This window comes from Comamonas nitrativorans (genome assembly GCF_042654765.1).
GTDB lineage: Bacteria > Pseudomonadota > Gammaproteobacteria > Burkholderiales > Burkholderiaceae_C > Comamonas > Comamonas nitrativorans.
Genome location: NZ_JBHSEW010000008.1, coordinates 1 through 56,159, shown reverse-complemented (window position 1 = coordinate 56,159; position 56,159 = coordinate 1). Strand labels below are relative to the sequence as shown.

Sequence of the window (56,159 nt, the reverse complement as noted above, 5' to 3'; positions counted from 1 at the left end):
GACCGGGGCGCCGGTAACGGCGGCAGAGGCAGTAGGCGCCGTAGGCAATGCGGCGCGACGCAAGAAAGAGAAAACCATAGGCTCTATGATGCCACCCCCATGGCTAATGCACCCTCCATGACATCCCCCGCCTCTACCCTGCCTGGCCACGTCCGCCTGACCCAGGCCGCCGCCGTCGCCAGCCTGCTGGCCCTGATCGCGCTGTGCGTCGCCTGGGAGCTGTGGCTGGCGCCGCTGCGCCCGGGCGGCTCGCTGCTGGCGCTCAAGGCCCTGCCGCTGGTGCTGCCGCTGGCCGGATTGCTCAAGCGGCGCATGTATACCTACCGGTGGCTGAGTCTGATGATCTGGCTCTATTGCACCGAAGGGCTGGTGCGGGCCACCAGCGACGCCGCCCCCAGCCGCTACTACGCCTGGGCCGAGGTGCTGCTGTGCCTGCTGCTGTTTACCGCCTGCACCCTGCATATCCGTTTGCGCCTGAAAGCGGCCAAGGCCGCCGCCCAGGCTGCACCCACTGCCCACTGATTGATGATTTGGACTGCCCCATGACCACCGCACTCCTCGATGCCCTGCGCAGCGCCGTAGGCCCCGCCCATGTTTTGACCAACGGCGATCTGACCGCCTACGAACGCGACTGGCGCGGCCGGATGCAGGGCAAGGCCCTGGCCGTGGTGCGCCCCGCCAGCACCCGGGAAGTGGCCGCCGTGGTCAAGGCCTGCGCTGCGGCGGGCGCGGCCATCATCCCGCAGGGGGGCAATACCGGCCTGTCGGTCGGCTCCACGCCGGACGCCAGCGGCACCCAGGTGGTGGTCAGCCTGACACGGATGCAGGCCATCCGCGCCGTCGATGCCGACAACCTGACCATCACCGTGGAAGCCGGCTGCATCCTGCAGAACCTGCAACAGGCAGCGCAGCAGGCGGGCTTTTTGTTCCCGCTGTCGCTGGCCGCCGAAGGCTCCTGCACCATCGGCGGCAACCTCGGGGCCAACGCCGGCGGCACCCAGGTGGTGCGCTACGGCAATACGCGCGAGCTGTGCCTGGGGCTGGAAGTGGTCACGCCCCAGGGCGACATCTGGGACGGCCTGACCGGCCTGCGCAAGGACAACACCGGCTACGACCTGCGCAACCTGTTCATCGGCAGCGAAGGCACGCTGGGCATCATCACCGCCGCGACGATGAAGCTCTTCCCCCAGCCCGTGGCGCGGCTGACCGCCTTTGCCGCCGTGCCCAGCATGGAGGCCGCCGTACGCCTGCTGGGCCTGGCGCACCGGCATCTGTCGGCCGGGCTGACCGGCTTCGAGGTGATGGGGCAGTTCGCCCTGTCCCTGGTGGTCAAGCACATGCCGCAACTGCGCGTGCCGTTTGCCGGCATGGACGGCGCCCCCTACTGCGTGCTGCTGGAGAACAGCGACAGCGAATCCGAGGAACACGCCCGCCAGCGCTTTGAAAGCCTGCTGGAGCTGGCCTTCGAGGACAGCTGCGTGCTGGACGCCGTGGTGGCCGAGAACCTCACCCAGGCGCACGACCTGTGGCATGTGCGCGAAAGCATCCCCCTGGCGCAGGCGCAGGAGGGGCTGAACATCAAGCACGACATTTCCCTGCCCACCTCGCGCATCCCGGCCTTCGTGGAACACACCGATGCGCTGCTGCAACGCGAAATTGCCGGGGTGCGGCTGGTCAATTTCGGCCACCTGGGCGACGGCAACCTGCACTACAACGTACAGGCGCCCGCAGATGCCGACGGCAAGGCCTTCCTGCGCGAGCAGGAGCCGCGCGTCAATGCCCTGGTGTACGAGGCCGTGGCGCAATTCGGCGGTTCGTTCTCCGCCGAGCATGGCGTGGGGCAGCTCAAAACCGCCCAGCTGGAGCGCTACGAATCCCCCGTGGCGCTGACCATGATGCGGGCCATCAAGCAGGCGCTCGACCCGCAGAACCTCATGAACCCCGGCTGCGTGCTGGCCACAAATTAAGGGAACCGCGATGACGACGACTTCCCGCCCCACGGCCGCCCCCGTTCGCCACCAGTACGAAGACCTGCTGCGCCACGTCTACTTTCACGGCGCGGACAAGGGCGACCGCACCGGCACCGGCACGAAAAGCGTGTTCGGCCACCAGATGCGCTTTAACCTGTCCGAAGGCTTCCCGCTGGTGACGACCAAGAAAGTCCACCTCAAAAGCATCATTCTGGAGCTGCTGTGGTTTCTGCGCGGCGACAGCAACGTGCGCTGGCTGCAAGAGCGCGGCTGCACCATCTGGGACGAATGGGCCGCCGAGGACGGCAGCCTCGGCCCCGTCTACGGCGTGCAATGGCGCAGCTGGCCCACGCCCGGCGGCGGGCATGTCGACCAGATTCAGCAGGTGATCGACACCCTCAGAACCAACCCGGACAGCCGCCGCATCCTGGTCAGCGCCTGGAACGTGGCCGAACTCGACCAGATGGCCCTCATGCCCTGCCACGCGCTGTTCCAGTTCTACGTGGCCGGCGGCAAACTGAGCTGCCAGCTCTACCAGCGCAGCGCCGACATCTTCCTGGGCGTGCCCTTCAACATTGCCAGCTACGCCCTGCTCACCCACATGCTGGCCCAGCAATGCGACCTGCAGGTGGGCGACTTCATCTGGACGGGCGGCGACTGCCACCTCTACAACAACCACCTGGAACAGGTGCAGACCCAACTGGCCCGCGCCCCCTACCCCTACCCCACGCTGCACATCCAGCGCCGCCCCGCCAGCCTGTTCGACTACACGCTGGAAGACTTCGAAGTGCGCGACTACCAGCACCACAGCCCGATCAAGGCGCCCGTCGCTGTCTGAGAACGTGTTTACGATCTGACGCTTCATAAAACAGAGCTGCTACCGCCGGCATTCAAACGATTTCAGATAGAAAACCATCTGAAATCGTTTTATAAAAAGCGCAAGCAGCTATTTTTATTACACAACCTCTTCTGCCATGCCCATCTGCCTGATTTACGCCCAAGCCGCCAACGCAGTGATTGGCAAGGACGGCACCATGCCCTGGCACCTGCCCGAAGACCTGGCGCATTTCCGCCAGCAGACCCAAGGCGCCGCCGTCGTCATGGGCCGCGCCACCTGGGACAGCCTGCCTGCACGCTTTCGCCCCCTGCCCGGGCGCACCAACATCGTCGTCACCCGCAACCCCGCCTGGCAGGCCGAAGGCGCCATCGTCGCCCACAGCCTGCCCGAAGCGCTGGCCGAAGGCGCCCGGCACAGCGCCACCGTCTGGGTCATCGGCGGTGCGCAAATCTACGCCCAGGCCCTGCCGCTGGCCGATGCGGTGCAAGTCACCCACATTCACCAAGATTTTGACGGCGATGCCTTCGCCCCCACCCTGGGCCAGGAATGGCAGGCCGTGCAGCGCCACGACACCACCAGCGCCCAGGGCCTGCCCCTGAGCTTTGTGCGCTACGAACGCCGAAATGGGCTGGGAACTAGCGAAAACACCTAGGCGCTTTTGCGTATCCCTCATTCCCCACAAGGGCCGAAAAAAGAGTATGCTGCACCGCAACATTAACCCTTTCGGGGCCCTCACCATGAGTCTGATACAACCTCTGCCCCCTGGGCCGCTGGATATCGTTGGTGACATCCACGGCGAACAGGAAGCGCTGCTGCAACTACTGCGCCACCTCGGCTACGACATCCGGGGCAACCACCCCCAGGGGCGTACCCTGGTGTTTCTGGGCGACTTCGTCGATCGCGGCCCCGACAGCCCGGGCGTCGTCGGCATCGTCCACCAGCTGGTGCGCACCGGCAAGGCCGTCGCCATTGCCGGCAACCACGAAATCAACCTGCTGCGCAACGACCCCAAGGACGGCTCGGGCTGGTTCTTCGATGCCCGCCTGCAAAGCGACCTGCGCAAATACCCCGGCTTTGCCCGCCCGCACGATCCGGCAGAGCGCAGCGCCATCGTCCATTTTCTGCGTGACCTGCCCGTGGCGCTGGAGCGCGAAGACCTGCGCATCGTCCACGCCGCCTGGAGCGTCGGCGCCGTCGAGCAAGCCCGCCGAAAGCCCCTGGGCGGCCTGCGTGCCGCCTATGACGCATGGGAAGCCCAGGCCGCCGAAGCCGCCCAGGCGCAGCGCATCACCGAACGCATGGCCCAAGAGCGCCAGCACTGGCCGCACAACCTGGAAGACGGTGAACGCCGCCCGCCCTTCCTGCAGGCGCATTGCGACAACGAACTCAACAAATCCGGCTTCAACCCCCTCAAGGTACTCACCTGCGGGCTGGAAGACCCGGCTACCGCCCCCTTCTTTGCCGGCAACAAATGGCGCTTCGTGCAGCGCCAGGCATGGTGGGAGCATTACACCGAGGCCACCCCGGTCATCGTCGGCCACTACTGGCGCAGCATCGAACCGCACCACGCCACCCAGGAGGGGCTGTTTGCCGACATCGCCCCCTTTGCCTGGCACGGCCAGCGGCGCAACGTATTCTGCGTGGACTACTCGGTCGGCGCCCGCGCCCAGGCCCGCAAGAACGGCGGCACCACCCAGTGCTTCAAACTGGCGGCGCTGCGCTGGCCCGAGCGCGTGCTGATGTTCGACGATGGCCGCCAGCAGGCCACCCAGAACTTCATGCAGATGCCCATGGCCACCGGCCCGGCGCAAAGCGTTCAAGCCCTGGACAAGGGACTGAGTAAAAGATCCACATTGAATCTAGGTTTCCTGCCCCAGATCATGGCCTCCTGAAAACAGATGCAGTACAACGGCGCGGTACTGCATCTCGAAGGAACTCCATGCGCCCCGAAACCATCACCGAACTGACCACCGAACAGCTCCAGGCCGCCAGCGACCAGGACCTGGTCAAGCACATCCTGTCCCGCTACCACGCGATACACCGCGAACAGCTGCCCGAACTCATCCGCCTGGCACAGAAAGTCGAATCCGTCCACGCCAGCAGCGGCAACTGTCCGCACGGCCTGGCCGACTGCCTGCAAGGCCTGGCACAAGAGCTGGACGCGCACATGCGCAAGGAAGAAATGGTGCTATTCCCCCTGATCTCCCGCGGCCAGGGCGCCATGGCCGCCATGCCCATCAACGTCATGCGCATGGAGCACGAGGACCACGGCGCCGAACTGCAGCGCCTGGCCGCCCTAACCCACGACATCACCACCCCGGAAGGCGCCTGTACCACCTGGCGCAACCTGTACCAGGGCCTGCGTCAATTCCGCGACGACCTGCTGGCGCACATCGACACGGAAAACAACATCCTGTTCGAGCGCTTTGCGCCCACGCATTAAGTCCATAAAAAAAACCCGCTGGCACAGGCCAGCGGGCTGGATGCTACGGCGGCTTGGCCTACGCCAAGACTCAGGCCGCGAAGTTGGCCTGGGCAAAGTCCCAGTTGGCCAGGTGGTTCAGGAACACTTCGACAAACTTGGGACGGGCGTTGCGGTAGTCGATGTAGTAGGCATGTTCCCAGACGTCCACGGTCAGCAGCGCCTTGTCGGCGGTGGTTAGCGGCGTGCCGGCAGGGCCGGTGTTGACGATATCGACGCTGCCGTCGGCCTTTTTCACCAGCCACGTCCAGCCCGAGCCGAAGTTGCCCACGGCGGATTTGGTGAACTCTTCCTTGAACTTGTCGAAGCTGCCCCACTTGGCGTTGATCGCATCCAGCAGTGCGCCGGTGGGTGCGCCGCCGCCATTGGGCTTCATGCAGTTCCAGAAGAAGGTATGGTTCCAGATCTGCGCGGCGTTGTTGTAGATACCGCCGGAGGATTTCTTCACGATCTCCTCCAGGCCCATGCTTTCAAACTCGGTGCCCTTTTGCAGATTGTTCAGGTTCACCACATAAGCGTTGTGGTGTTTGCCGTGGTGGAACTCCAGCGTTTCCTGGCTGTAGTGGGGAGCCAGGGCATCGATGGCATAGGGCAAGGCGGGCAGGGTATGTTCCATGGTGTTTCCTCTTGATGGTTGGATGTTGTGGGGGAAAATTCCGGGCTTTTCCTTGGCCTGGCATCGCACAAACACCATAAACGCCGTTTGTTTGATGCAGCGCAAAAAACCGCCACAGGACTGATTGTAGGGATAAGCGCATTTTCTGGCAGCCCTCCGCCAGATCGCCTTGCCATTACAACAGACGGGGCGGCACCACGGTCAAATCCAGACGGCCATCGGCCAGTTGCGCCTGCAAAGCAGTTCCAACCGGCGCACACCGAATCGAGGACACCACCTGCCCCTGCGGCGTGGTCAGCCAGGCAAAGCCGCGTTGCAGCACCTGCTCGGGGTTGAGCAGTTCCAGCCGCTGCGTCAGCAAGGCCAGGTGCTGGCGGCGCTGTTGCAACTGGCGCTGGAAATTCTGCGAAAAATCGGCCTCCAGGGCTTGCTGCTTCAGCGCTGCGTGCTTCATTTTCAATTGCATGGTAGCCGTCGCCTGCTGGCCCTGGCGCTGGCACAGCAGGCGCTGGGCCTGCACCAGCTGGCGCGGCTGGCCCAGGCGCAGCGCCAGCTTGTCCAGCCACTGCTGCTGGCCTTGCAGACGCTGCTGAAGCAAGCGTTCGATGCGCTCCTGCCAGGCCTGGAGCTGGCGCAGGCAATCTGCCCGCGCCGGGGCCACCAGCTCGGCTGCCGCCGTGGGCGTGGGTGCTCGCAGGTCGGCACAAAAGTCGGCAATGGTGAAGTCGGTTTCATGCCCGACCCCGCTGATCAGCGGCACCGGGCTTTGCACGATGGTGTGGGCCAGGGTTTCGTCGTTGAACGCCCACAGATCTTCCATCGCCCCGCCGCCGCGCACCAGCAGGATGGCGTCGACCGGCGGCCATGCCCCCGGCTGCTGCGCCCAGGCGTACAACTGCTGCAGGGCGGCGACCAGCGAGGCCGGCGCCTGCTCACCCTGCACCAGCGCCGGCGCCAGTACCACCGGCACATGCGGCGCCCGCCGTTGCAGGGCCGTCACCACGTCGTGCAACGCCGCTGCCCCCAGCGAGGTGACCACGCCGATGCCCCGGGGCATGGCCGGCAGCGGGCGCTTGCGCTGCGCATCGAACAGACCCTGCGCCTGCAGGCGCTCCTTCAGGCGCAGGAACTGCTCCATCCAGCTGCCCTGGCCCGCACGTTGCAGTTTTTCGACGATAAGCTGCAAGTCGCCGCGCTGCTCGTAGACGCCCAACTGCCCTTGCAGCTCGACCAGATCGCCATCGCGCGGGGCAAAATCCAGCCCCTGCGCCGCCCGGCGGAACATGGCGCAGCGCAGCTGCCCGCTGGCATCCTTGATCGAAAAATAACAATGCCCGCTGGCCGCCCGGGAGAAACCGGCGATTTCGCCACGTACACGCACCGGGTTGAAACGCGCCTGCAAACTATCGGCAATGGCGCGGCACAAGGCGCCCACGGCCCAGACCGGGGCGGCAGGGGCAGCGGAAACGGAAAATTCAAACATAAGAAAACCAAACAAAGCGACGCGGCCCCAGATTGGGCCGGATTACCTAGGCATCCCTAGGGATGCTCTGCACGAATCGCGCAGCCAAGTGGGTGCTGCGGATCGGGATGGGCTGCAAGGCACAAACCGCAGCAATAGCTGTGCTATTGCGAGGATTTGCAACGCCGCAGACGGTCCGAGGCCGCAGATACCCACGGCGCGATGATTCGTGCAGAGCATCCCTAGGTGATAATCAAAGGCTGATTTTCACCCACCCTGCGCGGAGAGAAACAAGTTGCTGACCATCATCCAAGCCGCCGGCTGGCCCATCTGGCCGCTGATTGCATGTTCCATCCTGGCCCTGACGCTCATCGTTGAGCGCTTTATTTCGCTCAAGACCAGCAAGGTTGCTCCCGACAATCTGGTGCAGGAAGCCATCTCCGTCTCCCGCCAGGGCGTGCCCAGCGCACAGGTGATCGAGCAACTGGCACAAAACAGCGCCCTGGGCGCCGTGCTGGCCAGCGGCCTGCAGGCCCTCGGCCAGACCCGCGACGAGGAACAGCTGCGGGCCCAGATGGAAGCCGCCGGCCGCGCCGCCGCGCACAAGCTGGAGCACTACCTGGGCGCCCTGGCCACCATCGCCTCGGCTGCGCCGCTGCTGGGCCTGCTGGGCACCGTCATCGGCATGATCGAGATTTTCGGTTCCCAGGCCGGCGGCGGCGCCGTGGGCAGCGGCAATCCGGCGCAACTGGCGCACGGCATCTCGATCGCGCTGTACAACACCGCCTTTGGTCTGATCGTCGCCATTCCGGCACTGATCTTCTGGCGCTACTTCCGCGCCCGGGTCGACGGCTATTTGCTGCAACTGGAGCTGGCCAGCGAGCAATTCCTGCACCACCTGCTGCAACTGCGCCGCTGATCCACCGCCTGCCGGAGAGCGCCCCATGGCCATGAACTTTCGCAAGCGCCGCACCGAGGAGCCGGAGATCAACCTGATCCCCTTCATCGACGTGCTGCTGGTGATCCTCATCTTCCTGATGCTGACCACCACCTACAGCAAATTCACCGAGCTGGAGCTGACCCTGCCCAGCGCCGATACCGAACAACTGCGCGACCGCCCCAAGGAGGTCATCGTCAGCATCGCCGCCGATGGCCGCTACGCCATCGGCAAGGCCGAACTGCAGGACCGCAGCGTCGATGGCATCGCCGCCGCCCTTACCAGCCACGCCCCGGCCGGCAAGGACAGCATCGTCATCATCAGCGCCGACGCCAATGCGCCGCACCAGTCCGTGGTGTCGGCCATGGAAGCCGCCCGCCGCGCCGGACTGTCGCAGATCACCTTCGCCACCCAGACCAGCGCTGCCGGCCAATAAACGGCAAGTGGCCCCTGTCGGCCCCGCCCCGATGACCCTCCCGCCCCCTCCGCCTTCCGCCCCGCCCCGTGGCATCCGCGCCCTGTGGCTGCGCCGGGGACCGGGGGCATGGCTGCTGTGGCCACTGTCGCAGGTCTACCGCGGCCTGCAGGGCTGGAACGCCCGGCGCCAGCGCCGCCGTCAGCAAAGCGCCGGAGTGCCGGTGATCGTCGTCGGCAACGTCATTGCGGGCGGTGCAGGCAAAACCCCGGTGACGCAAGCCGTCGTCGCCCACCTGCAGCGCCAGGGCTGGCAACCGGGCATCGTCTCGCGTGGCTATGGCCGCACCAGCCGCGATTGCCGCGAGGCGCTGCCGGACAGCCCCGCACACGCCGTCGGCGATGAACCGGCCCTGCTGGCCCGCACCACCGGGGCACCGGTCTTTGTTGCTGCCCGGCGTATCGACGCCGTTCGCGCCCTGCGTGCCCGCTACCCGCAAGTGAACGTCATCGTCAGCGACGACGGCCTGCAACACCTGGCCCTGGCCCGGGACATCGAACTGTGCGTCTTCAACGACGAGGGCATCGGCAACGGCTGGCTGCTGCCTGCCGGCCCGCTGCGCGAACCCTGGCCGCGCCCCGTCACCGCCACGCTCTACACCGGAACGCCGCCGCAGCCCCCGGGCAACACCCCGGCCTTTGCGTTGCAGCGCCAGCTGGCCAGCACCGCCCACAACGGCCTGGGCGAAAGCGCGGAACTGGCCCGCTTTGCCAGCCAGCAGGTCGAAGCCATCGCCGCCGTGGCCCGGCCCACAGCGTTTTTTGCCATGCTGGCCGCGCAAGGCATTACGCCAGCGGCCACCCAGGCCTTGCCCGATCACGATGATTTCAGGCACTTCACGCGCAAGCTGGGCCACGAAACCCCCTTGATTTGCACCGAAAAAGACGCTGCCAAACTCTGGCGCACCCACCCCCGGGCCTGGGCCGTGCCGCTGCAATTGCAGTTGCCTACGGCATTCTGGGACTTGCTCGATGCCCGGCTGGCTGCCGCCCAGCCGCAGCAGGCCGCTCCAGGCCACTAACATTGCCCCTTTCTTCGGATTCAGAATTTTTTTGCAGGAACTGCCATGGACGCCAAACTTCTCGAACTGCTCGTCTGCCCCGTCACCAAAGGGCCGCTCTCCTACGACCGCGACCGCCAGGAGCTGCTCTCGCGCAGCGCCCGCCTGGCCTACCCGGTGCGCGACGGCATCCCCATCCTGCTGGAAAACGAAGCCCGCGCCCTGACCGACGAGGAGCTGGAAGCGCCCGCAGCATGAGCTTTCACGTCCTGATCCCCGCACGGCTGGCCTCCTCGCGCCTGCCAGACAAACCCCTTGCCGACATTGGCGGCGCCCCCATGGTGGTGCGCGTGGCCCAGCAGGCGCTGCGCAGCCGGGCCGCCCAGGTGGTGGTTGCGGCCGACAGCGCGGCCATCGTGCAGGCCTGCGCGGCCCACGGCATCCGCGCCATCCTCACCGACCCCGACCACCCCAGCGGCAGCGACCGCCTGGCCCAGGCCTGCGCCCTGCTCGGCCTGGACGGCGACGCCATGGTGGTGAACGTGCAAGGCGACGAACCACTGATCGACCCGCAGCTCATCGACGCCGTGGCGCAGGCCCTGGCCGACTGCCCCCAGGCCAGCATGGGCACCGCCGCCCACCCCCTGGCCGATCTGCAGGAATACCGGAACCCCAACGTGGTGAAGGTGGTGTGCAACGCCCAGGGTCTGGCCCACTACTTCAGCCGCGCCCCCATCCCCTGGCACCGCGACCGGGCCGGGGAGCAGTGGTGGGACAGTGCCAGCGCCTTTGCCCCGCTGCGCCACATCGGCATCTACGCCTACCGGGCCGGTTTCCTGCGCCAGTTCCCCACCCTGGCCCCCGCGCCGACCGAGCAGGCCGAGGCTCTGGAACAATTGCGGGCGCTGTGGCATGGTCACGCCATTGCCGTCCACACCACGCCGCACGTCCCCGGGCCTGGCGTCGATACGCCGGAAGACCTGGCCCGGGTGCGGGCCGTGTGGGCACGGCAAAACTCATAAAAACATAGCTTCTTGCGCTTGTAAAACAACGATATTGGATATGAAAGCATCCAATATCCAGCGACAGAAAGCGCAAGAAGCTATTCTTTTATTCAAACTGCGCCTGCATCGCCCCCCATATCCGCCGCAATTGACGATTGCCGGGGTCATGACACTGCGCACGTTTTGTAAGCGATCGCCAGGTTTGAGCGTGCTATCCTTTGCCCCGCCTACGCATGCCCAGCCGCCCGCAGCGGGCATGTTCATAAAAAATTTCAACACTTCACGAGGAAATCCATGAGACTCATCCTGTTGGGCGCCCCCGGCGCTGGCAAGGGCACACAAGCTGCTTTCATCTGCGAAAAATTCGGTATCCCGCAAATCTCCACCGGCGACATGCTGCGTGCCGCCGTCAAGGCCGGTACCCCCCTGGGCCTGCAGGCCAAAGCGGTGATGGATGCCGGCCAGCTGGTCAGCGACGACCTCATCATCAATCTGGTCAAGGACCGCATCGCCCAGCCCGACTGCGCCAAGGGCTTTTTGTTCGACGGCTTCCCCCGCACCATTCCCCAGGCCGAAGCGATGAAGGCCGCTGGCGTCAAGCTGGACTACGTGCTGGAAATCGACGTACCGTTCGACGCCATCATCGAACGCATGAGCGGCCGCCGCAGCCACCCCGCCTCGGGCCGCACCTACCACGTCAAATTCAATCCGCCCAAGGTGGAAGGCCAGGACGACGTAACCGGCGAACCCCTGGTGCAGCGCGACGACGACAAGGAAGAAACCGTCAAGAAACGCCTGCAGGTCTACAGCGACCAGACCCGCCCGCTGGTCGATTACTACTCCAACTGGGCCAAGGCCGAACCCCAGGCCGCGCCGCAATACCGCGCCATCAGCGGCACCGGCAGCGTCGAGGAAATCACCGCCCGCGCATTTGCCGCCCTGGACGCCTGAGATCGCCCCATCCCATCGGCGTCCCGATGCGCCCCCGGCCCCTGCCAGACCGCAGGGGCTTTTTTAGAACGTGTTTACGATCTCTGCGCGAAGGGGTGCGGGAAGCGGATCGGGATGCGCTGCTAGGCGCAAACCGCAGCCATAGCGGTGCTATGGCGAGGATTTGCAACGCCGCAGAGCGCCCGAGGCCGCGACTGCACGGCCGCGCAGAGATCATAAACACGTTCTTACGTCAGGCACCGCAGCATCAGGCTGATGCGGGCCTTGAGCGGCGGCAGGGTGGTGATTTCGGTGGCGTCTTCATCCGGGGCCGGCACCACCTGGCCTTCGGCGCAGCGCGTGCAGCGCAGGATGGGCACCCCCGCTGCCCGGGCACGCTCCAGGGCCGGCAGCCAGGCGGCATGGATGGTGCCGTTACCGGTGCCCGCCACCACCAGCCCTTGCACCCCGGCGGCCACCAAGGCATCGATCCCCTGCGCCCGTGCCCCGGCATGGCTGGTCACCACTTCGACCCACGGCCACGGCAAGGCGGGCAGGGCAGGCGGTGTTGGCACCGCCCTGGCTACAGGCGCAGCCTGCGCCCAGCGCAGACGTCCTTCCTCCACCCAGGCCAGGGGGGCGGCGGGGGCAGAAGTAAAGGCATTCACCCGGTAGGCATGGGCCTTGCGCACGGCCCAGGCGCCGTGGACTTCGCCAGCGGCAACGACCAGCACGGATTGCCCGGCCCTGGCCTGCGCAGCCGCCCCGGCATCGGCTGCGCAGGCCAGGGCATCGCGCAGGTTGGCCGGGCCGTCGGCCGACAAGGCGCTGGCCGGGCGCATGGCGCAGGTCAGCACCACCGGCTTGCCCGCTGGCAGCACGCAGTGCAGGAACCAGGCCGTTTCTTCCAGCGTATCGGTGCCGTGGGTGATGACCAGGGCCGCCACCTGCGGGTCGGACAGCCGGGCAAGGCAGGCCTGCGCCAGCGCCAGCCAGTCGCCATCGGTAATGTCCTTGCTGTCGATCTGGCGCAGCTGCTGCGCATGCACGGCCCAGCCCGTGGGGACGGGAATGCCCCCCAGCAGGTCGTGCGCCGCGATCTGGCCGGCCTGGTAGCCCACGCCCCCCAGGCTCCCCGTCCCGGCGATGGTGCCCCCCATGCCGATCAGCGCGATGGTGTTGGTCTGGATGTCGGTGTTGGCGTTTTGCATCGTTGCCCCCTTGCGTTGGAAAAATAACTGGTCAAGAATACAGGTACTGTATAAAACAACAGGAATACTGTTCATGGCCCTGCCCAAACTCACCGCCCGCCAGCAAGAAATCCTGACGCTGATCCAGACCACCATGGCCAGCACCGGCGCACCGCCCACCCGGGCAGAAATTGCCCGTGCCCTGGGCTTCAAATCGGTCAACGCGGCGGAAGAACACCTGAAGGCGCTGGCCCGCAAGGGCGTGATCGAGCTGGTCAGCGGCACCTCGCGCGGCATCCGGCTGCGCCTGCAGGCGGCGCAAGAGCAAGTCACCCAGCTGGCCAACACCCTGGTGCTGCCTCTGATTGGCCGCGTGGCGGCTGGCTCGCCGATTCTCGCCCAGGAGCATGTCGATACCACCCACTGCGTCCCCGAAAGCCTGTTCGAGCGCCGCCCCGACTACCTGCTGCGCGTGCGCGGCATGTCGATGCGCGACCTGGGCATCCTGGACGGCGATCTGCTGGCCGTGCAAGCCAGCCAGCAGGCCCGCAGCGGCCAGATCGTGGTAGCCCGGCTGGACGATGAAGTCACCGTCAAACGCCTGGAACTGACCGCTACCGGCGCCCGGCTGCACCCGGCCAACCCCGATTACCCGGTGATCGAGGTACACGACGCCGAAAGCTTTGCCATCGAGGGCCTGGCCGTCGGCCTGATCCGCGCCCAGCTTTAACCCCCCACGCCGCCGTTTGCCACCCCGGCTCCGTGCTGCTCCTGCGGCAGGGGGACGGGTTTGCGCCGAAAACATTGATTTCCGCCATCGCCCCCTGAGACCACCATGCCGACCTACCGCTTTACGCAATTACCGACAGCCCCCCGCCGCGCCGCCAACCAGGCGCAGTTTGCCTGCGTGCGCCTGCACCGCTGCGCCAGCGACCCGGACAACCCGGAGCGCCTGAGCCTGAGCGGCAAACTTTCGGAGGTGTGCCTAGCGCTGGAGCAACTGGCGGCCCGCCAGAACCAGATTCGGCGGGCATAGCCAGGCCCCCATGCCAAGACCTGGAGCGTGTTTACGCTCTTACTTCTTCAGCCCCTGCAGCTTGGCAAAGGCCGAGGCCATGGCTCCTTGCGGGGCGGCGGGTTCGCTGCGCCGGGCGGCAGCGCCCCGGCCCGGGGCCTGGAAGCGGTTGTCACGCGGGCCATCGCGGCGGGCGGGGGCGGCGTCCAGCTTCATGGTCAGGCTGATGCGCTTGCGCGGCGCATCCACTTCCAGCACCTTCACCTTGACGATCTGGCCGGTCTTGACGACTTCGCGGGCATCCTCGACGAATTTGTGGCTCATCTGGCTGACGTGTACCAACCCGTCCTGGTGAACACCCAGATCGACGAACGCGCCAAACTGCGCGACGTTGCTCACGGTGCCCTCCAGCACCATGCCTTCGCGCAGGTCGGCAATGTCCTCCACCCCCTCGTTGAAGCGGGCCACGACGAAATCCGGGCGCGGGTCGCGGCCCGGTTTTTCCAGTTCGCCCAGAATGTCGCGCACCGTAATGGCACCGAAGCGCTCATCGGCAAACTGCGCGGGCTGGAGTTTTTTCAGCACTTCGCTGCGGCCCATCAGCGCTTCGATCGGCGTGCCGGTGGTCTGCAGGATGCGCTCGACCACCGGGTAGGTTTCCGGGTGGACGCCGGTCATGTCCAGCGGGTTGTCGCCGCCGCGAATGCGCAAAAAGCCTGCGGCCTGCTCGAAGGTTTTGGGGCCAAGTCCGGCCACTTCCAGCAACTGCTTGCGGCTTTGGAAGCGCCCGTGGGCATCGCGCCAGCGCACCACGGATTTGGCCACGGTGCCGGACAGGCCGGACACCCGCGCCAGCAGCGGGGCAGAGGCGGTATTCAAATCCACGCCGACGGCGTTCACACAGTCCTCGACCACACTGCCCAGCTGGCGGGCCAGATCGCTTTGGTTCACATCGTGCTGGTATTGGCCGACGCCAATGCTTTTCGGGTCGATCTTGACCAGCTCGGCCAACGGATCCTGCAGGCGCCGGGCGATGCTGACGGCACCGCGCAGGCTCACGTCCACGTCGGGCAGTTCCTGGCTGGCAAATTCGCTGGCGGAGTAGACGGAGGCACCAGCCTCGCTGACCACTATCTTTTGCAGAGCTGGCAGCGCTTGTCCTGTCTGCGTTTGTGCGGCTTTTTGCCACAATTTAATGACATCGGCAGCGAGTTTGTCCGTCTCCCGGCTGGCGGTGCCGTTGCCAATGGCAATCAGTTGCACGCCATGGCGCTGCACCAGCGCTGCCAGGGTATGCACGCTGCCGTCCCAATCGCGGCGCGGCTCGTGAGGATAGACGGTGGCGGTTTCCAGCAGCTTGCCGGTGCTGTCCACCACGGCCACTTTCACGCCGGTACGGATGCCGGGGTCCAGCCCCATGACGGCCCGGGGCCCCGCCGGGGCCGCCAGCAGCAGGTCGCGCAGGTTGTCGCCAAACACCTTGATGGCCACGGCCTCGGCGGCTTCGCGCAGGCGGGTGAACAGGTCGCGCTCGACCGACAGGCTCAGCTTCACGCGCCACGTCCAGGTGACGCATTTGCGCAGCAGGTCGTCGCTCTTGCGGCCCTGGTGGCTCCAGCCCAGGTGCAGGGCAATGCGCCCTTCGGCCAGGCTCATCTGGCCCGGGGCGGCTTCTTCGGGCTGCACCAGCTTGGCATCCAGAATCTCCAGGCTGCGGCCCCGGAACACGGCCAGCGCCCGGTGCGAGGGGATGCGGCCGATCGGCTCCTCGTAATCGAAATAGTCGCGGAACTTGGCGACTTCGGCGTCCTGCTCGTTCTTGCCGTCCACCAGACGCGAACGCAGCAGCCCATCCTCCCACAGCCATTGGCGCAGGGTCTGCACCAGGGCGGCATCCTCGGCCCAGCGTTCGGACAAGATGTCGCGCACACCATCCAGCACTGCCTGGGTGGTGGAGAAGTCCGGGCCGGGCTTGCCGTCGTCCAGCACCGTTGGCGGCTGGCAAAACGCCTGGGCCTGCGCATGGGGGTCGAGGGTGGGATCGGCCAGCAGTCGGTCGGCCAGCGGCTCCAGGCCGAACTCTTTGGCAATCTGCCCTTTGGTGCGGCGCTTTTGCTTGAAGGGCAGGTAGATGTCCTCCAGCTCCTGCTTGGTCGCCACCTGGGCAATGGCCAGGCGCAGGGCGTCGGTGAGCTTGCCCTGCTCGTCGATGGCCTTCAGCACCGTGGTGCGCCGCTCGTCCAGCTCGCGCAGGTAGGCCAGGCGCACTTCCAGCTCGCGCAACTGGGCATCGTCCAGGCCGCCCGTGGCTTCCTTGCGGTAACGGGCAATAAAGGGCACGGTCGCACCACCGTCCAGCAATTCCACCGCCGCCGTGACCTGCGGCACCCCTACTTTCAACTCTGCGGCAATTTGCCCAATGATTTTTTGCATGTGCTGTCTGGCGCCCGGAACCGGTGGAAACCGCTTCCCGGGCACGATCGAAATCAGAAAGAGGGCGAGTTTGCCACACGCAAAATAAGGGTATGAAGGCTTACACTAGCGCGTCTTACAAATGGTTAAGGCTTGCAACAAAAACGGGGAAGTCGCCCGGACAAGCGGCAATAGCCTAGGCTCATTGCCGTTTCATCGGTCATCGCAGGAATGCAAAATACCTGCACCGATCCATCCCGACCACGACCCCGGCAAGTCAAGAAAAAAGAGGACTGCGTGCAACTACGAAACAACATCCTGTGGATAGGTTGCCTGACTGCGGCGGCACAAGCCTGCGCCCTGACGTTGGGCGCACCCCACGGCCCGGTTGTTCTTGGCGCCCCTTTGGATATCCGCATCACCGTCACGCCGGACCCGGATCAGACCCTGGCCAGCAGCTGCATCGAAGCCCATGCGCTGTTTGGCGAGACCCCGGCGAAGATTCGCACCGATTTGCAACCGCCCCACACGGTGCGCCTGCACTCCCTGCAGGCGATCAATGAGCCATTGGCCACGCTGCACCTCTCTGCCGGCTGTACCGGCAAGGTTTCGCGCAGCTACACGCTGTTTGCCGACCCGCCCGGGCTAGCGCCGCCAGCGCCCGCCCTGCCGGCCTCGGCCAGTGCGCCACGGCCCGGCGCATCGGCAACAGCAGGCACCGCCTCGGCCACACCGCCCGCCCCGCGCCGCAGCCCGCCCAAAACGACCACCGCGAAACGCCCCGCAGCACCGAAAAAGCCCGCCCCGCCACCCCCTGCTCCGCCCGCCACCGTGCCCACCCCCAGCACCGCCGCAGAAGCCAGCGCTGCGACGGCAGCGGCCCCTGCGGACACCACGCTGCAGGCGGCGGCAACCACCGCGCGGCCGGTGCTGCGCATGGATACGCTGTTCCTGTTCCACGACCCTGCCGAAGCCACGGCTGCCCGGCCCGATACGACGATTGCACTCGCGCCGACGCCTGCCGCAGAAGTGGCAGACGAGCGCCTGCAGGAGCTGGAAAAACAGCTCTCCAGCCTGCAGCAGCAACAAAAGAAGGACCGCGCACAAATTCTGGCCCTGACCAGCCAACTGGCCGTCACTGCTGCGGCCGACACCGTCCCCCTGTGGCTGTACCTGCTCCTGGCCGCCCTGGTGGCATCCCTGCTGGCCATTGCCTATTTGCTCCACCGCCTGCGGGTGGAACGCACCCAGGCGCAAGACGGGTGGATGCAAGCCGTGCGCAGCGCACAGCCGGCACCCGCAACATTCGGCGCCCCGGCCACCGCGCCAGTGCAGGCGCCTGTGCCGGCTCCCACCCCGGTCACCACGGCGGCAGAGGTTGCCGCCCCGCCCGAACCTGTTCCTCCACCCGCTCCCCCCCAGGAAGCGCCAGAAACTGCGCCCCCGGCCAAGCCGAATAGTTTTTTGCTGCCCCAGGCAGACAATTTTCTGGAGGACGACCAGGAGGGCCCGCCTTCGGCCTACTTCACCGTGACCTCGCAGGATTTTCTGGACACCCAGGAACAGGCGGAGTTTTACGCCTCGATCGGCGAATACGACGAAGCCATCGCACTGCTGCAGACGCATATCGCCAGCGACAGCAACAGCTCGCCCCTGCCCTACCTGAAGCTGCTGGACTTTTTCTACCAGCTCAGCCGTACCGACGCATTCGAGCAGACCCGCCAGGACCTGGAAGCGGCCTTCAACATCCACGCCCCCAGCCTGGCCCAATACCATGCCCAGGGCCCGGGGCTCCTGGAGGGGTACCCGACCCTGCTCACCCATATCGAGGCCCTGTGGCCCAGCGACGAAGTGCTGGCACTCCTGCGCGGAGCCATCCACTACCCGACCAAAACCCCGGCACTGCCCGAGCCTCTGCCACGGCTGGCGCCCACGGCTTTCCATGAATTGCTGCTGTTGTACGGCATTGCACAGACCACCCCGGCAGCCACACGCGGCAGCCTGACCGGGCGTACCAGCACCATCGCCGCCGCCCAGAACAGCGCGGCCCTGACCGCGCCGGCGGCAGCGCCGCTGCTGGATCTGCCGCACTTTGACGCCAGCCAGGATGCCGGACTGCCGGAGCTGCCAGAACACTTGGAACTGCCAGCGCTGCCGCAAACCCAGTCGCCCGAACTGCCCCCCCTGGCCGAAGAAACAGCAGCGCCCCCCGCCACCACCTTGGCGACCGCCGACGATGCGCTATTGACCGACTTCGGGCTGGACTGGCCCTTGTCCACCGACGCAGCCGAAAGCGCGGCCCCCACGCCGCCCGCCGAAGAAGCGTCCGCCCTCCCGTTCGATCTGGAAGGGCTGGACTTCGACAACTTCGAATTCAAGCCAACCGCCCCGCCGGATACCAAGGCTTAAAAAAACCTGTTCACGATCTCCACGGCATTGCATTGAGTGCCTTGCCGCCATGGCATCCGCCCATCTGGCGGCTTGGCGGCCTTGCGCCTGCGCCGTGCGGGGGCAAGCTAGGCCCGCCACAGGCCGAAAATCCGCGCTGATGACGGTAAATCACCCCCGGATTGCATCTTTTGCCGACAGTGCGCTCAAGTCCACCCCATTTACCAGCTTCTGCACGCATTTTTAGCCGGTTTTCCTGGCGGTTGGCAGCATATTTTTGACTCCCGTTTTCTGCGCCCTGCAGGTGCTGGATATTGATAAAGCGTTTCTAGAATCCTCCCCGGCCCGGTATACGGCCAATAATCAAAAACAGGATTCAGGAAGGACATCGATATCCAATGAAAGTAAAAATCCAGAAAAAATCCATGCTCTGCCTGGCAGCGCTGGCCATCAACATTCCGGTATCGCACGGCCAGTCGAGCGTGAATATCTCCGGTTTTCTAGATATCGGTATTTATCGGGACAGCGCAAAAACCATAAAAATCGGTCCGCTGAAACGCAGCAATATCGCCCTCAGCGCAACCGAAGACCTTGGCAACGGGCTGCGTGCGCATGTCATGCTCAGTCACCGCTTCGAAACCGACACCGGGGAGAATGAATCCTTCAACAAACCGTTTTTCCACGGGGAATCCACCCTCGGGCTGTCCGGCCGCTTCGGTGCGGTAAAGCTGGGGCGGCGGCTGGATGCCATCTATGACAAGCAATCGCTTTTCGACCCCTGGGACAATTTCCACCGCATTGCCTCACCGGCCTGGAATGTCTGGAATTCCAATTACCCATCCGATCCGCAAGGCAACAATAACCATCCGGAATGGGGCCGCCTGAACAACGGTATTTACTACGATTCTCCGTCGGTGCATGGATTTTCTCTGCATCTGAGCGGGTCACCGGAAACCGATGCCACCGCCCTAAACAAACCCCTGGCGACGGTGCTGCTTTATAAAAATACCCGCTTCAGCGGAATGCTGGGTTACGGAAAAAACAGCCAGGGCAATACGGATGCGGTAGTGGGCTGGAAAACCACGTTCCACCATCTCAGCCTGATGGGCTCGTACGACGTGAGCAAAAGAAACGGCTCCACGGCCAAGGCCACCACCCTGGGCCTGCTCTACAAAATGAATCCTGTCACGCTGCGGGCCGGCTGGGGGCGCCTGAATCGGGACGGAGACAAGAAAAAAGAAATATTCAGCCTGGGCGGGTCTTACAACCTGTCCAGAAGAACCAGCCTCTACGCCGATGCGGCGCACAATATTTTTCCGGATAAATCCGTGAATACCTTCGGCATCGGCATCAGTCACGGTTTTTGAGTACCTGCCGGGCCAGATCGGCAATCCCCGCTTCGTCCAAACGAAGCGCCTGCACCGGTTGGCGCTGTTCCCAGTGCACAAAGTTGCGGGTTTGCGAGCGCAGGTACTGCGGGTCGTAGTGCCGCGCCATCAGCTCGGCAAACAGGTCGGCCCAATGGCCGGCCTGCGCCCAGGCTTGCCAGCGGGCAATGGTTTCCCTGCCCTGCAGCTCCTTGAGCAGCCCCAGCCGTTCGCACAGCAGCGGCACATCGTCGCCCAGGTAGGCATAGTCGCGCAGCAGGTATTGCAGCCGGACATCGGGGGCCGCCTGCACCTCCACCACCGGGGCGGTGCGCATGTGCCCGATCAGCTCCAGCGGCACGGCCAGACGGCCGATCTTGGCGCTTTCCCCCTCGATGAACACCGGTTGGGCCAAATCGAGCCGGGCGATGGCCGCCAGCAACTGCGTCTCGAACGCCTTCTGGCTGGGCTGCGCCACCCCGGGCAGGCTGCCCAGGAGAGAGCCTTTGTGGCAGGCCAGCCCCTCCAGATCGATGATTTGCGCCCCTTGCGCCTGCAGGGCGTGCAGCAGCCGTGTCTTGGCGCTGCCGGTGGCGCCGCACACCACGCGCAGCCGCAATTGCGGCACCAGCTTGCGCAATTGCTCGGTCACATGGTGGCGGTAGGTTTTGTAGCCCCCGGCCAGTTGCTGCGCATCCCAGCCGACCAGGCGCAGCCAGGTGACCATGGAGCCGCTGCGCATCCCCCCGCGCCAGCAGTACACCAAAGGCTTCCAGTGGGCGGGCCGGTCGGCCAGGGCGGTGTGCAGATGGCGGGCCAGATTGGCCGCAACCAGCGCGGCCCCCAGGCGCTTGGCCTCGAATGCGCCTTTTTGCTTGTACAGGGTGCCGATGGTGGCCCGCTCCTCGTCGCTTAACACCGGGCAGTTGATCGCCCCCGGAATATGGTCAAGGGCAAATTCAGCCGGTGAACGGGCATCGATCACGGTGTGGAACTGGGCAATTTCCGTGACACGGACGGGCTGGCGGTGGGTCATACGCGGCAATAGGGCAAAAACCAAAAACAGCGGCCATTGTCGCCGCCACGGCCCGCGCCCCGCCCAAACCGGCCCCGCCGCTACAATTTGGCCCGTTTTTGTCCTCCTGGAGAGCTTTCCGCCATGCCCCGAAATCCTGCCGCCAGCACCGCCGCCCCCCGCCTCACCTCCCTGTCGCACGGCGGCGGCTGCGGCTGCAAGATTGCCCCGGGGATACTGGCGCAGCTGATCGGCCAAAGCACCCTGCCCACCCAGCTGTTTCCCGACCTGCTGGTGGGCACGGAAACCGCCGACGACGCCGCCGTCTATCGCATCAACGACCACCAGGCGATCGTGGCGACCACCGATTTCTTCATGCCCATCGTCGATGACCCGCACGACTTCGGCCGCATCGCCGCCACCAACGCCCTGTCGGACATCTACGCCATGGGCGCCACGCCGCTGATGGCGCTGGCCATTGTGGGGATGCCGATCAACGTGCTGCCGCACAGCACCATCGCGGCAATTCTGGACGGCGGCGCCAGCGTCTGCCGCGCGGCAGGCATCCCGCTGGCGGGCGGGCATTCGATCGACTCGGTGGAACCCATCTACGGGCTGGTGGCCATCGGCATCGTCGATCCCCGGCAGCTCAAGCGCAATGCCGATGCCCAGGCGGGCGACGTGCTGATTCTGGGCAAGCCCCTGGGCGTGGGCATCCTGTCGGCGGCGCTGAAAAAGGAACTGCTCGATGCCACGGGCTACGCCGCGATGATCGACGCCACCACGCAACTGAACCGCCCCGGCCCCGATCTGGCGCAGCTGCCCGGCGTCCATGCCCTGACCGACGTGACCGGCTTCGGCCTGCTGGGCCACACGCTGGAACTGGCGCGGGGCGCCAGCCTGACCGCCCACATCGACGCCGCCGCCCTGCCCCTGTTGCCCGGCGTACCGGCGTTGGCCGCGCAAGGCATCGTCACCGGCGCATCGGGGCGCAACTGGGCTTCGTATGGAGAGCAGGTGCAACTGGCCAGCCACATCAGCGACGTGCAACGCGCCGTGCTGACCGACCCGCAGACTTCCGGCGGCCTGCTGGTGTCGTGCCGCCCCGAGGTGGTCGATCAGGTACTGGAAACATTCGCCCGCCACGGCTTCGGTTCCGCCAGTGTTATCGGAAAAATGCTAGCTGGCCCCGCCCAAGTGGTGGTCGATTAAGCCAAAAACCTCTCTGGAACGCTCACAAATCCAGCGGAAGAAGCTATTTTATAAGGAGCTGGCTTCCATCCCCACCGGCGCGGTAGAGCGCCGGTCGATCTTGCGGCTCAGCACCACCGAGGTATAGGTCTGCTGGATGCCGTCGATCATGCCGATGCGGTCCAGCAGGGCATCGAGCTTCTCGTTGCTCTCGCAGCGCAGGAACACCATGTAGTCGTACTGGCCGCTGACGGCGGAAACCTCCTCCACCTCGACCAGCCGGTTCAGCGCCTGCATCACCGACGGCGCCATCTTCGGCTGCACCCGGATGCCGCAATACGCCCGCACGGCCGCCTGCTCCATGCGCGTGCCCAGGCGCACGCCGTAGCCGGCAATCACGCCCTCCTGCTCCAGCCGGGCAATCCGGGCCACCACGGTAGTGCGGGCCAGGTCCATTTGCCGCGCCAGATGGGCGGTAGAGGCGCGGGCGTTCATGTGCAGCAGGCGCAGCAGCTGGCGGTCGATGTCATCCAAACGGTATTCCATAGGGCGCGATTGTGCATGAGCGCCCAGCGTGCCAGCGGTTGCGATTAAGCTATGCGCCCCATGCCAGTGACGATTTCCGCCCCGGTTCACCACGAACTCATCATCAAGAAAAGCCGCTTCATCGCCTGCGTGCAGCCCATGCCCGACCGCGCCAGCGCCCAGGCCGTGGTGCAGCAGTTGTGGGCGCTGCACCCCGGCGCAGCGCATGTCTGCTGGGCGCTGCTGGCGGGCGGGCAATCTGCTGCCGTGGATGATGGCGAACCCAGCGGCACCGCAGGCCGCCCCATGCTGGAGGTGCTGCGCCACCAGGATCTGGAAGGCGTGCTGGCCACCGTGGTGCGCTACTTCGGCGGCGTCAAACTGGGCGCAGGCGGCCTGGTGCGGGCCTACACCGATGCCGTGGCGCAGGCTCTGCTGCATGCGGAAAAAGTGCCGCTGCAACGCCTGCTGACCCAGCAATGCCAGCTCCCCTACGCTCTGGAAGGCTGGCTGCGCCGCGAGCTGGAGCAGGCCGGGGCCACGCTGACCCAGGTCGATCACCAGGCCATGGTGCGCATGCAATGGCAGTTGCCCGAAACCGCCGCCCCCGCGCTGGCCGAGCGCATCGGCGAAGGCGGCCAGGGCCGCATCGCCTGGCTGGAACACTGGTAAGAGCGTGTTTACGCTCTAAAACACCCCGCTTTTCCGGCGATTGCACCAGACGGGCCGGGCCTACAGTCGGGCCAGACTTCCCCCTGGAGCTTTGCCATGGATATCCGCTATGCCAGGGCCTTGCGCGATGCCACCACCGCCTGGGCCAACAACCGCACCACCGACGCCGTCACCCTGCAGGAACTGCGCCACCGCGCCCCGCAGGAAGCGCCCGAAACCAAGGTGGTCACCGCCCCCAGCGCCAGCCAGATGGCCGTGCTGCAACCCAGCCTGGCGCAATACGGCCACCTGGGCACCAGGCTCAATCTGTTTGCCTGAAAACCTATAAAAAATAGCTGCTTGCGCTGATAAATAGTAGATTTCAGGTATTTTCATATCTGAAATCCTTGCTATATCAGCGCAAGCAGCTATTGTTTTTACCTACCGGATTACTTCCTGGTTTTGGCCGCCGCCTTCACCGTGGTTTTGGCGGCCTTCGCCACCCGGGGCTTGGTCTGCGGTTGCTTCGGCTCGGCCACGCAATCGGCGTAGAAGCGCAGCTCGCCGTTCTCATCCTCCACTTCCACCAAGCCGTGGATGTCGGTCTCGAAGCCGGGGCACAGCTTGGAGAACTCGCGGGCGAACAGCAGGTAATCGACGATTTTCTGGCTGAACACCTCGCCCGGAATCAACAGCGGAATGCCCGGCGGATACGGCGTGATCAGGCCCACGGTGATGCGCCCGGCCAGCTGGTCGATCTCCACGCGCTCGGTCTTGCGCTGGGCGATGTGGGCGTAGGCATCGGCGGGCTTCATCGCCGGGGTCAGGTCGCCCAGGTACATCTCGGTGGTCAGGCGGGCGATGTCGTACTTGGCGTACATCTCGTGGACGTGCTGGCACAGGTCTTTCAGACCCATGCGCTCGTAGCGGCGGTGCTGCTGCACGAACTCGGGCAGGATGCGGGCCAGCGGCTGGTTGCGGTCGTAATCGTCCTTGAACTGCTGCATGGCGGCCAGCAGCGTGTTCCAGCGGCCCTTGGTGATGCCGATGGTGAACATGATGAAGAAGGAATACAGCCCGGTCTTCTCCACCACCACGCCATGCTCGGTCAGGTATTTGGAGACGATGGACGCGGGGATGCCCGTCTCGGCAAAGTCGCCGTTCAAATCCAGCCCCGGCGTGACGATGGTGGTCTTGATCGGGTCGAGCATGTTGAACCCGTCGGCCAGATCGCCAAAGCCGTGCCAGTTGTCGATGTCCTTGCTGTCCTCGCGGTGCTTGCGGGCGGCACGTTTGGGAGCGGCATCCTTGCCGCGAATCACCCAACTGTTGGCGCGGCCAATGCCGTCTTCGGCCAGCTCTTCCGGCCCCCAGACTTCAAACCACCAGTCGTCGTCGCCAAACTCGTCCTCCACCTTGCGCATGGCGCGGCGGAAGTCCAGCGCTTCCAGAATGCTTTCCTCGACCAGGGCGGTGCCGCTGGGCGGCTCCATCATCGCGGCAGCCACGTCGCAGCTGGCGATGATGCTGTACTGCGGGCTGGTCGAGGTGTGCATCAAATACGCCTCGTTGAACAGATGGTGGTCGAGCTTTTCCGTCTGGCTGTCCTGCACCAGCACATGCGACGCCTGGCTGATGCCGGCCAGCAGCTTGTGGATGGACTGCGTGGCATAGACCACCGATGCCTTGGGCCGCGCCCGCTTCTTGCCCATCGCGTGGTAGCTGCCGTAGAAAGGGTGGAAGGCGGCGTGCGGAATCCAGGCCTCGTCAAAGTGCAGGTTGTCCACGTAGCCGTCGAGCAGGCCCTTGATGGTTTCGGTGTTGTACAGCACGCCGTCGTAGGTCGATTGCGTCAGCGTCAGGATGCGCGGCTTGACGGTTTGCGCATCCACGCCCTTGAGCAGCGGGTTGGCGGCGATCTTGGCGCGGATGGTCTCCGGCTCGAACTCGCTTTGCGCAATCGGGCCGATGATGCCGAAGTGGTTGCGCGTGGGCTTCAGAAACACGGGGATGGCCCCGGTCATGATGATGCTGTGCAGGATGGACTTGTGGCAGTTGCGATCGACCACCACCACGTCGCCCGGCGCCACCGTGTGGTGCCAGACGATCTTGTTGGACGTGGAGGTGCCGTTGGTGACGAAATAGCAATGGTCGGCATTGAAAATCCGCGCCGCATTGCGCTCCGATTCGCCAATCGCGCCGTTGTGGTCCAGCAGCTGGCCCAGCTCCTCCACCGCGTTGCACACGTCGGCCCGCAGCATGTTCTCGCCATAGAACTGATGGTACATCTGGCCCACCGGACTTTTCAGAAACGCCACGCCGCCCGAATGGCCGGGGCAGTGCCAGGAATACGAACCGTCCTCGGCATAGTCCAGCAGCGCCTTGAAGAACGGCGGCTGCACGCCCTCCAGATAGCTCTTGGCCTCGCGGATGATGTGCTTGGCGACGAACTCGGGCGTGTCCTCGAACATGTGGATGAAGCCGTGCAGCTCGCGCAGGATGTCGTTGGGCAGGTGCTGGCTGGTCTTGGTCTCGCCATGCAGGTAGATGGGCACGTCCTCGTTCTTGCGCCGCACCTGGCCGATGAAGCTGCGCAGGCTGTGGATCACCGGCGCGGTGTCTTCCTCCAGGCCGAACTCCTCGTCGTCGATCGACAGGATGAAGGCGCTGGCCCGGCTTTGCTGCTGGGCAAACTGGCTCAGATCGCCATAACTGGTCACGCCCAGCACCTCGAAGCCTTCGGCCTCGATGGCCTGGGCCAGGGCACGGATGCCCAGACCGGACGTGTTGTCCGAGCGGTAGTCTTCGTCGATGATGACGATCGGAAACCGGAATTTCATGCGCACCCCCTGAAAAACTGGGCATGATGGTGGGAGGAAAAATAGCCGCGCAGTGTAATGAATATCTGCGTCAAAGGAGTGAACAAACCATGCAGGCAAGCACAATTTGGTGGACTTTGGCCGGACTCATCCTGGCCACCGAACTGGCCACGGGCACCATCTACCTGCTCATGATCAGCGTCGGCATGGCCGCCGGGGCCATCGCCGCCCACCTGGGGCTGGACTGGCCCGCCCAGGCCGCCTGCGCTGCCATCGTCGGCATGGTGAGCATCCTGCTGGGCCGGCGCATCCGCCGCCATCGCGCCCCGCGCCTGCCGGCCCAGGCCAGCCCGGACGTGAACCTGGACATCGGCGAAACCGTCCATGTCGAGCAATGGGGCAGCGACGGCACCGCCCGCGTGCCCTACCGGGGCAGCCAGTGGAACGTGGCCCTGCGCCCCGGCAGCCTGCCCACCTCCGGCCTGCACCGCATCATCGAAATCCAGGGCAACCGCCTGATCGTCGATAAAGCCTGAAACCGCCGCCCCCACCCTTACACTGCCCACCCCTGACCCTGTTTACTAGATAGAAAGGCTCCGCTATGGAAGTTGCCATCGTCCTCCTTGTCATCGCCGTGGTATTCATCACCCAGGCCGTGAAAGTCGTACCCCAGCAGCACGCCTGGATCCGCGAGCGCCTGGGCAAATACGCCGGCACCCTGACCCCGGGGCTGAACTTCATCGTCCCCTTCGTCGATCGCGTCGCCTACAAGCATAGTCTGAAGGAAATCCCGCTGGACGTGCCCAGCCAGGTCTGCATCACCCGGGACAACACCCAGCTCCAGGTCGATGGCATCCTGTATTTCCAGGTCACCGACCCGATGCGGGCCAGCTACGGCTCCAGCAACTACATCATGGCCGTCACGCAACTGGCGCAAACCTCGCTGCGCAGCGTGATCGGCAAGCTGGAACTGGACAAGACCTTTGAAGAGCGCGACATGATCAACGCCCAGGTGGTCAACGCCATCGACGAAGCCGCGCTGAACTGGGGCGTGAAGGTGCTGCGCTACGAAATCAAGGATCTGACCCCACCCAACGAAATCCTGCGAGCCATGCAGGCGCAAATCACCGCCGAACGCGAAAAACGTGCCCTGATCGCCGCCTCCGAAGGCCGTCGCCAGGAGCAGATCAACATCGCCACCGGCGAGCGCGAAGCCTTCATCGCCCGTTCGGAAGGTGAAAAGCAGGCCGCCATCAACAAGGCCCAGGGCGAGGCCACCGCCATCGTCACCGTGGCCAGCGCCACGGCCCAGGCGCTGGAGCGCGTGGCCGCCGCCATCGAAAAGCCCGGCGGCACCGAAGCCGTGCAGCTCAAGATCGCCGAAAGCGCCGTCGGCGCCTACAGCAAGGTCGCACAAGACGCCAACACCACCCTGATCGTGCCGAGCAACATCTCCGAAGTCTCCGGCCTGATCGCCTCGGCCATGCGGGTGATGCAGCAGGGAAAAGCGAAATAATTCCGCTTTTCCGCCAATAGCCACTTTTTACACGCTAGAATGCTAGCTTCACCGCCAGGAGAGGTGGATGAGTGGTTTAAGTCGCACGCCTGGAAAGCGTGTGTAGGTTAATAACCTACCGCGGGTTCGAATCCCGCCCTCTCCGCCAAGATCAGAACCCCTGTAATTCATTGAATACAGGGGTTTTTCTTTTGCCGACAGGACACCTTCCATTGGGTCTGCCTCAGTAAAAATTGGCCAGCTCGGGCAGTTCCAGCAGCGCTGCGTGGTGGCCGGCTTCGATGGCTTCTTCTGTGCGGTGGAAGTCCATCAGCCCCAGGTGGGCCAGGCGGGGGGCGATGAGCAGTTCGGGCGGGTCGCCGGCCAGACGGCTGCGGGTGATGCGCATCTGCATGATGTTCACGCTGTTCATGGCCACGTCCAGCACCGAGGGCATTTCGCTGCCCGGCACGGTGGCGGTCGGTACGGCTGGCGACATGGCCTCTGCTTCGGGCGTTTCCGGGCGCCAGGGACGCCAGCCTTTTTGCCACCAGCGGCTGGCCTCGCTGACTTCTTCTTCCACCGCCAGGGACACGGGGGCCGTGCGGCGGCGCATGATGTCGGCGTTCAAATCCACGGCGATGACGATGTCGGCGCCCATGGCCCGTGCCAGGGAGACGGGAACGGGATTGACCAGCCCGCCATCGACCAGCCAGCGTCCCCGTGCGGCCACCGGGGTGAACAGGCCCGGCAGGGCGATCGAGGCCCGCACGGCATCGACCAGGGAGCCTTGGCGCAGCCAGATTTCAGCCCCGGAATACAGGTCGGTGGCCACGGCGGCAAACGGCAGGTGGCAGCCGTCGATGCCGCAATCGGTGAAATGCTGGCGCAGAAAGGCCATGAGTTTTTCACCCTTGAGCATCCCGCCCGACCAGCGAAAGTCCATGAACTGAAAGACCTTGCGCCGGTCCAGGGTGAGCGCCCAGTCGGTAAAGCGGTCCATCTCGCCAGAGGCGTAGACGGCGGCCACCAGGGCGCCGACCGAGGCGCCGCACACCACGTCGGGCTGCACCCCGGCGTCGCGCAGGGCGCGTAGCACGCCCAGATGCGCCCAACCCCGGGCCGAGCCGCTGCCCAGCGCCAGGCCGATTTTCGGGGTGCGGGCGACGGTGGGCGGCATATCAGTCCTCTTGCGCCAGACGGGCCAGCATGGCCGCTTCGTCCAGCACGGGCACGCCCAGCTCCTGCGCCTTGGCCAGCTTGCTGCCCGCATCGGCCCCGGCCACAACAAAGCTGGTTTTCTTGCTGACGGAGCCGGCCACCTTGGCCCCGACGGCTTCGAGCATGGCCTTGGCGGCGTCGCGGCTCAGAGTGGGCAGGGTGCCGGTCAGCACCACGGTCTGCCCGGCCAGGATTTGCGCCTGCTGCTCGCCCTCGCCTTCGGGCCAATGCACGCCCGCATCCTGCAAGGCCTTCAACACTTCGCGGTTGTGCGGCTGGGCCAGAAAGCTGTGGATGCTGTGCGCCACGACGGGGCCGACGTCATTGACCAGCAGCAGCTCCTCCTCAGTGGCGGCCAGCAGCGCTTCCAGATTGCCGAAATGGCGGGCCAGGTCCTTGGCGGTGGCTTCGCCCACATGGCGAATGCCCAGGGCGAAGATGAAGCGGGCCAGGGTGGTGGCCTTGGAGCGCTCCAGCGCGGCCAGCAGGTTGAGGGCCGATTTCTCGCCCATGCGCTCCAGGCCGGAGAGGGTGGGCAAGTCCAGCCGGTACAGATCGGGCAGGCTGTGGATGATGCCGCCATCGACCAGTTGATCGACCAGCTTGTCGCCCAGCCCCTCGATGTCCATGGCACGGCGGGCTGCGAAGTGCAGCAGCGCCTCCTTGCGCTGGGCGCTACAGAACAGGCCGCCGGTACAGCGGTGGTTGGCTTCGCCCTTTTCGCGCTCGACCAGGCTGGCGCAGATGGGGCATTGCCGGGGCATCTGGAAGTTGGGCACATAGCCGCTGCGCGGGCCGGGCACGCGGCCCACCACTTCGGGAATCACGTCGCCGGCACGGCGCACGATCACGGTGTCGCCCAGGCGCACTCCTTTTTTGCGGATTTCAAACAGGTTGTGCAGCGTGGCATTGGTCACGGTGACGCCGCCGACGCTGACCGGCGCCAGCCGCGCCACGGGGGTGAGCTTGCCGGTGCGCCCGACCTGCACGTCCATGCCCAGCAGGGCGGTGGGCATCTCCTCTGCAGGGTATTTGTGCGCCACGGCCCAGCGCGGTTCGCGGGTGACAAAGCCCAGTCGCTGTTGCAGCGCCAGGTCATTGACTTTGTAGACCACGCCGTCGATCTCGTACGGCAGGCTGCCGCGCTGCTGGCCCAGGCGTTCGTGAAACGCCACCAGTTCGGCGGCACCCTGCGCCAGCGTGATCTGGTCGGCCACCGGAAAACCCCAGGCCTTCAATTGCTGCAACAAGGCGTAATGGGTGCCAAAGCGCGGGCCGCCCGCCTCGGCGATCGTGACATCCCCCAAGCCATAGGCGAAAAACGACAGTGGCCGCTGCATGGCGATGTGCGAATCGAGCTGGCGCACCGACCCGGCGGCGGCATTGCGCGGGTTGGCAAAGCGCTTGGCCCCGGCGGCCTCCTGCTGGGCATTGAGCCGTTCGAAATCGGCGCGGCGCATGTAGACCTCGCCGCGCACCTCGACCAGCGGTGGCGCATCGGGCGGCAGCAGCAGGGGAATCTGGCGGATGGTGCGGATGTTGTGCGTCACGTCCTCGCCCACCTCGCCGTCGCCGCGCGTGGCAGCCTGCACCAAACGGCCAGCCTCGTAGCGCAGGCTCATGGCCAGGCCGTCGAACTTGGGTTCGGCCACGTATTCGATGGCCGGGTCGCCTTCCACCCGCCCCAATTCGCGGCGGATGCGGGCATCGAAATGCTCGGCCCCGGCAGCGGTGTTGTCGGTTTCCGTGCGGATGCTGAGCATGGGCACGGCATGGCGCACCGGCAGCAGGCCATCGCGCACTGCGCCGATCACGCGCTGCGTGGGCGATTCGGGGGTGACGAGCTGGGGGTAGGCCCCCTCCAGCGCCTGCAATTGCTGGAAGACGCGGTCGTACTCGCCATCGGGCACGCTGGGGGCGTCCTGCACGTAGTACTCGTGCGCCCACTGCAACAGCTGGCGGCGCAGGGCATGGACTTTATCAACTACGCTTTTAGGAGCTTGTTGCGCTGATGAAGCCTCTTTTTCAGATGGAAATAGGTCTAGATTTCCTGTCATTTCAGCGGGATAAGCTCACAAAATAATTAACTGAACAAGCGCCGCGCCAGGGGCGAACCTGCTGCCAGCGCATGGGCGGCCAGGGCGGCGTACAGGCCGTCCAGGTCGGCACCGATCTGCCCGAGCATGTCCGCCTGCAAGGGATTGCCGTCCGGGTCGCAGAGTACGCCGTCCATGCTTTCGCCCAGGGCCTGCAGCGCCTGGCACAGGCGCTCGAAAGGGGCCAGGGCTTGCGCCACCTGGGGCACGTCCAGGCTCAGGAGCAGGTCGTACACGGCGGTGCGATCCAGGTCTTCGGCCTGCGCGGCCTGGGCGTCGAAGGCCAGGGTCAGCAGCGGCGGCAGCCCGGCCTCGGGCGCAGGCAGCACCATGCGCCCGGGCATGTTGGCGGGCACGAAGCCCAGGGCCGCCGCCTGCTGGGCGATGTAGCCGGGACTCCAGGCCGCACGGGCGGGGCGCAGCATGAAGCTCAGCTGCGCATCGTGCTGGCTGGCGAACTGGTCGATGTCGCGGGCGCGGGCCACTTCGTGCAGCATGTCCGGCAGCTCCACGGCCACGCCCAGGGTGTCGGCAAAGGTCTGCACCTTGGCGACAAATTCGGAAAACTCGATTTCATTGAGCGCCCCCAGGCGGTTGGCCAGTTGCACCCCGGCCTGCAAGTGGCTGTAGCGCTGGCCGGAGCGCACGGCCTCCCACTGGCCGGTGGCGGCATTGCGGCCTTCCACCTGAAACGGCTTGCTGCCCGCGCGGCGCGTGGTCGGCTGCACTTGCAGAATGGTTTCCCCGGACAGGGCCGACTCCAGCGGCAGCAGGGCGATGGCATCCAGCAGGCTATCAAGGGCCGGGCGCTTGTCGGCGGCAGCGGCGGGCAGCACCGGCGCGGGCATGGGGTCGGCCTGTGCAGTGGCCGAAGCACCCGAAGACGCCGAAGAGGCTGTGGTATCGGCCTGCGGGGTGACGTGCAGCAGCGGGTCGTCGACCAGCAGGTCCCCGGCGTCGGGGGCCGCATCCACCGTCAAATCTGCGGGAGGGACGCGCGGCGCCGTCGCCTGGGTGATGTCCACCCCGCCCAGGTCGGGCTCCTGGCGCGGCACGGCATGCTGGCCGGACGGCGGCGGCGCGGCCTTGCGCGGTGCGGCGCGGCGGTAGACCCAGGCGTTGTAGACCAGTACCAGGCCCAGAAAGACGATGCCCAATACTGCCAAACTGATTTGCAAGGTGCTCATTGCTTCATCCCTGTTTCTTTGAATTTCACGTCTGCGCCATTGTGAGGGCCGATTCCATGTCCACCGCCACGATGCGCGATACGCCCTGCTCCTGCATGGTCACGCCGATCAGTTGCTGCGCCATTTCCATGGCGATCTTGTTGTGGCTGATGAACAGGAATTGCGTGCCGCTGCTCATGCGGGCCACCAGTTTGGCATAGCGCTCGGTGTTGGCATCGTCCAGCGGCGCGTCCACCTCGTCCAGCAGACAGAACGGTGCGGGGTTGAGCTGGAAGATGGCGAACACCAGGGCAATCGCCGTCAGCGCCTTCTCCCCGCCCGAAAGCAGGTGGATGGTCTGGTTCTTCTTGCCCGGCGGCTGCGCCATGACCTGCACGCCGGCGTCCAGGATTTCGTCGCCGGTCATGATGAGCCGCGCCTGCCCGCCGCCGAACAGCTCGGGGAACATGCGCCCGAAGTGGTCGTTGACGGTGTTGAAAGTTCCCGAAAGCAGCTCGCGCGTCTGCGCGTCGATTTTCTGGATGGCCCCTTCCAGCGTGGTCATGGCCTGGGTCAGGTCCTGCACCTGGGCGTCCAGAAAGGTCTTGCGCTCGGTGGCCAGTTGCAATTCTTCCAGCGCGGCCAGGTTCACCGCCCCCAGGGCGGCGATGTCGCGGTGCAGGCGGTCGATGTCGGCCTGCAGGCCGTGCAGGCGCACGTTGCCTTCGGCAATCGACTGCGCCACGGCGGCCAGATCGGCCCCGGCTTCTTCCAGCTGCTGGGCGTACTGGCTGCTGCCCAGGCTGGCGGCCTGCTCGCGCAGCTGAAATTCGGTGATGCGCTGGCGCATCGGCTCCAGGTTGCGCTGAATCTGGCTGCGCAGTTCGTCGCTGGCACGCAGCTGCTGGGTCAGGCCGTCGTAGTCGCTGCGGCGCTGGGCCAGTTCCTGCTCGCGCTGCATTTTCAAGTCCAGCGCGTCCTGCAGGCCGCCTTGCGCGGCGGCATCGCTCAGGCGCTCGGCCTCGGCATGGGCGCGTTGTTCTTCCTGCGCCAGGTCGCGGGCCTGCTGTTCGGCGGTTTGCAGGGTGCGCTGCAGTTCGGCCTGCCGCGCTTGCAGGCTGCGTTCGCCAAACTGCGCTTCCTGCGCCTGGCGCTCCAGGCGACGCAGTTGCTCGCGGCTCTCGTTCAGGCGCTGCTGGGCGGCGATGGCGTGGTCTTCCTCCTGCGCGTGCTGCTCCTGCGCCTGGGCCAGTTGCCAATCCAGTTCCTCGAAGCGGCCTTCGGCCTCGGCACTGCGCTCTTGCAACTCGTCCAGCAAAGCGCGGACTTCATCGCTGTCGGCCTGCAATTGCTGGCTGCGGCTGCTGGCCTGCTCGGCCTGCTGTTGCAGGCGCAGCCACTGCACCTGGCTGTCGTGCGCGGCCTGCCGGGCCTGCTGGGCCTCGCGGCGGGCGCCGATCAGGGCCGCTGATGCCTGGTGATAGGCATGGTCGGCCCGCGCCAAAGCGGTCTGGGCGTTTTCCACCAGCAGTTGCTGGGCCCGCAGGGCTTTGTCCAGTTGTTCGATTTCCTGGGCGCGGGCCAGCAGGCCGGACTGTTCGCTGTCCTGCGCGTAAAAAGCCACGCTGTGCGCGGTAACAGCATGGCCGCTGGCCACATAAATGCTCTGCCCGTCCGGCAACTGGCTGCGTCGGGCCAGGGCTTCGTCCAGGCTGGCTGCGGTCAGGCAACCGTGCAGCCAATGCGCCAGCACGGCTTTCAGGCCTTCGTCGCCGGTGCGAATTTTGTCGATCAGCCCCCCGGCCCGCGCCCCGGTCACGGCGGCGGCCTGGGCGGCAGAGTAAAAGGCCAGCCGCGCAGGCGGCGCGGCGGCAGGGCTGGCAAAGCCGCGCACCGTCTCCAGCCGGCCGATCTGCACGGCGTTCATGCGTTCGCGCAGGGCGGCTTCCACGGCATTTTCCCAGCCGGGTTCGACGGCGATGCGTGTCCACAGTGCGGGCAGGCCCTCCAAGCCCTGGGCGGTCAGCCAGGGCTGCAATTTGTCGTCGGCCTTGAGCTTTTCCTGCAAGGCTTGCAGCGCCTGCAAGCGGGCGGCCAGTTCGGCCTGCCGGGCGCTTTCGCTATTCACGGCCTGCTGGCTGCTGCGCCGCGCGTCTTCCAGGGCAGGCAAGCTGTCCTGCAACTCCTGGTGGGCGGCCTCGGCCAGTTCGGCGGCTTCCTGGGCGGCGGCGTACTGTTCCTGCTGGGCTTGCAGCTCGGCCGGGTCGGGCGCGGCCAGGGCCTGGCGCTCGGTGCGCAGGCGCTCCAGGCGGCTTTCCTGCTGGCGGCTTTGCTCTTGCAGGCTGCGCTGCTCGGCGGCCAGCACCTGAATGCGCTGCTGCACCTGCACCACCTGCTGGTGCCGGGCCTGGGCCTGCGCCTGGGCGCGTTGCACGGCATCTTCCAGCGCGGGCAGTTGCGCGGCCTGTTCTTCCACCTGGGCGGCCAGCAGCTCGGCCTGCTCCTGGGCATCGACGCCGCTGGCGGCCAGCTCTTCCAGCTCCAGCGCGGCGGTTTCCTGGCGCTCCTGCCACTGCCGGGTCTGCTCGGCCAGTTGCTGCAGGCGCTGGGCGATGCGCTGGCGGCCTTCGACCACGTAGCGGATTTCCGCCTCCAGCTTGCCGACTTCCGCCGTGGCCTCGTACAGGCGGCCCTGGGCCTGATTGACGGCATCGCCCGCCGCATAGTGCGCCTGGCGCTGCGTTTCCATGTCCGCTTCGATGTGGCGCAGCTGGGCCATGCCTTCTTCCAGGGCATTGACCGCCTCCAGCCCCTGGGCGCGGATGGCGGCCAGATCGCCCTCGGCGTCCTGCTTTTTCAAAAACCACAGCTGGTGCTGCTTGAGCGTGGCGCTGCTGTTCAGGGCGTGGTACCGGGCGGCCACCTCGGCCTGCTTTTCCAGCTTGTCCAGGTTGGCGCCCAGCTCGCGCAGGATGTCTTCGACGCGGGTAAGGTTTTCGTGCGTGTCGTGCAGGCGGTTCTGCGTTTCGCGCCGGCGCTCCTTGTATTTGGAAACGCCTGCCGCTTCTTCCAGGAACAGGCGCAGCTCTTCCGGACGGCTTTCGATGATGCGGCTGATGGTGCCCTGGCCGATGATGGCGTAGGCCCGTGGCCCCAGGCCGGTACCCAGGAACACGTCCTGCACGTCGCGGCGGCGCACCGGCTGGTTGTTGATGAAATAGCTGCTGCCGCCATCGCGGGTCAGCACGCGCTTGACGGCGATCTCGGTGAACTGGTTCCACTGCCCGCCGGCGCGGTGGTCGTGGTTGTCGAAGCTCAGTTCCACGCTGGCCCGGCTGGCCGGTTTGCGCTGGGTGGTGCCGTTGAAGATCACGTCCTGCATGGACTCGCCACGCAGCTCGCTGGCCTTGGATTCGCCCAGCACCCAGCGCACGGCGTCCATGATGTTCGACTTGCCGCAGCCGTTCGGCCCCACCACACCCACCAACTGCCCCGGCAACATGAAGTTCGTAGGCTCGGCAAACGATTTGAAGCCGGAGAGCTTGATGGACTGAAGGCGCACGGCGAAAAGAAAACGGAGATTGGGCCGCCCCCACTGGGGAAAACCACAGGCAAAGGGGCAAATGATACAGCCCCTGGCCGCCTGCACGCGGCAATCTGCCGTTTTTTATTTTGATTCAAACAGGCGAAAAAAGCTTATCAACACTGCGCAGAAAGCTATATTTTTAAAAGTGCAAGCGCCTGCAACCACCACCCGCAGTGCGCTGGCCGCAATCCCCTCCTCTGCTGCAAAATGACCGCCTGCCTGCACCGATCCCCCCACAGGAGCGTCCCCATGCCACCGATCTGCCGCCTTCCCCTGTCCTGCCTCCTGGCCCTGGCTGCCTTTTCTGCCCACGCGGCAGACCAGTGGTCGAACGATTACGTCGTGCCGCCGCAAACACCGGCAGCCCGATCGGCCAGCACGCCCCAGCCAGCTCTGGCACAGCTGTGCCGTACCGGCAACCGCGTGGAAGCCCAGTCGGCGGGGCAATGGTATGAGGCCCGCATTCTCGGGGCAGACCCGCATTACCAGACTTGCGACGTCACCTACGTCGGCTTTGGCAAGCATTTCGACGAAACCATCAGCCTGCGCCGCGTGCGGCCCTACACCGGCAACGTGACCCCGCCCCCCAAACCGGCCAAGGGACAGAGCGAACACCGCCGCGACATCCCGGCCGGCACTGCGCCCATTTGCAGCTCCATCCCCCGCAGCGACGGCATGGGCAATACCAGCTATTGCTACTGACCCGCGCCGGGCAAGGGGGGTTGCAGGTACGCTTGCTGCTCGCGCACCACGTCTTTCAGGAAACGCCACACCGCCTGGATGCGGGGCACGGCCTTGGCTTCTTCGGGCACGCTCATCCAGAAGGTGCGGGTAAACCGGGCCTGCTCGGGCAGCACCCGCGCCAGGGTGGGGTCGCGGTCGGCCATGAAGGCGGGCAGCACCGCCAGCCCCACCCCGGCCCGCACGGCCTCGTACTGCGCCGCGATGCTGGTGCTGCGAAACACGAAACGGGCAGGCCGGTAGAGCTGCGCCAGCAGTTGCAATTCCTTGGAAAACAGCAAGTCGTCCACGTAATGCACGAACTGGTGGTGGCGCAGATCGTCGCTGCTGCGCACCAGGGGGCGGCGGGCCAGGTACTGGCGCTCGCCGTACAAATACAGGTGGTAGTCGGTGAGCTTGCTCACCACCACCGAGCCGCGCTTGGGCCGCTCCAGCGAGATCACGATGTCGGCCTCGCGGCGGCTGAGGTGCAGCAGGCGCGGCAGGGCCAGCAGGTCGATCGACAGCTGCGGATAGCGCACCGCCAGCAGCGCCAGCTGGCGCGACAGCAGCACCGTGCCCAGCCCCTCGGTCACGCCCACGCGCACCAGTCCGGCCGGGTGGGCCTCGTCGGCCCCATCGGGCAGAGCGACCTGCTCGACGCCGCGCACGGCCTTTTCCATGGCCTGCACGGCAGGCAGCAGTTGCTGGCCCGCTTGCGTGAGTGTCAGCCCCCCCTTCTGCCGCACAAACAGCGTCTGGCCCATGATTTTTTCCAGCGCCTGCAAGCGCCGCGCCACCGTGGTGTGTTCCACGCCCAGCATCCGCGCCGCGCCCGCCAGGGAGCCGGCTTGTGCCAGGGCGGCAAAAAAAACGTAAGTGATCCCAATCCATGGGACGGCAGTTTAACTGTGCTTTTTTGCAGATGAAAACTGCATAAACAGGTATTGCCCTATCAAATTTGCACATTACCATGGGGAGCAGTCCGACTAAAGACCGGCCTCTTTTTCTTACCAGGAGACATCCCCCCATGAGCATCCCTACCGTCAAGCTGCTGATCAACGGCGAATTTGTTGAATCGAAAACCACCCAGTGGCGCGATGTGGTCAACCCCGCCACGCAGGAAGTGCTGGCCCGCGTGCCCTTTGCCACGCAGGACGAGATCAACGCCGCCGTGGCTGCCGCCAAGGAAGCTTTCAAGACCTGGAAGAAAACCCCCATCGGCGCCCGCGCCCGCGTCTTCCTGAAGCTGCAACAGCTCATCCGCGAAAACATGGGCGAACTGGCCGCCCTGCTGACCGCCGAACAGGGCAAGACCCTGCCGGATGCCGAAGGCGACGTTTTCCGTGGCCTGGAGGTGGTGGAACATGCCGCCAGCATCGGCAACCTGCAACTGGGCGAGCTGGCCAACAACGTGGCCAACGGGGTGGATACCTATTCGGTGCTGCAACCCCTGGGCGTGTGCGCAGGCATCACCCCGTTCAACTTCCCGGCCATGATTCCGCTGTGGATGTTCCCCATGGCCATTGCCACCGGCAACACCTTCGTGCTGAAACCTTCCGAGCAAGACCCCATGGTCACCATGCGCCTGTGCGAGCTGGCGCTGCAAGCAGGCGTTCCTGCCGGGGTGCTGAACGTGATTCACGGCGGTGAAGATGCCGTGAACGCCATTTGCGACCACAAGGACATCAAGGCCATCAGCTTCGTCGGCTCCACCCACGTCGGCACCCATGTCTACAACCGCGCCAGCCTGAACGGCAAGCGCGTGCAGTGCATGATGGGCGCGAAGAACCACGCCATCGTGCTGCCCGATGCCAACAAAGAGCAGACCCTCAACGCCATCGCTGGCGCCTCCTTCGGCGCAGCCGGCCAGCGTTGCATGGCACTGCCCGTGGTCATGCTGGTGGGCGAAGCCCAAAAATGGCTGCCCGACCTGATCGAGAAGGCCAAATCCCTCAAGATCAGCGGCGGCACCGAGCCGGGCACCGATCTTGGCCCCGTCATCTCGTGCAGCGCCCTGAACCGCATCGAAGGCCTGATCGAACGCGGCATTGCCGACGGCGCCAAGCTGGTACTCGATGGCCGCAAGCCCACCGTGCCCGGCTACGAAAAGGGCAACTTCGTCGGCCCGACCATCTTCAGCGGCGTGAAACCCGGCATGAGCGTCTATGACCAGGAAATCTTCGGCCCCGTGCTGTGCGTGGTCGAAGCCGCCACGCTGGACGAAGCCATCGCCTTCATCAACGACAACCCCAACGGCAACGGCACCGCCATCTTCACCCAGTCGGGCGGCGCAGCACGCAAGTTCCAGGAAGAGATCGACGTCGGCCAGGTCGGCATCAACGTGCCCGTGCCCGTGCCCGTGCCGCTGTTCTCCTTCACCGGCAGCCGCGCCTCCAAACTGGGCGACCTCGGCCCCTACGGCAAGCAGGTCGTACTGTTCTACACGCAGACCAAGACCGTCACCGCCCGCTGGTTTGACGACAGCACCCTGGGCCAGGGCGTGAACACCACCATCAGCCTGAAATAAGCACCCTGCGGCCAGCCTTGCTGGCCGTTTTTGCTTCAAACCGTTGTTTTGGCTTATCAGGCAAGCGCAAACAGCTATCAAAATTACAAGGAAAGGAGACCGACATGGACTTTGAACTGAGCGAAGACCAACGCGCCTTTGCCGATACCGCGCGGCAGTTCGCCCAGGCCGAGCTGGCCCCCCATGCCGCCGAGTGGGATGCCCAGGGCATCTTCCCCGTGGACGCCATCGCCAAGGCGGGCGAGCTGGGCTTTTGCGGCCTGTACGCGCCCGAGTGCATCGGCGGCCTGCAACTGCCCCGGCTGGATGCCACCCTGGTGTTCGAGGAACTGGCCGCCGTCGACCCCTCCACCACCGCCTTCATCACCATCCACAACATGGCGACCTGGATGCTGGGCACCTGGGCCACCGACGCCGTGCGGGCCGAATGGGGCGAGGCATTGACCAGCGGGCAGAAACTTGCCAGCTACTGCCTGACCGAACCGGGCAGCGGCTCGGACGCGGCCAGCATCAAGACCCGGGCGGAACTGGTCGGCAACGAATACGTCATCAACGGCAGCAAAGCCTTCATCAGCGGCGCCGGCAGCACCGACGTGCTGGTGCTGATGGCCCGCACGGGCGATGCCAGCTCGGGCGCCTCCGGCATCAGCGCCTTTGCCGTGCCCGCCCACATCCCCGGCATCACCTACGGCAAGAAGGAAGAAAAAATGGGCTGGAACAGCCAGCCCACGCGCGTCATCAATTTCGACAACGTGCGCATCCCCGCCAACCACCTGCTGGGCCGCGAGGGCGAGGGTTTCAAAATTGCCATGAAAGGGCTGGACGGCGGGCGCATCAACATCGCCACCTGCTCGGTCGGCGCAGCGCAAGGGGCACTGACCCACGCGCAGCGCTACATGCAGGAGCGCAAGCAGTTCGGCAAACCGCTGGCCGCCTTCCAGGCGCTGCAATTCAAGCTGGCCGACATGGCCACCGAACTGGTCGCCGCACGGCACATGGTGCGGCTGGCTGCCAGCAAGCTGGACGCAGGCGCACCGGACGCCAGCACCTACTGCGCCATGGCCAAGCGCTTTGCCACCGATGCAGGCTTTGGCGTGGTCAACGACGCGCTGCAACTGCACGGCGGCTACGGCTACATCCGCGAATACCCGCTGGAGCGCCTGCTGCGCGACGCCCGTGTCCACCAGATTCTGGAAGGCACGAACGAGATCATGCGCGTCATCATCGGACGGCGGATGCTGGACGGCGATGCGCCGGACGTGATTCGCTGACTTTCACAAAGAATAGCTTCTACCGCTTGATTCATAAGGATTTCAGTAATAAAACACTCTGAAATCCATATATATCAACCGGAAACAGCTATTTAAAAACAAGTATTTCTTCCACCACCACAGGAGACACCACCATGCAAATCGGATTCATCGGCCTGGGCAACATGGGCGGCCCCATGGCCATCAACCTCGCCAAAGCCGGGCACAGCGTCAAGGCTTTCGACCTGAGCCAGGAGGCCATCGCCAAAGTCGTCGCCGCCGGGGGCCAGGCCGCCGGCAGCGCACAGGATGCCGCACAGGGCGCAGAAGTCATCGTCACCATGCTGCCCGCCAGCCAGCACGTCGAAGGACTGTTCCTGGGCCGCGACGGCCAAAACGGCCTGCTGGCCAGCATCGCCAAAGGGGCGCTGGTCATCGACAGCTCCACCATCGCCGCCGCCACCAGCCAGAAAGTGGCCCAGGCGGCCCAGGCCGCAGGCATCGCCTTCATCGACGCCCCCGTCTCCGGCGGCACCGGCGGGGCCATTGCCGGCACCCTCACCTTCATGGTCGGTGGCAGCGAAGCCGACCTGGAACGCGCCCGTCCGCTACTGGAAAAAATGGGCAAGAACATCTTCCACGCCGGCGCCGTCGGCGCAGGCCAGACCGCCAAAATCTGCAACAACATGCTGCTGGGCATCCTGATGGCCGGCACCTCCGAGGCCATCGCCCTGGGCGTGGCCAACGGCCTCGACCCCAAGGTGCTGAGTGAAATCATGCGCCGCAGCTCCGGCGGCAACTGGGCGCTGGAGGTCTACAACCCCTACCCCGGCGTACAGGAAGCCAGCGCCGCCACGCGCGGCTACACCGGCGGCTTCGGCACCGACCTGATGCTCAAAGACCTGGGCCTGGCCCAGGAACACGCCACCGCCGTGAAAGCCAGCACCCCCCTGGGCGGCCTGGCCCGCGCCCTCTACGCCGCACACAGCCTGGGCGGGCATGGCGGGGAGGACTTCTCCAGCATCATCAAGATGCTGCAAAAACAGGGGTAAGCCGCCTGCGGCGAACACCGCCGCCAAAACCAGCCTTTAAAAATGGGCGCTGCAACAGGGGTTGCAGCGCTTTTTCTTTTCCAGTTATGCAATTAAATCTTCTTGATGAAGAAAATCAAAAAATTTATCTAAAATTTCTTTGTCTCGCTCATTGATTTCATTTTCCCCAAAGTGTGACTTGGAGGCAATTTCTATGACTTCAACAATACAACTTGGCTCCTTGTAAGAACCACGTCGTTGCTTTCCAATATAAATTTCTTTTTTATCTTCAAATTTATAATCAGATGCTCGAATATTAATGGCTGCCTCTAGCAATACTTTATTTCCCAACGACTCCAAAGCAGCTTCATTCGCAAGCCCTTGTTCTATTTGTTGACGTTTCTTTGAGTAAATATGCTCAAGGTGCAAAGCATCCGTCAAATGAAGAATTTTTTGATTTTCAAATGTATATGCATACCAAGTCAACATGGAACGCGTGATGTTTCTTTGATTGGTAAATGAATAATTCTCGAATGCAGTACGGGCTTGGGCAAGGTTTAATTTATATTTCCCAAACGTCACTTCCTGGTCATTGACAATGTTTACCATTTCATCATAGACCGGTGTACGCAATGCGTTTACACCGGGGTTGGTAATAGCCCAGCAGAATATGAATGCCGTTATTTTGCTTAAAAAAGCACAAAATTCTTTATCACTCAACAAACCATCCTTGTTTTTATTTTTCAGAAAATAAACAGAAGTAATATTCTGCCACATGCTATTAGGCGCATAGTTCAAGACAAAAAATTGCTTAAGAACTTCATCGGAGAATTTATTTTTATCTTGTTCGGCAATACTTTTCCAGAATAACGCCAATGCCTTCAATTCATCCAAAGCATGTGGCTGCTTCAGGTATTTGTATTTTTCTTTTTCATAAAATTTGCGCAAAGCCTCTGTTGTGGAACTTTTATTCCCTTCTTTCGCCCGCAGAAAATACATGTAGCGCGAAAACAACTCATCCATGGCTGTCCCAGAGAGTGAATTAAAAACGGAATCCGTTATTTCCTCTAAATTCTTCCACTCTGAAATAAAATCATCTTTTTGCCCAATCGCACTGTAATATTTATAAAATTGCGCCTTGAATATATCTGCATCAGATAATGGCAACCCGCGATCATTGAGCGTTGAAAAAATGCGTAATGCCGTATCCTGTGATTCTGCCTCGATAGGCAGCAAGATACAGTTACCCAAAATCCTGGCTGGTAAATATGGAAAGAAACTAGGAAATTTCTGTAAAAAACTATCTATTTTCTCTTGGAAAAATCTATAATTCATTACATACTGGCTTTTTGCAGTTTTATTCTTATCTCCTATCCGCAACAACTCCAAAAACTCTTGTTTATCGCCATCCGTAGCAACTTCAGAATCAATCTTTAAAATATCTTTATTGGCTGTACCAAAAGCATCCGTTTTCCAAATACATTTTTCAATTCGATCACGGGTCAAAATCGAATTTGTATCCTTCATATTTGCGAATTTATCATAAAAAGCCCGTAACAAAAGCATCAACGTCGTCAACCGTTGCTGGCCATCAATGACTTCGGACTTGGCTTTTTCATTCTTAAATGTAACAATAGAACCGAGAAAATATTCTTCATCCTCATCAAATGCTTGATAATTATTATCCGGGAAGCAAAATGAAAAAATATCATCCCATAAAGTTTGGCATTGTTCTTCATTCCAGGCATATGGCCGTTGATAATCTGGTATCAAAAAATCAGCCTTTTTATCCGAAAACAAATCATTAATTGTTTTTTGATCCACATTAAGTTTTGACATTCAAACTCTTTCTTTAAAAAAATACTGCCGTAATCAAAACCTCATCCCCTTGGGGATAAGACTCACCGCGCCCGCAGCTCCAGCGCATCGCCGCGCATCAGTACGTCGAACTGGCGCAGAAAGTTCTGGCCCAGCAGGGCATCCTGCTCGCTCTTGCCGGTGTAGCCGGTGCCCACCGTGAGGTTGTCCACTGCCAATGGCCCGGCCGTAATGCGCTCGGCACGCACCAGCCGCCCCATGCGTGTGCCGTTGGCGGTAGCAAATTGCACCGCTTCACCGCCGTGCAGTCCGGCGCGTTCGGCCAGGGCATCGGTCACGGCGATGTAGGTGGCCCCGGTATCCACCATGAAGCGCACCGGCTGGCCGTTGATGCTGCCATCGACATAGAAATGCCCATCCCGGTGCCGCTCGATCTGCAGGCTGCCGCTGCTGGTGACCACGGCGGCCGAGGGTTGCAGATAGCGCTCCATGCCCAGGTACAGCAGGCCCAGCACCGCCACCCAGAAGATGGCAATGCCAGCGTGCATACGCCATACCGCATGGCGGGTGGTCTGGCTGGGTGTGTTCATAGATGGCACCTTTGCTTGGATTTGTGGGTCGGCGCATTATCCATACCGGCTTCTCGCACCACAAAAAAACAGGCGCTGCGGTTTCCCGCAGCGCCTGTTTGGGGGTTCAGCACATCAGATCAGATATGCAGCGCCTGCCCCAGCGCTTTGAGCGCCGCTTCCTGCACCGCTTCGCCCAAAGTCGGGTGGGCGTGGATGGTGTGGGCCACGTCTTCCAGGCGGGCGCCCATTTCCAGGGATTGGGCAAAAGCCGTCACCAGTTCGGCCACGCCCTGGCCGACGGCTTGCCAGCCGAGGATGAGGTGGTCGCTCTTGCGGGCGACGACGCGCACGAAGCCGCCGGTGGCTTCCAGCGTCATGGCCCGGCCATTGGCCGCGAAGGGGAAGGTGGCGGTAATGGCTTCCACGCCCGCAGCTTCCGCCTGCGGCGGGGTCTGGCCGACGACAACGACTTCGGGGTCGGTAAAGCACACGGCAGGAATGGCCATGGGGTCGAAACGCCGGTTCTTGCCCGCGATCTGCTCGGCCACGCACTCGCCCTGCGCCATGGCGCGGTGGGCCAGCATGGGCTCGCCCGTCACGTCGCCGATGGCCCAGACGTTGCGCATGGAGGTACGGCAATGGTCGTCCACCGCCACAAAGCGCCCGGCCATGTCCAGTTGCAGCCCTTCCAGGCCGAAGCCCTGGGTGCGCGGGCGGCGGCCCACGGCGACCAGCACGCGCTCGGCCGGCAGGGCGAACTCGTCGGCCCGGGCATTGCGCACATGCACGCCCTGCTGGGCGTCGTAGCCGGCCACGCTGCAACCCAGGTGCAGCACCACGCCGCTGCGCTTGAGCGCTTCCAGCACGGGCTGGGTCAGCTCTTCGTCATAGCTGGGCAGCACGCGCTGGGCGGCTTCGACCACGGTGACTTCCACGCCCAGCTTGCGGTAGGCCATGCCCAGCTCCAGGCCGATGTAGCCCGCGCCGACGACGACCAGCCGCTTGGGCAGCACGTCGGGCGAGAGCGCATCGGTGGACGACCAGATGGCCCCGCCGTTTCCGCCAAAAGGCATGGAAGGCAGCGGCACCGGCTCGGAACCCGTGGCCAGCAGCAGATGCTCGCAATGCACGCGCACCGGCTCGCTGCCGTCGTGCGGAGTAATGAGGGCGGTTTTGCCATCCTCGATCTGCGCCCAACCGCGCTGCACCTGCACGCCGGCCTTGCGCAGCAGCGCCCCGACGCCGCCGGACAGGCGAGCGACGATGCCATCCTTCCAGCGCACGGTTTGCTGGATGTCGATCTGCGGATTGACCACCTTGATGCCCAGGGGCGAGGTGCCCGCGCCGAACTGGCGGGCGTGCTCGAACTCCTGCGCCGCATGGATCAGTGCCTTGGACGGGATGCAGCCGATGTTCAGGCACGTGCCGCCCAGGCTGGCGCCTTCGGCCAGCACGGTGGGGATGCCCAGTTGCCCGGCGCGGATGGCGGCCACGTAGCCGCCGGGGCCGCCGCCGATGACGAGCAGTTTGGTGGAAATTTCTTTCATATTCTTACCCTCCCGGTTAATCGACAAACAGCAGTGCCGGGGTTTCCAGCAGGGCGCGGATGGCCTGGATGAATTGCGCCGCATCCATGCCATCGACCACGCGGTGGTCGAAGGACGAGGACAAGTTCATCAGTTGCCGTGCCACGACCTGGCCGTTTTTCAGCATGGGGCGCTCGACCATGCGGTTCACGCCGACGATGGCCACTTCCGGGTGGTTGATCACCGGGGTGCTGACGATGCCGCCCAGCGCCCCCAGGCTGGTCAGGGTGATGGTGGAGCCGGTCAGCTCCTCGCGCGGCAGCTTGCCGGTTTTCGCGCCATCGGCCACGCGGGCGATGCCGGCAGCGCTGGCCCACAGATCCAGGCTTTCGGCATGGCGCAGCACGGGCACCATCAGGCCGCCGTCGGTCTGCGCGGCAACGCCCAGGTGGACGGCTTCAAAGCGCGTGACCACCCCGGCATCGTCGTCGTAGCGCGCGTTGATCTGCGGAAACTGGCGCAGCGCCAGCACCATCGCGCGGGCCAAAAACGGCAGCAGCGTGAGCTTGCCGCGCGTGGCGCCGTGCAGCTTGTTGAGCTGCTGGCGCAGCGCCTCCAGCTCGGTCACATCCACTTCCTCGACATAGCTGAAGTGCGGAATGCGGCGCTTGGCCTCCTGCATCTTCTGCGCGATCTTGCGGCGCAGGCCGATGACGGGAATGGCTTCCTCGCCGTGGCGCTCCACATACTGCGGATGGCCACCAACGATCTGGCCGTGGCCGGCGGCAAAGGCGTCCAGATCGGCGTGGGAGATCTGCCCGGCCGGGCCGCTGCCATGCACCAGGCGCAAGTCCACCCCCATGTCCAGGGCGCGGCGGCGCACCGAGGGCGAGGCCAGCGGGCGCTCGCCTTCCTTGCGGGCCTGGGCCGCAGGGGCACGGGCCACAGAACGATTGGGCGGTGTCGATTGCTTTTTAGGAGCTTGTTCCGCTGGTTTTACAGGGTTTTCAGAATGTTTTACCTCTGATTTAACCTCTGGTTGAGCAGTAGCAGCTACTGTTTGTGCAGCATGTGCAGGGGCCGTTGCAACCGGTGCAGCCGTTGCTGCGTCTTCCTTCACATTGCCTTCGCCCTCGACTTCCAGGCGTATCAGCTCTGCACCGACCGAAATCATCTGCCCCACGGCGGCGCCCAGGGCAATCACCTTGCCGTGAACGTGGCAGGGGATTTCCACCGTGGCCTTGTCGGTCATGACATCGGCCACGGGCTGGTCTTCCTTGACGCTCTCACCCAGCGCCACATGCCAGGCCACCAGTTCCACCTCGGCAATGCCCTCGCCAATATCGGGCACGCGAATGACGTAAATACCCATTTTTATGCCTCCACTGCGCGTTGCAAGGCCGCACCCACGCGGGCGGGGCCAGGGAAATAAGCCCACTCCTGGGCGTGCGGATAGGGGGTATCCCACCCGGTCACACGCTCGATCGGGGCTTCCAGGTGGTAGAAGCAATGCTCTTGCACCAGGGCCACCAGCTCGGCGCCAAAGCCGCTGGTGCGCGTGGCCTCATGCACCACCACGCAGCGGCCGGTTTTCTTGACCGATTCGACGATGGTGTCCAGGTCCAGCGGCCACAGGCTGCGCAGGTCGATCACCTCGGCATCGATGCCGGTTTCGCGGGCGGCGCACTCGGCCACCCAGACCATGGTGCCGTAGGCCAGCACGGTGACCGCCTTGCCGGGGCGGAAGATGGCCGCCTTGTCCAGCGGCACGGTGTAATAGCCTTCGGGCACCTTGCCCAGCTCGTGCTTGTTCCAGGGCTGCACAGGCCGGTCGTGGTGGCCGTCGAACGGGCCGTTATAGAGACGCTTGGGTTCCAGGAAGATCACCGGGTCGTCGCACTCCATCGCGGCAATCAGCAGCCCCTTGGCGTCGATCGGATTGCTGGGCATGACGGTGCGCAGGCCGCTCACGTGGGTGAACACGGCCTCGGGGCTTTGGCTGTGCGTTTGCCCGCCGTAGATACCGCCGCCGCAAGGCATGCGGATGGTGATGGGCGCAAAAAAGTCGCCTGCCGAACGGTGGCGCAAACGGGCCAGCTCGGAGACGATCTGGTCGTACGCCGGGTACACGTAGTCGGCAAACTGGATTTCCACCGCCGGGCGCAGGCCGTAGGCGGCCATGCCGATGGCGGTGCCGACGATGCCGGCCTCAGAGATTGGCGCATCGAAGCAGCGCGTTTTGCCGTATTTTTTCTGTAGCCCCTCGGTCACGCGGAACACGCCGCCGAAGTAGCCCACGTCCTCGCCGTAGACGATGACGTTGTCGTCCTTGGCCATCATCACGTCCAGACCCGAGCGCAGCGCCTGGATCATGGTCATGGAAGAAGCCGCCTGCGCCTCTTGCGGGGCGGCGGCATTGCTGGTCATTTCGCTCATGGCTTACACCCCCATCTGCTGGCGCTGCCGGCGCAGATGCTCCGGCATTTCTTTGTAGACATCGTCAAAAATGGTCGCGGCGCTGGGCACGCGGCCATCGAGCAGGCTGCCGTAGCTCTCGGCCTCTTTCTGCGCCGCCAGCACTTCGGCTTCCAGCTCCTGCTGGGCCTGCTGGTGCTGCTCCTCGCTCCACTCGCCAATCACGATGAGGTGTTGCTTCAGGCGCTCGATCGGGTCGCCCAGGGGGAAGTGCTTCCAGTCGTCCGCCGGGCGGTACTTGCTCGGGTCGTCCGAAGTGGAATGCGGCCCGGCGCGGTAGGTTTCCCACTCGATCAGCGTCGGGCCGTTATTCGTGCGGGCACGCTCTGCCGCCCATTGCGAGGCGGCGTACACGGCCAGGAAGTCGTTGCCATCCACGCGCAGCGAGGCAATGCCCACGCCCACGCCGCGCTGGGCAAAGGTGGTGCCCTCGCCCCCGGCAATCGACTGGAAGCTGGAGATGGCCCACTGGTTGTTCACCACGTTCACGATGACGGGCGCCTTGTACACGTGGGCAAAGGTCAGCGCGGTGTGGAAGTCCGACTCGGCCGTGGAACCGTCGCCGATCCAGGCCGAGGCGATCTTGGTATCGCCCTTGATGGCCGAGGCCATGGCCCAGCCCACCGCCTGGGGCACCTGGGTGGCCAGGTTGCCGGAGATCGAGAAAAACCCGGCCCGTTTGTACGAATACATCACCGGCAGCTGGCGGCCCTTGTTCGGGTCGCGCACGTTGCTCATGAGCTGGCACATCAGCTCGACCATGGAAATGTCGTCGCGCGAGAGCAGCAGCCCCTGCTGGCGGTAGGTGGGAAAGTGCATGTCCCCCTCCTGCAGCGCCTGCGCCTGCGCCACCGTAATGGCTTCTTCCCCCAGGCACTGCATGTAGAACGACAGCTTTTTCTGGCGCTGGGCCAGCACCATGCGGGCATCGAAGATGCGCGTCTTCATCATGGCACGCAGGCCACGGCGCAAGCGCTCGGGATGGATGGCCGGGGCCCAGGGGCCTTGCGCCTTGCCATCGTCGTCCAGCACTCGCACCAGACTGGTCGCCAGATCGGCAGTGTCTGCAGCGGGGGTATCGGTGGGGGGTTTGCGGGTGACGCCTGCTGGCGAAACCATGAGGTAGGAAAAATCGGTTTTTCCGCCCGGTCTGCCGGTAGGCTCGGGCACGTGCAGCCGTAACGCTGTCATAGGTTGAATCTCCTTGCACGGGTTACGTGCGTTTGAATAGCCACCAAAGCACGGCACTTGTGGCACAGCACTTTGGCAATACTGGCCACGCCAGTGGCGATGATTGTCAATAAAAACCACTGGTAATGGCTATCTGGTTTCCCCTGAGTTGCCAAACTGCACAATTACCATTGCACGATCGCAGTTTTTAAACAAAATCGGCGCCGAACCCTTATCCACCAAGCGCTAACAGCTCTACTTCTTAACAACCAACCCCGAGACAAACCATGAACGCCGCTGCTCCCCTGCCCACTTTTGCCGCCATGCCCGATGCGCAAGGCTTCTTCGGCCCCTACGGCGGCCAGCTCGTGCCCCCGCATTTGAAGCAGGCCATGGACGCCATCAACGCGGCCTACGCCGAAATCACCCAGCGCCAGGATTTCCAGGACGAGCTGGCGCAACTGTTTGCCGACTACGTGGGCCGGCCCAGCCCCATCTTTCACGCCAAGCGCCTGTCGCAGCAGCTGGGCGGGGCGCAAATCCACCTGAAGCGCGAAGACCTCAACCACACCGGGGCGCACAAAATCAACCACTGCCTGGGCGAGGCGCTGCTGGCCAAATTCATGGGCAAGAAAAAGGTGATCGCCGAAACCGGCGCCGGCCAGCACGGCGTGGCCCTGGCTACGGCCTGCGCCCTGGTGGGCATTCCCTGCGAAATCCACATGGGCCAGGTCGATATCGAGAAAGAACACCCCAACGTCACCAAGATGCGCATCCTGGGCTGCAAGCTGGTGCCCGTGACGCGCGGCGCGGCCACGCTCAAGGAAGCGGTGGACAGCGCGTTCGAGGAATACCTCTCCAACCCCACGGACTACATCTACGCCATCGGCTCGGTGGTCGGCCCCCACCCCTTCCCGATGATGGTGCGCGACTTCCAGAGCATCATCGGGCGCGAGGCCCGCGAGCAATTCCAGGCCCGGCATGGCCGCCTGCCCGATTACGTCACCGCCTGCGTGGGCGGCGGCAGCAACGCCATCGGCATGTTCACCGCCTTCCTGAACGACGCCAGCGTCAAGCTGGTGGGGGTGGAGCCTGCCGGCGAAGGCACGAACAAGGCTGGCCGCCACGCCGCCACCCTGACCATGGGCAAGCCCGGCGAAATCCACGGCATGAAGTGCTACGTGCTGGAAGAGGCGCCCGGCGTGCCCGCTGCCGTACACAGCATCGCCTCGGGCCTGGACTACCCCGGCATCGGCCCGCAGCACAGCTACCTGAAAGACCTGGGCCGCGTGCAATACGAAACGGCGGACGACCAGGAAACGCTCAACGCCTTCATGCAGCTGTCGCGCGTGGAAGGCATCATCCCCGCGCTGGAAAGCGCCCACGCCGTGGCCTGGGCCATGCGCGTGGCGCCAACGCTGCCCGCCGATTGCCACATCCTGGTGAACCTCTCGGGCCGGGGAGATAAAGACGCCGACTACGTGGCAGAAAAGCTGGGGCTGTAAACCACACTGCCGTCTGCCGGCCACCCCGGGCCGCTGCTGGCGGCCCGATGGCATCGGCAGGTCAGCAGCACACGGACAGCACCTGCGCGGGCTGCTCGCTCAGGCTGACGTAGACATGGCCGATGCCGCTGTCGAAATACGCCGCCTCGTGCCGGGCCAGTTCGATGGACTGGCCGTTTTCAAACAGGATGCGCACGGCGCCCTCCAGCACCATCACGAACTCCTGGCCCGGGTGGCGGATAGTTTCGGCAAAGTCGGCGGCCTCGCGGGCGTGGATCACGGCCATCAGCGGCTGCATCTTCTTGGCCGGATACGCGCCGCACAGCACGCTGTAGGCATATTGCCCGGTTTCGTAGTGCTGCACGTCGGCAAAGCGGTCCTTGACCACCGTGGGCCGCTCCCCGGCGGCGGCGACAGGCGCATCGCCGACCATGAACAGCCGGGTCAGGTCGATCTCCAGCGCGTTGCCCAGCTTGAGCATTTTTTCGTAGCTCAAGGCGATCTGTCCGCGCTCGGCCTTGGAGATGGTGGACACGGCCAACCCGCTCTGGGCGGCCAGCTGCTGCAAGGTCAGCCCCTGCGCCTTGCGGGCGCGGCGCAGCTTGGCGCCCACCTCGCACTTGCCCACCGGCTGTGCTTCCTCCCCCCCTGCCGCAGCCACGCCCGGCAATACTGCAGCCAGTATTTGTTCAGGGGTCAGCGTGGCGGGCAGGTCAGACATCACAGGGCGGCTCATGGGCAACTTATGGGCGAAAAGGGCACGGGGCAAAGGCGGCCATTTTCGCAGTTTCGGCCCCCTATTTGGCCGTCCTGCCCATGCGCAGCCAGCCGATGAAGGCACACCCCATCAGCGCAAAGCCGATGTAGCCGTAGATGGGATAGACCACCCCCACCAGGGTGATGAAGCCGACGAAGCTGCCACCCAGCGCGGCCGCACCCGCCACCCCGCTGCCCCAGCGAAAGCGGGGTGTATTGGCCGGCAAAATGCGGGCCATGAAGGCATACAGCATGCCGACGGCAGTGTTCAAAATCATGCCGAAGATGACCAGCGACATCAGGTGCCCCAGCCAGGGCGAGATTTGCGTCGCCAGGGCCAGCATGGGCATGGGCACGCCGCCCAGGGTGTCCATGCGCCAATACATGGCAGCGGCAATCGCCAGCATCAACAGTCCCAGCAGCAGGCCGCCAAGCACCCCGCCCCACAGCGCCGTGCGGCGCGAGCTGGCCTGCCCGCCCATGATCACCAGGAACGGCATCCCGGCGACCACGTTGTAGGACACGTACAGGAATGCGGCCACCAGCCAATGGCTGGCCCCCTTGGCCTGCTGCGTCGCGGCTGCCTCCAGCGCCACGGCATCGGCGTGGGGCGTGGCAAGCACGTAGGCGGCAACGACCACCGTCATCAGCATCAGCAGCGGGGTGACGGCCCCGATGAACGCGATCACGCGGCCCACGTCCAGGGAAACGATGAGTACGGTTGCCACCGTGGCCAGAACGCTGCCCCAGACCACCGGCAGGCCCAGCCACTGTTGCAGCAAGGCCCCCGCACCGGCCAGCATCACCACCGTGATGGCGAACAGGAAGAAGGTGATCAACACGTCGAACACCCAGCCCAGGTGCCGCCCCAGCAGGGCCTGCACCACTTCCTTGTGCGAACTGGCCCGCATTGTCTGGCCCATGGTGGAAAACACCATCGACAGGAACACGAAGGCCAGCCCGGCCACCAACGCGCCCCACAGGCCGACGCGGCCAAAAGCCGCGAAGAACTGCAGCAGCTCCTGCCCCGAGGCAAAGCCCGCCCCGACGATGACGCCGACGAAAGCCCCGGCGATCTTGCTCACTTCCTTGAATGCACGCATTTTCTGTCTCCTGATTTATCTCTTTGACCGACCTGATGCCAGCGGCTGCGGCATCAGCCCTGCCCTCCCGCCAGCCGCGCCGGACTGAGCCGGGCCGGCTCCACGCCCTGCGCCACCAGTTCCGGCGGCAGCGGCTGGCCCAGCAGCAAGGCACTGGCCGTGGCCGATGCCCCGGCGGCCGTCTGGATGCCGTAACCGCCCTGCCCGGCCAGCCAGAAAAAGCCCGGGCAGCCGCTGTCCCAGCCGATGACGAAATCACCGTCGGGCGCAAAGCTGCGCAGCCCTGCCCAGACGTGGCTGGGGCGGCGTATGCGCAGGTTGCTCCATTCCTCGATGTGGTAGATGCCGGTGGCCACGTCCAGCTCCTCGGCCACCACGTCGTGCGGCGGCACGGGGTCGGCATTGGCCGGCGACCCCAGCAACTGGCCTGCGTCGGGCTTGAAATAAAAGCTCTCGTCCACCCCGATGACCGCCGGCCAGGACTGGATGGACACCCCCTGCGGCGGCGCAAAGGTGAACGCCGTGCGCCGCTTGGGCTGAATGCCCAGCGGGCGCACGCCGCACATATCGGCCACGGTATCGGCCCAGGCTCCGGCGGCATTCACCACGGCACGGCCCCGCACCTGGCTGCCATCGCGCAGGCCCAGCACCCAGAGCGACTGCCCTTCCTCCCCGACCTCCCTGCGGGCCTGGAGCAGCGCGGCATTGCAGCGCAGGCTGGCCCCGGCCTGGACCATGCCGCGCAAAAAGCCCTGGTGCAGCTCGGCCACGTCGATGTCCATCGCATCCAGGTCATGCACCGCGCCCACCAGTTCCTCTGCCTTCAGGCAGGGCACCAGGGCCAGCGCCTCGTCCGCACTGATGCGCCGGGCACGCAGCCCCTCGGCCTGGTAGGTGGCCAGCGCCTGGTCCAGCAGCGCCTCTTGTCCGGCCCGCGCCACGTACAGCGTGCCGCGCGGCTGCACCAGGGCGTGGCGGCAAAAACCGGCGGGCGGCTCCAGGTAAAAGGCCCGGCTGGCGCGTGTCAGGGCACGGATTTGCGGCGTGCCATAACTTTCCATAAACAGCGCCGCCGACCGGCCCGTGCTGTGGTAGCCGGGCTGGGCCTCGCCCTCCAGCACCAGCACCGATGCCCCGGCCTGCGCCAGCCGGTAGGCCACCGACGCCCCGGCCATGCCGGCGCCCACTACGACAAAATCCCAAATGTCCTGCTGCATACCCACTCCAAAAATTTTCCGATAAGAAAATTATCCGATAGGAAAATTTTTCGGCAAGCCTTCAGGAATTGGGGTTTGTACCAAGCCAGGCCGCGTTACAAGGCTGCAACGCCGGCATCACCTCAGCTTCCGCCGCATCCAGTGGCGGTAGCGCCGGTTCTTCAGGCGGTTGTCCCACTCTTGTTCCAGCAACGCCAGGCCAGGGTGTACCTGCGGATTGGCGACCCGTCCCAGGCTCAGGCGGTGCAACTGGTGCTTGACCATCGCCATGTACGCCACCGAGGCCAGCACCTTGTTCTTGAACGTGATGGGCCGCAGCGCAGGCGCAATGGCCGGGTCGCTGCGCCACACCTGGGGCAAGCGCGGCTCGACGGCCAGCGCGGTCGCCATACCCACCAGGGCAATGCCGCTGTCCACCACCTGCGCGGCCACCGGATAACGGCGGATGCCGCCCGTCACCATCAGCGGCATCTGCGCCACGGCGGCGATGTCCCGGGCAAATTCCAGAAAGTAGGCTTCCCGCGCCAGGGTACGCCCGTCGCGGGCCTGGCCGTGCATGGCAGGGGCTTCGTAGCTGCCGCCGGACAGTTCGACCACATCCACGCCCAGCGGGTTGAGCAGCGCCACCACCTGCCGGGCATCGTCGGCGCTGAAGCCGCCACGCTGGAAGTCCGCCGAATTGAGCTTGACGGCCACCGCAAATCCCGGCTGCACTGCGGCCCGCACGCCCTGCACGATCTCCACCAGCAGCCGCGCCCGGTTGGCCAGCGTGCCGCCCCAGGCATCCCGGCGCTGGTTGGTCAGGGGCGACAGAAACTGACTGAGCAGATAGCCATGCGCCGCGTGAATCTGCACTCCGGTAAAGCCGAACTTTTCCGCCAGCAGCGCCGAGCGGACAAAGCGCTCCTTCACCGCCTGGATGTCCGCCTCGGTCATCTCCCGGGGCAGGGCGAACTGCTTGGAGAAATTGCCCAACTCCAGCGCCACGGCCGAAGGCGCCCAGGTTTCCTGCCCCAGCCCCGCCGGCATCTGCCGCCCCGGGTGGTTGAGCTGCACCCACGCCTGCGCCCCCTGAGAACGTGCAGCCTGCGCCCAGGCGGCAAAGCGCTCGCCAAACACGTCCGACTCCAGCACCACCCCGCCCGGCCCGGTCATGGCGCGGCGATCGACCATCACGTTGCCGGTAATGAGCAGGCCCGCCCCGCCCTCCGCCCAGGTGCGGTACAGCCGGATCAGCGCGAGCGAAGGCGCATGGTCGGCATCCGCCATGTTTTCCTCCATGGCAGCTTTCGCCAAGCGATTGGGAAGGACCGCCCCGTTGGGCAAGGTCAGCGGTGAAAAAGGGGTGGGCCATGCCAGATCGTGCGCCATGCAATCCTCCAATAATGTTTGCGATAGGCACACGATAAGATTGAACTTAACTTGAAGGTCAAGCGGTTTTTGCACTTTTTATTTGCCAGCCTCTGGGCACCGGCACCCCAGACAAGAAAATGCCCACGGACTCAACACACAGGAGCGACCCCATGGCGCATGACACCCGCAACTGGTTCGACCAAGGGGGCGCGGCCTACGCCCGTTTCCGCCCCGAATACCCGCCAGAGCTGGCCCGCTGGCTGGCCGCCCAGGCGCCCAATACCGCCCTGGCGGTGGACGTAGGCTGCGGCAACGGCCAGCTGACCGCCCAGTTGGCCGAACACTTCCAGCAGGTACTCGGCCTTGACCCCAGCCGCGAACAGATCGCCCACGCCAACGCCCATCCGCGCGTGGCCTATGCCTGCGCCCCGGCAGAACACTTGCCCGTTGCCCCGGGCAGCGCCAGCCTGATCACCGCCGCCCAGGCCGCGCACTGGTTCGACCTGCCGCGCTTCTACGCCGAAGCCCGCCGCATCGGCCAAAGCGGCGCGGTGCTGGCCCTGGTCAGCTACGGCGTGCTGCGCCTGGACGACGATGCGCTGCACGCACGCTTCCAGCACTTCTACACGCAGGAGATCGGCCCCTACTGGCCCGCCGAACGCAAGCGGGTGGACAGCGGCTACGCCGACCTGCCCTTTCCTTTCCGGGAGCAGGCTGCCCCCGCGCTGGAAATCCGCAAAGAGTGGGATTTGCCCGCGCTGCTGGGCTATGTCTCCACCTGGTCGGCCGTGCGCCAGGCCCGCGAGGCCGGGCGCGAAAACCTGCTGCACCACTTCGCCGCCGACCTTGCTGAACTTTGGGGCAACCCGGCCTGCCACCGTGCCATCGCTTGGCCCATCCACCTTCGCTGGAGCATTCTGTGAACCACATCACGCTCCCCACTTTGCAGCTCGGGTTTGCACCACGCCAAACAGATGTTCGTCAGCGCCGCAGTGACAAAATAAAAATAGAGCTTCTTCCGCTAAAAAATAAACGATTTATGAAATAAAAACACCTGAAATCATTTGTCTGTCAGCGGAAAAAGCTATCAAAAAGGAAACACCGCCAGACTTTACAGCCTGTACGGTGTTTCTGTGGGACAAGTGTCAGTCGGTGCTTAGATGTTCAGTCCCGGCATTTGATGGATAGGATTGATCGTGAAGCGTTCGGGCTCATCTGTCCACTGCTTGCAGATGAATTCGTAAGGTGTCAGGCCCTTGAGCGTCTTGAGTCGGCGGCCGAA

General features: G+C 64.6%; 49 protein-coding genes, 1 tRNA gene and 3 pseudogenes (1 of these 53 running past the window's edge). 29 read left to right on the top strand and 24 right to left on the bottom strand.

Going from position 1 to position 56,159, the window contains the following annotated elements:
- A protein-coding gene (locus ACFO3A_RS10075; RefSeq protein WP_377726041.1) for a YihY family inner membrane protein crosses the window boundary here: on the bottom strand, positions 1-78 show its 5' portion. It extends 1,239 nt beyond the left edge of the window; only the first 78 of its 1,317 coding nucleotides appear in the window; it begins with the start codon at positions 76-78; its stop codon lies beyond the left edge, outside the window.
- Between the two features lie 39 nt (positions 79-117).
- Here ACFO3A_RS10075 and ACFO3A_RS10070 point away from each other — a divergent pair, with 39 nt between their 5' ends.
- The 6 genes and pseudogenes from ACFO3A_RS10070 to ACFO3A_RS10045 form a co-directional block, all read left to right on the top strand.
- Complete coding sequence (locus ACFO3A_RS10070; protein ID WP_377726040.1) at positions 118-522, top strand: DUF2069 domain-containing protein; 405 nt, start codon at positions 118-120, stop codon at positions 520-522.
- Positions 523-542: 20 nt separating this feature from the next.
- Positions 543-1,967 (top strand): FAD-binding oxidoreductase, encoded by a 1,425-nt coding sequence (locus ACFO3A_RS10065; RefSeq protein ID WP_377726039.1) that lies wholly within the window; start codon positions 543-545, stop codon positions 1,965-1,967.
- Positions 1,968-1,977: 10 nt separating this feature from the next.
- Positions 1,978-2,808 (top strand): thymidylate synthase, encoded by an 831-nt coding sequence (locus tag ACFO3A_RS10060; RefSeq protein WP_377726038.1) that lies wholly within the window; start codon positions 1,978-1,980, stop codon positions 2,806-2,808.
- Between the two features lie 136 nt (positions 2,809-2,944).
- The gene (locus ACFO3A_RS10055) at positions 2,945-3,460 is read left to right on the top strand and encodes a dihydrofolate reductase (protein WP_377726037.1); all 516 of its coding nucleotides are present in this window, start codon (positions 2,945-2,947) and stop codon (positions 3,458-3,460) included.
- An 85-nt stretch (positions 3,461-3,545) separates the two neighbouring features.
- Positions 3,546-4,700 (top strand): metallophosphoesterase, encoded by a 1,155-nt coding sequence (locus ACFO3A_RS10050; RefSeq protein ID WP_377726035.1) that lies wholly within the window; start codon positions 3,546-3,548, stop codon positions 4,698-4,700.
- Positions 4,701-4,795: 95 nt separating this feature from the next.
- Positions 4,796-5,251: pseudogene (locus tag ACFO3A_RS10045) on the top strand (hemerythrin domain-containing protein); the annotation flags it as partial.
- A gap of 70 nt (positions 5,252-5,321) precedes the next feature.
- Here ACFO3A_RS10045 and ACFO3A_RS10040 read toward each other — a convergent pair.
- A complete protein-coding gene (locus tag ACFO3A_RS10040; protein ID WP_377726033.1) occupies positions 5,322-5,906 on the bottom strand; it encodes a superoxide dismutase in 585 nt (194 codons plus the stop codon).
- A 175-nt stretch (positions 5,907-6,081) separates the two neighbouring features.
- Complete coding sequence (xseA, locus tag ACFO3A_RS10035; protein WP_377726032.1) at positions 6,082-7,389, bottom strand: exodeoxyribonuclease VII large subunit; 1,308 nt, start codon at positions 7,387-7,389, stop codon at positions 6,082-6,084.
- A gap of 274 nt (positions 7,390-7,663) precedes the next feature.
- On the opposite strand from xseA, the gene ACFO3A_RS10030 reads away from it, so the two are divergent.
- The 7 genes from ACFO3A_RS10030 to adk are packed head-to-tail and all read left to right on the top strand — an operon-like array spanning position 7,664 to position 11,735.
- Positions 7,664-8,287 carry a MotA/TolQ/ExbB proton channel family protein gene (locus tag ACFO3A_RS10030; RefSeq protein ID WP_377726031.1) on the top strand — a complete coding sequence of 208 codons (624 nt, stop codon included), beginning with the start codon at positions 7,664-7,666 and terminating at the stop codon, positions 8,285-8,287.
- Between the two features lie 31 nt (positions 8,288-8,318).
- Positions 8,319-8,741 carry an ExbD/TolR family protein gene (locus ACFO3A_RS10025; RefSeq protein ID WP_377726219.1) on the top strand — a complete coding sequence of 141 codons (423 nt, stop codon included), beginning with the start codon at positions 8,319-8,321 and terminating at the stop codon, positions 8,739-8,741.
- 31 nt (positions 8,742-8,772) lie between these two features.
- Positions 8,773-9,801 (top strand): tetraacyldisaccharide 4'-kinase, encoded by a 1,029-nt coding sequence (lpxK, locus tag ACFO3A_RS10020; protein WP_377726029.1) that lies wholly within the window; start codon positions 8,773-8,775, stop codon positions 9,799-9,801.
- A gap of 45 nt (positions 9,802-9,846) precedes the next feature.
- A complete protein-coding gene (locus ACFO3A_RS10015) occupies positions 9,847-10,038 on the top strand; it encodes a Trm112 family protein (protein ID WP_377726028.1) in 192 nt (63 codons plus the stop codon).
- A complete protein-coding gene (gene kdsB, locus ACFO3A_RS10010) occupies positions 10,035-10,802 on the top strand; it encodes a 3-deoxy-manno-octulosonate cytidylyltransferase (protein WP_377726027.1) in 768 nt (255 codons plus the stop codon). Before ACFO3A_RS10015 ends, kdsB begins: the two co-directional genes overlap by 4 nt.
- A gap of 40 nt (positions 10,803-10,842) precedes the next feature.
- Entirely contained in the window at positions 10,843-11,082 is a 240-nt protein-coding gene (locus ACFO3A_RS10005; RefSeq protein WP_377726025.1) for a hypothetical protein, read from the top strand.
- Positions 11,079-11,735, top strand: a complete 657-nt coding sequence (gene adk, locus ACFO3A_RS10000) for an adenylate kinase (protein ID WP_377726023.1) — start codon at positions 11,079-11,081, stop codon at positions 11,733-11,735. The genes ACFO3A_RS10005 and adk overlap by 4 nt, the downstream gene beginning before the upstream one ends.
- Before the next feature lie 227 nt (positions 11,736-11,962).
- Here adk and ACFO3A_RS09995 read toward each other — a convergent pair whose 3' ends face one another.
- The gene (locus ACFO3A_RS09995; RefSeq protein WP_377726021.1) at positions 11,963-12,925 is read right to left on the bottom strand and encodes an asparaginase; all 963 of its coding nucleotides are present in this window, start codon (positions 12,923-12,925) and stop codon (positions 11,963-11,965) included.
- Positions 12,926-12,998: 73 nt separating this feature from the next.
- Here ACFO3A_RS09995 and lexA point away from each other — a divergent pair, with 73 nt between their 5' ends.
- The gene (gene lexA, locus ACFO3A_RS09990; protein WP_377726020.1) at positions 12,999-13,634 is read left to right on the top strand and encodes a transcriptional repressor LexA; all 636 of its coding nucleotides are present in this window, start codon (positions 12,999-13,001) and stop codon (positions 13,632-13,634) included.
- A 105-nt stretch (positions 13,635-13,739) separates the two neighbouring features.
- On the top strand, positions 13,740-13,940 hold the full coding sequence (locus ACFO3A_RS09985; RefSeq protein ID WP_377726018.1) for a hypothetical protein: 201 nt from the start codon (positions 13,740-13,742) through the stop codon (positions 13,938-13,940).
- Positions 13,941-13,979: 39 nt separating this feature from the next.
- Here the strand turns inward: ACFO3A_RS09985 and ACFO3A_RS09980 are convergent, their stop codons facing one another.
- Positions 13,980-16,352 carry a Tex family protein gene (locus ACFO3A_RS09980; protein ID WP_377726016.1) on the bottom strand — a complete coding sequence of 791 codons (2,373 nt, stop codon included), beginning with the start codon at positions 16,350-16,352 and terminating at the stop codon, positions 13,980-13,982.
- Positions 16,353-16,628: 276 nt separating this feature from the next.
- On the opposite strand from ACFO3A_RS09980, the gene ACFO3A_RS09975 reads away from it, so the two are divergent.
- Complete coding sequence (locus ACFO3A_RS09975) at positions 16,629-18,740, top strand: hypothetical protein (RefSeq protein WP_377726014.1); 2,112 nt, start codon at positions 16,629-16,631, stop codon at positions 18,738-18,740.
- Between the two features lie 377 nt (positions 18,741-19,117).
- On the top strand, positions 19,118-20,086 hold the full coding sequence (locus tag ACFO3A_RS09970; RefSeq protein ID WP_377726012.1) for a porin: 969 nt from the start codon (positions 19,118-19,120) through the stop codon (positions 20,084-20,086).
- Here ACFO3A_RS09970 and mnmH read toward each other — a convergent pair.
- Entirely contained in the window at positions 20,070-21,122 is a 1,053-nt protein-coding gene (mnmH, locus tag ACFO3A_RS09965) for a tRNA 2-selenouridine(34) synthase MnmH (protein ID WP_377726011.1), read from the bottom strand. The two genes, ACFO3A_RS09970 and mnmH, sit on opposite strands and share 17 nt — an antisense overlap.
- Positions 21,123-21,245: 123 nt before the next feature.
- On the opposite strand from mnmH, the gene selD reads away from it, so the two are divergent.
- The gene (gene selD, locus ACFO3A_RS09960) at positions 21,246-22,313 is read left to right on the top strand and encodes a selenide, water dikinase SelD (protein ID WP_377726009.1); all 1,068 of its coding nucleotides are present in this window, start codon (positions 21,246-21,248) and stop codon (positions 22,311-22,313) included.
- 48 nt (positions 22,314-22,361) lie between these two features.
- On the opposite strand, the gene ACFO3A_RS09955 is transcribed toward selD, so the two are convergent.
- Positions 22,362-22,838, bottom strand: a complete 477-nt coding sequence (locus ACFO3A_RS09955) for an Lrp/AsnC family transcriptional regulator (protein WP_377726007.1) — start codon at positions 22,836-22,838, stop codon at positions 22,362-22,364.
- Between the two features lie 60 nt (positions 22,839-22,898).
- Here ACFO3A_RS09955 and ACFO3A_RS09950 point away from each other — a divergent pair, with 60 nt between their 5' ends.
- Positions 22,899-23,489, top strand: coding sequence for an IMPACT family protein (locus ACFO3A_RS09950; protein WP_377726005.1), 591 nt, complete (start codon positions 22,899-22,901; stop codon positions 23,487-23,489).
- 96 nt (positions 23,490-23,585) lie between these two features.
- Positions 23,586-23,807 (top strand): hypothetical protein, encoded by a 222-nt coding sequence (locus ACFO3A_RS09945; protein ID WP_377726004.1) that lies wholly within the window; start codon positions 23,586-23,588, stop codon positions 23,805-23,807.
- A 110-nt stretch (positions 23,808-23,917) separates the two neighbouring features.
- Here ACFO3A_RS09945 and ACFO3A_RS09940 read toward each other — a convergent pair whose 3' ends face one another.
- Positions 23,918-26,308, bottom strand: coding sequence for an Orn/Lys/Arg family decarboxylase (locus ACFO3A_RS09940; protein WP_377726003.1), 2,391 nt, complete (start codon positions 26,306-26,308; stop codon positions 23,918-23,920).
- Positions 26,309-26,397: 89 nt separating this feature from the next.
- Between ACFO3A_RS09940 and ACFO3A_RS09935 the strand changes: the two genes are divergently transcribed.
- The 3 genes from ACFO3A_RS09935 (at position 26,398) to ACFO3A_RS09925 (ending at position 27,951) form a co-directional block, all read left to right on the top strand.
- The gene (locus tag ACFO3A_RS09935) at positions 26,398-26,823 is read left to right on the top strand and encodes an NfeD family protein (RefSeq protein ID WP_377726000.1); all 426 of its coding nucleotides are present in this window, start codon (positions 26,398-26,400) and stop codon (positions 26,821-26,823) included.
- A gap of 65 nt (positions 26,824-26,888) precedes the next feature.
- On the top strand, positions 26,889-27,803 hold the full coding sequence (locus ACFO3A_RS09930; RefSeq protein WP_377725999.1) for an SPFH domain-containing protein: 915 nt from the start codon (positions 26,889-26,891) through the stop codon (positions 27,801-27,803).
- Between the two features lie 57 nt (positions 27,804-27,860).
- Positions 27,861-27,951 (top strand) — tRNA-Ser (locus tag ACFO3A_RS09925).
- 75 nt (positions 27,952-28,026) lie between these two features.
- Here ACFO3A_RS09925 and rssA read toward each other — a convergent pair.
- The 4 genes from rssA to smc are packed head-to-tail and all read right to left on the bottom strand — an operon-like array spanning position 28,027 to position 35,827.
- Entirely contained in the window at positions 28,027-28,962 is a 936-nt protein-coding gene (gene rssA / locus ACFO3A_RS09920) for a patatin-like phospholipase RssA (protein ID WP_377725997.1), read from the bottom strand.
- A gap of 1 nt (position 28,963) precedes the next feature.
- Positions 28,964-31,060, bottom strand: a complete 2,097-nt coding sequence (gene ligA / locus ACFO3A_RS09915) for an NAD-dependent DNA ligase LigA (RefSeq protein WP_377725996.1) — start codon at positions 31,058-31,060, stop codon at positions 28,964-28,966.
- A 26-nt stretch (positions 31,061-31,086) separates the two neighbouring features.
- On the bottom strand, positions 31,087-32,286 hold the full coding sequence (locus ACFO3A_RS09910; protein ID WP_377725994.1) for a cell division protein FtsZ: 1,200 nt from the start codon (positions 32,284-32,286) through the stop codon (positions 31,087-31,089).
- 25 nt (positions 32,287-32,311) lie between these two features.
- Positions 32,312-35,827, bottom strand: a complete 3,516-nt coding sequence (smc, locus tag ACFO3A_RS09905) for a chromosome segregation protein SMC (protein ID WP_377725992.1) — start codon at positions 35,825-35,827, stop codon at positions 32,312-32,314.
- Between the two features lie 273 nt (positions 35,828-36,100).
- Between smc and ACFO3A_RS09900 the strand changes: the two genes are divergently transcribed.
- The gene (locus ACFO3A_RS09900) at positions 36,101-36,553 is read left to right on the top strand and encodes an MBT domain-containing protein (RefSeq protein WP_377725991.1); all 453 of its coding nucleotides are present in this window, start codon (positions 36,101-36,103) and stop codon (positions 36,551-36,553) included.
- Here the strand turns inward: ACFO3A_RS09900 and ACFO3A_RS09895 are convergent.
- Positions 36,547-37,465: pseudogene (locus ACFO3A_RS09895) on the bottom strand (LysR family transcriptional regulator). The gene ACFO3A_RS09900 and the pseudogene ACFO3A_RS09895 overlap by 7 nt on opposite strands.
- Before the next feature lie 136 nt (positions 37,466-37,601).
- Here ACFO3A_RS09895 and ACFO3A_RS09890 point away from each other — a divergent pair.
- The 3 genes from ACFO3A_RS09890 (at position 37,602) to mmsB (ending at position 41,403) form a co-directional block, all read left to right on the top strand.
- Positions 37,602-39,101 carry a CoA-acylating methylmalonate-semialdehyde dehydrogenase gene (locus tag ACFO3A_RS09890; protein WP_377725990.1) on the top strand — a complete coding sequence of 500 codons (1,500 nt, stop codon included), beginning with the start codon at positions 37,602-37,604 and terminating at the stop codon, positions 39,099-39,101.
- A gap of 104 nt (positions 39,102-39,205) precedes the next feature.
- Entirely contained in the window at positions 39,206-40,372 is a 1,167-nt protein-coding gene (locus ACFO3A_RS09885) for an acyl-CoA dehydrogenase family protein (protein ID WP_377725988.1), read from the top strand.
- Positions 40,373-40,506: 134 nt separating this feature from the next.
- Positions 40,507-41,403, top strand: a complete 897-nt coding sequence (gene mmsB, locus ACFO3A_RS09880) for a 3-hydroxyisobutyrate dehydrogenase (RefSeq protein ID WP_377725987.1) — start codon at positions 40,507-40,509, stop codon at positions 41,401-41,403.
- A gap of 84 nt (positions 41,404-41,487) precedes the next feature.
- On the opposite strand, the gene ACFO3A_RS09875 is transcribed toward mmsB, so the two are convergent.
- The 6 genes from ACFO3A_RS09875 to ACFO3A_RS09850 form a co-directional block, all read right to left on the bottom strand.
- Positions 41,488-43,221 (bottom strand): DUF262 domain-containing protein, encoded by a 1,734-nt coding sequence (locus tag ACFO3A_RS09875; RefSeq protein ID WP_377725985.1) that lies wholly within the window; start codon positions 43,219-43,221, stop codon positions 41,488-41,490.
- A gap of 62 nt (positions 43,222-43,283) precedes the next feature.
- Positions 43,284-43,790: a retropepsin-like aspartic protease family protein gene (locus tag ACFO3A_RS09870; protein WP_377725983.1), complete on the bottom strand. Its 507-nt coding sequence runs from the start codon at positions 43,788-43,790 to the stop codon at positions 43,284-43,286.
- A gap of 119 nt (positions 43,791-43,909) precedes the next feature.
- Positions 43,910-45,319 carry a dihydrolipoyl dehydrogenase gene (gene lpdA, locus ACFO3A_RS09865; protein ID WP_377725982.1) on the bottom strand — a complete coding sequence of 470 codons (1,410 nt, stop codon included), beginning with the start codon at positions 45,317-45,319 and terminating at the stop codon, positions 43,910-43,912.
- A gap of 16 nt (positions 45,320-45,335) precedes the next feature.
- Positions 45,336-46,670, bottom strand: a complete 1,335-nt coding sequence (locus ACFO3A_RS09860) for a dihydrolipoamide acetyltransferase family protein (protein ID WP_377725980.1) — start codon at positions 46,668-46,670, stop codon at positions 45,336-45,338.
- A 2-nt stretch (positions 46,671-46,672) separates the two neighbouring features.
- Positions 46,673-47,725, bottom strand: coding sequence for an alpha-ketoacid dehydrogenase subunit beta (locus ACFO3A_RS09855; protein ID WP_377726218.1), 1,053 nt, complete (start codon positions 47,723-47,725; stop codon positions 46,673-46,675).
- 12 nt (positions 47,726-47,737) lie between these two features.
- Entirely contained in the window at positions 47,738-48,964 is a 1,227-nt protein-coding gene (locus tag ACFO3A_RS09850; RefSeq protein WP_377725979.1) for a thiamine pyrophosphate-dependent enzyme, read from the bottom strand.
- A gap of 266 nt (positions 48,965-49,230) precedes the next feature.
- On the opposite strand from ACFO3A_RS09850, the gene trpB reads away from it, so the two are divergent.
- Entirely contained in the window at positions 49,231-50,448 is a 1,218-nt protein-coding gene (gene trpB, locus ACFO3A_RS09845) for a tryptophan synthase subunit beta (protein ID WP_377725977.1), read from the top strand.
- Between the two features lie 61 nt (positions 50,449-50,509).
- Here trpB and ACFO3A_RS09840 read toward each other — a convergent pair whose 3' ends face one another.
- The 4 genes from ACFO3A_RS09840 to ACFO3A_RS09825 form a co-directional block, all read right to left on the bottom strand.
- Positions 50,510-51,169 (bottom strand): helix-turn-helix domain-containing protein, encoded by a 660-nt coding sequence (locus ACFO3A_RS09840; protein WP_377725975.1) that lies wholly within the window; start codon positions 51,167-51,169, stop codon positions 50,510-50,512.
- Positions 51,170-51,245: 76 nt separating this feature from the next.
- Positions 51,246-52,307 carry a YkvI family membrane protein gene (locus tag ACFO3A_RS09835; RefSeq protein WP_377725974.1) on the bottom strand — a complete coding sequence of 354 codons (1,062 nt, stop codon included), beginning with the start codon at positions 52,305-52,307 and terminating at the stop codon, positions 51,246-51,248.
- Positions 52,308-52,360: 53 nt separating this feature from the next.
- Positions 52,361-53,524, bottom strand: a complete 1,164-nt coding sequence (locus ACFO3A_RS09830; protein ID WP_377725973.1) for an NAD(P)/FAD-dependent oxidoreductase — start codon at positions 53,522-53,524, stop codon at positions 52,361-52,363.
- Between the two features lie 117 nt (positions 53,525-53,641).
- A complete protein-coding gene (locus ACFO3A_RS09825; RefSeq protein ID WP_377725972.1) occupies positions 53,642-54,895 on the bottom strand; it encodes an NADH:flavin oxidoreductase/NADH oxidase family protein in 1,254 nt (417 codons plus the stop codon).
- Positions 54,896-55,047: 152 nt separating this feature from the next.
- On the opposite strand from ACFO3A_RS09825, the gene ACFO3A_RS09820 reads away from it, so the two are divergent.
- Positions 55,048-55,800 (top strand): class I SAM-dependent methyltransferase, encoded by a 753-nt coding sequence (locus ACFO3A_RS09820; RefSeq protein WP_377725971.1) that lies wholly within the window; start codon positions 55,048-55,050, stop codon positions 55,798-55,800.
- A 233-nt stretch (positions 55,801-56,033) separates the two neighbouring features.
- Here ACFO3A_RS09820 and ACFO3A_RS09815 read toward each other — a convergent pair.
- Positions 56,034-56,159 (bottom strand): annotated as a pseudogene (locus ACFO3A_RS09815) (IS481 family transposase); the annotation flags it as partial.

Excerpts from the sequence above, each read along its gene's own strand:
- rssA (WP_377725997.1), bottom strand. The coding sequence starts at position 28,962 with ATGCCGCCCACCGTCGCCCGCACCCCGAAAATCGGCCTGGCGCTGGGC.
- mnmH (WP_377726011.1), bottom strand. The coding sequence starts at position 21,122 with ATGACCCACCGCCAGCCCGTCCGTGTCACGGAAATTGCCCAGTTCCAC.
- ACFO3A_RS10005 (WP_377726025.1), top strand. The coding sequence starts at position 10,843 with ATGAAAGCATCCAATATCCAGCGACAGAAAGCGCAAGAAGCTATTCTT.
- ACFO3A_RS10060 (WP_377726038.1), top strand. The coding sequence starts at position 1,978 with ATGACGACGACTTCCCGCCCCACGGCCGCCCCCGTTCGCCACCAGTAC.
- ACFO3A_RS09875 (WP_377725985.1), bottom strand. The coding sequence starts at position 43,221 with ATGTCAAAACTTAATGTGGATCAAAAAACAATTAATGATTTGTTTTCG.
- ACFO3A_RS09935 (WP_377726000.1), top strand. The coding sequence starts at position 26,398 with ATGCAGGCAAGCACAATTTGGTGGACTTTGGCCGGACTCATCCTGGCC.
- kdsB (WP_377726027.1), top strand. The coding sequence starts at position 10,035 with ATGAGCTTTCACGTCCTGATCCCCGCACGGCTGGCCTCCTCGCGCCTG.
- ACFO3A_RS10050 (WP_377726035.1), top strand. The coding sequence starts at position 3,546 with ATGAGTCTGATACAACCTCTGCCCCCTGGGCCGCTGGATATCGTTGGT.
- ACFO3A_RS10070 (WP_377726040.1), top strand. The coding sequence starts at position 118 with ATGACATCCCCCGCCTCTACCCTGCCTGGCCACGTCCGCCTGACCCAG.
- ACFO3A_RS09940 (WP_377726003.1), bottom strand. The coding sequence starts at position 26,308 with ATGAAATTCCGGTTTCCGATCGTCATCATCGACGAAGACTACCGCTCG.
- ACFO3A_RS09890 (WP_377725990.1), top strand. The coding sequence starts at position 37,602 with ATGAGCATCCCTACCGTCAAGCTGCTGATCAACGGCGAATTTGTTGAA.
- ACFO3A_RS09855 (WP_377726218.1), bottom strand. The coding sequence starts at position 47,725 with ATGACCAGCAATGCCGCCGCCCCGCAAGAGGCGCAGGCGGCTTCTTCC.
- ACFO3A_RS09835 (WP_377725974.1), bottom strand. The coding sequence starts at position 52,307 with ATGCGTGCATTCAAGGAAGTGAGCAAGATCGCCGGGGCTTTCGTCGGC.
- mmsB (WP_377725987.1), top strand. The coding sequence starts at position 40,507 with ATGCAAATCGGATTCATCGGCCTGGGCAACATGGGCGGCCCCATGGCC.
- lpxK (WP_377726029.1), top strand. The coding sequence starts at position 8,773 with ATGACCCTCCCGCCCCCTCCGCCTTCCGCCCCGCCCCGTGGCATCCGC.
- ACFO3A_RS10015 (WP_377726028.1), top strand. The coding sequence starts at position 9,847 with ATGGACGCCAAACTTCTCGAACTGCTCGTCTGCCCCGTCACCAAAGGG.
- xseA (WP_377726032.1), bottom strand. The coding sequence starts at position 7,389 with ATGTTTGAATTTTCCGTTTCCGCTGCCCCTGCCGCCCCGGTCTGGGCC.
- ACFO3A_RS09930 (WP_377725999.1), top strand. The coding sequence starts at position 26,889 with ATGGAAGTTGCCATCGTCCTCCTTGTCATCGCCGTGGTATTCATCACC.
- ACFO3A_RS10025 (WP_377726219.1), top strand. The coding sequence starts at position 8,319 with ATGAACTTTCGCAAGCGCCGCACCGAGGAGCCGGAGATCAACCTGATC.
- ACFO3A_RS10040 (WP_377726033.1), bottom strand. The coding sequence starts at position 5,906 with ATGGAACATACCCTGCCCGCCTTGCCCTATGCCATCGATGCCCTGGCT.
- ACFO3A_RS09885 (WP_377725988.1), top strand. The coding sequence starts at position 39,206 with ATGGACTTTGAACTGAGCGAAGACCAACGCGCCTTTGCCGATACCGCG.
- ACFO3A_RS09980 (WP_377726016.1), bottom strand. The coding sequence starts at position 16,352 with ATGCAAAAAATCATTGGGCAAATTGCCGCAGAGTTGAAAGTAGGGGTG.
- ACFO3A_RS09995 (WP_377726021.1), bottom strand. The coding sequence starts at position 12,925 with ATGCAAAACGCCAACACCGACATCCAGACCAACACCATCGCGCTGATC.
- ACFO3A_RS09970 (WP_377726012.1), top strand. The coding sequence starts at position 19,118 with ATGAAAGTAAAAATCCAGAAAAAATCCATGCTCTGCCTGGCAGCGCTG.
- ACFO3A_RS09900 (WP_377725991.1), top strand. The coding sequence starts at position 36,101 with ATGCCACCGATCTGCCGCCTTCCCCTGTCCTGCCTCCTGGCCCTGGCT.
- trpB (WP_377725977.1), top strand. The coding sequence starts at position 49,231 with ATGAACGCCGCTGCTCCCCTGCCCACTTTTGCCGCCATGCCCGATGCG.
- selD (WP_377726009.1), top strand. The coding sequence starts at position 21,246 with ATGCCCCGAAATCCTGCCGCCAGCACCGCCGCCCCCCGCCTCACCTCC.
- ACFO3A_RS09840 (WP_377725975.1), bottom strand. The coding sequence starts at position 51,169 with ATGTCTGACCTGCCCGCCACGCTGACCCCTGAACAAATACTGGCTGCA.
- ACFO3A_RS09910 (WP_377725994.1), bottom strand. The coding sequence starts at position 32,286 with ATGAGCACCTTGCAAATCAGTTTGGCAGTATTGGGCATCGTCTTTCTG.
- ACFO3A_RS09825 (WP_377725972.1), bottom strand. The coding sequence starts at position 54,895 with ATGGCGCACGATCTGGCATGGCCCACCCCTTTTTCACCGCTGACCTTG.
- ACFO3A_RS09985 (WP_377726018.1), top strand. The coding sequence starts at position 13,740 with ATGCCGACCTACCGCTTTACGCAATTACCGACAGCCCCCCGCCGCGCC.
- ACFO3A_RS09850 (WP_377725979.1), bottom strand. The coding sequence starts at position 48,964 with ATGACAGCGTTACGGCTGCACGTGCCCGAGCCTACCGGCAGACCGGGC.
- ligA (WP_377725996.1), bottom strand. The coding sequence starts at position 31,060 with ATGACAGGAAATCTAGACCTATTTCCATCTGAAAAAGAGGCTTCATCA.
- ACFO3A_RS09945 (WP_377726004.1), top strand. The coding sequence starts at position 23,586 with ATGGATATCCGCTATGCCAGGGCCTTGCGCGATGCCACCACCGCCTGG.
- ACFO3A_RS09870 (WP_377725983.1), bottom strand. The coding sequence starts at position 43,790 with ATGAACACACCCAGCCAGACCACCCGCCATGCGGTATGGCGTATGCAC.
- lexA (WP_377726020.1), top strand. The coding sequence starts at position 12,999 with ATGGCCCTGCCCAAACTCACCGCCCGCCAGCAAGAAATCCTGACGCTG.
- lpdA (WP_377725982.1), bottom strand. The coding sequence starts at position 45,319 with ATGAAAGAAATTTCCACCAAACTGCTCGTCATCGGCGGCGGCCCCGGC.
- ACFO3A_RS10065 (WP_377726039.1), top strand. The coding sequence starts at position 543 with ATGACCACCGCACTCCTCGATGCCCTGCGCAGCGCCGTAGGCCCCGCC.
- ACFO3A_RS09950 (WP_377726005.1), top strand. The coding sequence starts at position 22,899 with ATGCCAGTGACGATTTCCGCCCCGGTTCACCACGAACTCATCATCAAG.
- adk (WP_377726023.1), top strand. The coding sequence starts at position 11,079 with ATGAGACTCATCCTGTTGGGCGCCCCCGGCGCTGGCAAGGGCACACAA.
- ACFO3A_RS09820 (WP_377725971.1), top strand. The coding sequence starts at position 55,048 with ATGGCGCATGACACCCGCAACTGGTTCGACCAAGGGGGCGCGGCCTAC.
- ACFO3A_RS09860 (WP_377725980.1), bottom strand. The coding sequence starts at position 46,670 with ATGGGTATTTACGTCATTCGCGTGCCCGATATTGGCGAGGGCATTGCC.
- ACFO3A_RS09830 (WP_377725973.1), bottom strand. The coding sequence starts at position 53,524 with ATGCAGCAGGACATTTGGGATTTTGTCGTAGTGGGCGCCGGCATGGCC.
- ACFO3A_RS09955 (WP_377726007.1), bottom strand. The coding sequence starts at position 22,838 with ATGGAATACCGTTTGGATGACATCGACCGCCAGCTGCTGCGCCTGCTG.
- ACFO3A_RS10055 (WP_377726037.1), top strand. The coding sequence starts at position 2,945 with ATGCCCATCTGCCTGATTTACGCCCAAGCCGCCAACGCAGTGATTGGC.